Raw genomic sequence first — 45,066 nt, forward strand, 5'->3', positions numbered from 1 at the left:
GAATAGGGGAATAGGGGAATATGTTGCGCTCTTAGCCCGGCCGGCCAAATCTTTTTGCTTTTCCCTACTCCCTTACTGCCCTACTCCCTTATTCCCCTGCGAGCAAAGCGAGCACTTATGCCTTACGACCAGAAGAAAATCGTCGAAGCCCTGCGTGCTTTCGAACGCGGCGAGATCGTCGTCGTCATGGATGATGACGGGCGCGAGAACGAGGGCGACCTGATCGTCGCCGCTGTCCACTGCACGCCCGAAAAGATGGCGTTCATCGTTCGCCACACCTCCGGCATCGTCTGTACGCCGATGCCGCGCGAAGAAGCCAAGCGGCTGAACCTTGCCCCCATGGTCGCCGACAACGATTCCGCCCACACCACCGCTTTCACCGTCAGTGTCGATTTCAAGCATGGCACCACGACCGGCATCTCGGCCGAAGATCGCACTTTGACCGTTCGCAATCTTGCCAACGGCAATGTCGGTGGCTCGGATTTCGTCCGGCCCGGCCACATCTTTCCGCTGATTGCGCGCGAAGGCGGCGTGCTGATGCGCTCAGGCCATACCGAAGCAGCGGTCGATCTGTGCAAGCTCGCCGGCCTGCCGCCGGTCGGTGTCATTTCCGAGCTGGTCAATGATGACGGCACCGTCAAGCGCGGTCCGCAGGTGCAGGCTTTCGCCGAGGAGCATGGCCTCAAGCAGGTTTCGGTCGCCGACCTCATCGCCTACCGGCAGCGCAAGGAAACGCTGGTCGAACGCGTCGCCTGCTCGGAAATCGACACGCTCGGCGGCAAGGCACAGGTCTTCACCTACACGCTGCCGTGGGACTCCATGCATCACGTCGCCATCGTCTTCGGCGACATTCGTGACGGCGAGGACGTGCCGGTGCGTCTGCATTCCGAGGATGTGGTGACCGATGTCTTCGGCACCAGCCACCGGCTCGACGCCATCATTAAGACAATGGGCGAGCGCAGGCGCGGTGTCATCGTCTATCTCAGAGAAGGCTCCGTCGGCGTTGCGCATCAGGAGCGCAAGCGGCCGGCAAGCGGCGACCGCGAGGATCACGAAGAGGCGCGCCGCCGTGAAAACGAGTGGCGCGAGATCGGGCTAGGCGCCCAGATACTCAAGGATCTCGGCATCTCCTCGATCAACCTGATCGCCTCGCGCGAACGCCACTATGTCGGCCTCGAAGGTTTTGGCATCCACATCGCCAAGACCGAGATCCTCTGAGCCTCCCGTCGATCCGGTTGCCGGAGAAGACGGATGAATGCGTCTCTGCCTACCAGCCAGCGCAGCGAACGGCTTTTGCTGCGCCGCCCAGAAGAGAGGCTGATCTGGATTTCCTGATCGACCTCTTTTCGCGCCGGGAGCTTGTTGCTCATCGTCCGGACCCTGTCCCGGATACAGCCCAGCAGAGCGCCGCGCGGCTGACGCGCGACATCGGTCATTGGGACAAGCACGGCTTTGGCCGCTGGGCGGTCGAGGCGGATGAAAAGCTGGTCGGCTTCGGCGGCGTCACGGTATCGGCGGATTTCGACGGTCTGAACCTGTCCTATCATCTTCATCCGGCGAGCTGGGGACATGGCTATGCCACGGAATCGGTGATGGAAGCACTGCGCACCGCGTTCGGCCCCTTGCGTGCCGATCGGGTTGTCGGCATCGTCCGCCCCGCCAATCCGGCTTCGCGACGGGTGCTGGAGAAATGTGGCTTCGTCTTCGAAAAAGAGGTGATGCTGCACGGGGCGCCAACGATAGTTTTGGCATTGGCGCACCCAAGAAGAGTCAATATTTCAGGCCCGGCCGCCTAGAGCGGCGCGCCCGGCCTAAGGCCCGGGCGCGCCGGAACTATTCCGCAGCAATCGCGGCTGCTTCGCATCCGTCCATCTCGCACTCAGCCGTGGCAAGGCTGCGCTGGCCAAGCAGCACCGTGGCCAGCGCGATCGTGCCTGAAGCCACAGAGACCCAGAACCCGTTCTGGGCACCGAACGCATCGACCACCGCGCCGGCCGCGAACGAGCCGAGCGCCATGCCGATGCCGATGCCGGTCATGACCCAGGTAATGCCTTCGGTCAGCATCGCCTCCGGCACATGCCGCTCGATCAGGCCGAAGGCGGTGATGAAGGTCGGCGAAATCGCCACGCCGCTGATGAACACAGTCAGCGCCAGCAGTGGCACGGTGTCGGCGGTGAGCGGCAACAGCGTGCCGAGCGCGACGAGGGCGACTGCGATGGCGAGCTGGCGTTGCAGCGGCGCCTTCAGGCTGAGCGCGCCGACGATGATACCGAGCACGAACGATCCCAGCGCATAAACGCCGATGACAAGGCTGGCGGCGCCGGGCTGGCCAAGCTCCTTGGTGATCGCCACGGTGCTGACTTCCGTCGTCGCGAAGGTCGCGCCGATGAAGATCAGGGCGAAGGTGATGATCTGAACCGGCCGCAGGCGGATCGCCGAGCCGCTTGAGCCATGGTCCACCGGCCGCACTTGCGGCTCCGTCGAGCGTTGCAGGATGAAGGCCGCTGATCCGAATGCGAGAAATAATGTGCTCACCAGAACGCCGGCTTCCGGGAACAGGGCAGCACTGAGACCGACCGATAGCGATGCCCCGGCGATATAGACCAGTTCATCGGCCGCGGACTCGAAGGCGAATGCGGTGTTCATCTGCGGCCGTCCGCGGAAAATCTCTGTCCAGCGCGCCCGCACCATCGCCGGCATGCTTGGCATGGCCGCGGCCAGTAGGGCCGACACGAACAGCGTCCACACCGGCCAGTCCTGGTTGGCCGCCGCTATCAGGACGGCGAAAGCCAGCACCGCGATGATGGTGGTGGGCACGACGATCCGTGTCTGGCCCAGGCGGTCCACCAGTCTGGATATCTGCGGCGCAACGAAAGCGTTGGCCAGCGCGTATGTTGCCGAGACGGCTCCGGCCAGCCAGTATTCGCCACGCGTCTGCGACAGCATCGCCACGATGCCGATGGGCGCCATGGCGATCGGCAGGCGCGCCATGAATCCGGCGGCCGCAAAGCCCTTGGCTCCGGGGGCACGAAAGATTTCCGAATAGGGATTTTGCATGGGTGGTTCCTCGACAAAGGACGATTCGGCAATTACATACGAAGCGTATGCTTGTTAAATAGAGCATACGCCGCGTATGTCAATTGGCATACGTTACGTATGTGAATAGGGCCAGAAGCCATGCACAGACCCCGCAAGGAGATGATCGCCGAGACGCGCGCAAAGCTGATCGCGGCGGCCCGCCATGCCTTCGGCACAACAGGCTATGCGGAAGCCTCGATGGATGATTTCACCGCTTCGGCCGGGCTGACGCGCGGCGCGCTCTATCATCATTTCGGCGACAAGAAGGGGCTGCTGCAGGCGGTCATAGCCCAGATCGACGGCGAGATGGCGGCGCGCATCAATGAGGTCGCGTCGAGAGCGCCGACCCGCTGGCAGCATTTCGTCGACGAGTGCTCGACCTATATCGAGATGGCGCTGGAGCCGGAAATCCAGCGCATCATGTTCCGGGATGGCCCGGCCGTGCTGGGGGATCCAGCGCAATGGCCGAATGCCAGTGCGTGCATCGTGTCAATGACCGACCATCTGACCGCGCTGCAGGAGGAGGGGGTCGTTGTCTCGAGCCTCGACCCCGAGACGGCCTCGCGACTGATCAACGGAGCGAGCAGCCAGGCAGCGCAACGGATCGCCAATTCGGACGACCCCGAAGCGACGTCCAAGAAGGTGGTGACGGCGTTCAAGCAACTGCTCGAAGGCCTGCTCAAGAAGCCGGATCCGCAGTCGAATTGAAGTTCCCACCGGAGCTTTTCGTGCCGGCAGCTGTTCCCGATAGGAATTTTTTCTCGACACCTGCCCTCAGCTAAGGTACATATTCGTCCATGGTGCTGATTTGCGCCGGTGACCCGCCGCACAGGCGGGTTTTTCGTTTGATGCTCCGTCAGACAATGCGCCGGCGAAAGGCTGCGAAAGAAAACCGTTGCCCAGAATTCGTCGCCCTGTGGTGCCAGGGCCGGCAATTGACAATCGTCGGGTTGAGTTCATCCTCTTCCACCATCTCTGAGGCGGAGATTCGGGGCACATGTGGGATTTCGAGATCGGCCGGTCGGTGTCCATCATGATGCGGACCTGGCCGTTCATCGTCTTTCGTATGATCGTCTATTTCGGCATCACGCTGGCCTACATCATGGCGACCGGCACCGGTGCCTCGGTCGGCTATGGTGTCGGCCATATCTCCACCGATCCCGACGGGCCCATGTCCTTTGCCCTGTGGGGCGGCGTGGTCGGGTTTGGCATCGTCTCGATCGCGGTCTACTGGATCCGTGAATACATCCTCTATATCGTCAAGGCCGGCCACATCGCCGTCATGGTTCATCTGATCGACGGCCGCGACATTCCCGGCGGTCAGGACCAGATCGCCTACGCCAGGGATGTCGTCACCCAGCGTTTTGCCGAGGCCAATATCCTTTTCGTCGTCGACCAACTCGTCAAGGGTGCCATCCGCGCCATCACCGGCCTGCTCGGCGGTATCGCCGCCTTCCTGCCGATACCGGGCCTGAGCGGCCTGGTCTCCTTCATCAACACGGTGATCCGCCTGTCGCTGACCTATGTCGACGAGATCATCCTCGGCTACAACATCCGCATCAATTCAGCCTCACCCTTCGAGACGGCGCGCCAAGGCGTCGTGCTCTATGCCCAGAACGGCAAGGTCATGGTCAAGAACGCCGTCTGGCTGGCGGTCATCATGTGGGGCGTGTCGTTCGTCATCTTTCTGATGATGCTGGCGCCTGCCGGCGCCATTCTGTTCCTGATGCCCGGCCAGCTCGCCGGCTGGGCCTTCGTGCTCGCCATCGTCTTCGCCTGGGCGTTCAAGGCGGCCTTCATCGAGCCTTTCGCCATCGCTTGCCTGATGCAGGTCTATTTCAAGACCATCGCGGGCCAGGTGCCGGATCCGGCCTGGGACGCCCGGTTGGCCGAGGCGTCGTCGAAGTTCAGGGAGCTCAAGGACAAGGCGCTCGCCTCCTTCGGCGGTTCGCGCTGGGGTACGGCCGGCGCCACACCCTGATCGGCCGGGCAGGTGGTGTCTGGTGAGGCAGAAACGGTGTTGAGGCGCGCCACGGTGGACTTGAGCTGTGCCTCGCCTTGCCCGGAAAACGTCTCGCTCATGATCAGTTCCGGCAGCGGCAGCCGCCGTCCCCAACCATGCGTTTCAAGGTCCGGTTTGGAAGCGAACTCGGAAACACGGCCGACGCAGAGATAGGCGATTGGCGTTACGTGATCCGGAATGGCCAACAGCCGCTTCAGCGCCTCAGCCTCGATGATGCTCACCCAGCCGACGCCAACGCCCTCGGCACGCGCGGCCAGCCAGAAATTCTGCACCGCGCAGACGGTGCTGTAGAGATCCATCTCCGGATTGTGCCAGCGTCCCAGCGGCGAACCCTTCGAGCGCTGCCGGTCGCAAGTGATGCAGATGTTGAGCGCGCTTTCGCAGATGCCTTCCAGCTTGAGCTTGCGGTACAGCGCCTGTTTTTCCGCCTCGATCGCCGGCAGTTCCTGCTCGCGCGCGGCCAGGAACAGGTCGCGCACCTCCGCTCGTCGTCCGGCATCGCGAATGACAATGAAATTCCATGGCTGCATGAAGCCGACCGATGGCGCGTGATGGGCGGCAAGCAGCAGCCGCGCCAGCACGTCGTCATCGATCGCGTTGGGCAGGAAATGGCTGCGCACGTCGCGCCGCGTGAACATGGCGCGATAGACCGCATCGCGCGCATTCTGGTCGAATCCATCGTCAATGGCAGCGGTCATATGTTCCGGCATCGCTTGTCCCCTTGCGATTGCAGATTCAAAACGGTCAGAGCGTACGCTGTGCGTCCAAATGGACGCACGTCGCTCTGATGCCACCCGCCCGACCATGCGGATGACGATGCCTGCCAGGCCGGTCTTCTGGCTTGGGATCAACCCGCGTCCGGTGCCTTCCCGTCATCGACAGTGGCATTTACCGGCGCGGTCCCCCTCACAGCGTTGGGCACGCCACGGAATTCAACCGTGTTCCCGATTCTCCCGCTTGCGGCGGGCACCAGGCAGTACCAAGGACTTTACGCCGAAGCGCCGGCGGGGCCAATGCCTGCGGCGACACGAATGGACGCAGGCGCGATTTTCCCCAGTCATCGGCCGCCCGTGCATGGCCTTTGTCGATCGGGGTCACTAGATTAGGACGATGACCACCCGTCTCTACACGCATCCGATCTTCCTCGAGCATCTCACGCCGCCCGGACATCCCGAGCGGCCCGACCGCCTGCGCGCCATCGAGCGCGTGCTCGATGAGGAAGCCTTTGCCGCGCTCGATCGTATCCAGGCGCCGGAAGGCGACGAGGCCACCATCCTCTACGCGCATCCCGCCGATTTCGTCGCCCGCGTGCGCGCCGCCATCCCCGACGAGGGGATTGCCCGCATCGATGCCGACACCACTGCCAGTCCGAAGAGCTGGCAAGCGGCGATCACCGCGATCGGCGCCGCCAACGCCGCCGTCGATGATGTCTTTTCGGGCCGCGCCGACAACGTCTTCGTCGCCGCCCGGCCGCCCGGCCATCATGCCGAAAAGACCACGGCCATGGGCTTCTGCCTGTTCAACACGGCGGCGATCGCGGCGCGTTATGCGCAGAAGAAACACGGTGTCGAGCGCGTTGCCATCGTCGACTGGGACGTGCATCACGGCAATGGCACGCAGGATATTTTCTGGGACGATCCCTCGGTGCTCTATTGCTCGACACACCAGATGCCGCTTTATCCCGGCACCGGAGCGAAGACCGAAACGGGCGCCGGCAATATCGTCAACGCACCGCTGGCGCCGCAGACCGGCAGCGAAGTGTTTCGCGATGCCTTCCTGTCGCGCGTCCTGCCCGCGCTCGACAATTTCGCGCCCGACCTGATCATCATTTCGGCCGGGTTCGACGCGCACCACCGCGATCCGCTGGCCGAGATCAATCTGACCGAGGATGATTTCGACTGGGCGACCGGCCAGTTGATGCAGCGCGCGGCACGCCACAGCGGCAACCGGCTCGTAAGCCTGCTCGAGGGCGGCTACGATCTGCAGGGATTGGCATTTTCGGTCGCCGCCCATGTCGGGCGACTGATGAAAGGATGAATGATGGCTGGTGAGACCAACGAAGACGTCAAGGCGATGAGCTTCGAGCAGGCACTCGATGCGCTGGAGAAGATCGTCGATGATCTGGAGCGTGGCGACGTGCCGCTCGACCAGTCGATCAGGATCTATGAACGTGGCGAGGCGCTGAAGGCGCATTGCGACCGGCTGCTGAAGGCCGCCGAGGACAAGGTCGAGAAGATCAGGCTGTCGCGCGACGGCAAGCCGGTTGGAACGGAGCCGCTCGACGCGGATTGAGGCCGGTCCGAACGATGGCCTCGCCTCACCGGTTTTTGGACATGATCATGATCGAGGCTATAACTCGTTCCGATTGAAACAGCTCAAGGACAAGAGGAGATACGGAAGCGATGTGCAGAAACATCAAGACCCTGTTCAATTTTGATCCGCCGGCAACCAATGACGAGGTGCGCGACGCGGCCCTTCAGTTCGTCCGCAAGCTGAGCGGAACGACGCGACCCTCGAAGCAGAACCAGCACGCCTTCGATCATGCCGTCGACGCCATCGCGGCCTCGGCGCGCGAACTGCTCGATTCCCTGGAAACCCATCAGCATCCGCGCAATCGCGAAGAGGTGGCGGCCAAGCTGCGGGCAAAGGCGGCCATCCGCTTTGCCTGATGCGGCCAGGCGGCCTTCGACCACCGACAAGGAGAGTCCATGAGCTTCTTCCCCGGGAAAGACCCTGAGGTGGGCGATGCGTTCGCCAGCGATCAGATCGAATTGATGGTCGTTCCGAACGCCAAGGACATCGGTGGTTTTCAGGTGCGCCGTGCCCTGCCAACGGCAAAAAGGCGGTTGGTCGGTCCGTTCATCTTCTTCGACCGCATGGGTCCCGCGATCCTGCGGGCCGGCCAGGCGCTGGACGTCCGTCCGCATCCGCATATCGGACTGTCGACGGTCACCTATCTGTTCGACGGCAAGATCCGGCACCGCGACTCCCTCGGCACCGAAATGGTCATTCAGCCCGGCGACGTGAATTTGATGACCGCCGGCCGCGGCATCGTCCATTCGGAGCGTACGCCGGAGGAACTGCGTGGCGCGCCGATGTCGATATCCGGCCTGCAGACATGGCTGGCGCTGCCGGACGACAAGGAAGAGGTGGCTCCTGTGTTCGAGAACACAGGAGCGCTCAGGCTTCCCGAGATTGATGCCGAAGGCGTCAACGGGCGCCTCATCATCGGCGATTTCCAAGGATTACGGTCCCCGGTCAGGGCCGATTCGGAGACGCTCTACGCCGACCTGCGCCTGGCGCCCGGCGCCAGCGTGAAAATCCCTGCCGATGCGGAAGAGCGCGCCATTTACACGCTGGAAGGCGAGGTCTCGATTTCGGGCGATGTGTTCCCAGCCGAACGGCTGCTGGTCTTCCGTCCCGGTGACGAGATCGTCGTGTCGTCGCAGACCGGGGCGCATTTCATGCTGTTCGGCGGCGCCTCTCTTGGTTCGAAGCGTTACATCTGGTGGAATTTCGTCTCGTCGTCGAAAGAGCGTATCGAACAGGCGAAAGAGGAATGGAAGACAGGCCGCTTCGACATCGTTCCAGGAGACGAGGAAGAGTTCATTCCGCTGCCGGAAAGCTGATGCCTGTCGCCCAAAGTGGCCCGGTTTTGGGGAAACGACCTGCATAGAAGCAAAAGACCACAGTCTGATCCGCGTCACTGACACGCATTTACTTTCGCCGGCCGGCGGCCTATTTCGCCCATCAACCGAAAGCCTGAGCACCGTGAACGCAACGCCGCATACGCCGCTTCTCGACAAGACCCGCATCCCGGCCGACCTGCGCACGCTTGCCGAGAGTGAGCTGCCGCAACTGGCGTCCGAGCTTCGCGCCGAGCTGGTCGACGCGGTATCCCGCACGGGTGGTCATCTGGGCGCCGGCCTTGGCGTGGTCGAGCTGACAGTGGCGCTGCACTATGTCTTCAACACCCCCGATGATCGGCTGATCTGGGATGTCGGCCACCAGGCCTATCCGCACAAGATCCTGACCGGCCGCCGCGACCGTATCCGCACGCTGCGCCAGGAAGGCGGCCTGTCCGGCTTCACCCGCCGCGCCGAGAGCGAGTACGATCCCTTCGGCGCTGCCCACTCCTCGACATCGATATCGGCCGGCCTCGGCATGGCCGCGGCCCGCGATCTCTCCGGCGGCCGCAACAATGTCATCGCCGTCATCGGCGACGGCGCCATGTCTGCCGGCATGGCCTACGAGGCGATGAACAATGCCGGCGCACTCGATGCACGGCTGATCGTCATTCTCAACGACAACGACATGTCGATCGCGCCGCCAACCGGCGCCATGAGCGCCTATCTGGCGCGGCTGGCCTCCGGCAAGGCCTATATCGGCCTGCGCGATTTCGGCAAAAAACTGACGTCTTATCTCGGCAAGCGCGCGGATCGTGCGATCACAAGGGCGGTCGAGCATGCACGTGGCTACGTCACCGGCGGCACGCTGTTCGAGGAACTCGGCTTCTATCACATCGGCCCGATCGACGGCCACAATCTGGAACATCTGATCCCGGTCCTGAAAAATGTCCGAGACAATGGCGAAGGCCCGGTGCTCATCCATGTCGTCACCCAGAAGGGCAAGGGCTATGCGCCGGCGGAAGCCGCCGCCGACAAATATCACGGCGTCAACAAGTTCGACGTCATCACCGGCGCGCAGGCCAAGGCGCCGGCCAACGCACCGGCCTACACCAAGGTGTTCGCCGAAAGCCTGGTCCAGGAGGGCCGCGAGGACGACCGCATCGTCGCCGTCACCGCAGCCATGCCGAGCGGTACCGGCCTCGACCTGTTCGGCGAAGCGTTCCCGTCGAGGACCTTCGATGTCGGCATCGCCGAACAGCACGCGGTGACCTTCGCCGCCGGCCTCGCCACCGAAGGCTACAAGCCGTTCGCGGCCATCTATTCCACCTTCCTGCAGCGCGCCTACGACCAGGTCGTCCACGACGTCGCCATCCAGAAATTACCGGTGCGCTTTCCCATCGACCGCGCCGGCTTCGTCGGCGCCGATGGCGCCACCCATTGCGGCGCCTTCGACACCACCTTCCTGGCGACACTGCCGGGCTTCGTGGTGATGGCGGCGGCCGACGAGGCGGAGCTGCGCCACATGGTACGCACCGCGGCAAGCTATGATGACGGCCCGATCGCCTTTCGCTATCCGCGCGGCAATGGCGTTGGCGTCGACATGCCGGAGCGTGGCTCCGTGCTCGAAATCGGCAAGGGCCGCATCGTCAGGGAGGGCACCAAGGTAGCATTGCTGTCCTTCGGCACACGGCTGCAGGATTGCCTGATCGCCGCCGAGGAGCTAGGGGCTGCCGGGCTTTCCACCACGGTCGCCGACGCCCGTTTCGCCAAGCCGCTCGACGAGGATCTGATCCGGCGGCTGGCCCGCTCGCATGAGGTTCTGGTGACGGTGGAGGAGGGCGCCGTCGGCGGCTTCGCCAGCCATGTGCTGCAGTTCCTCGCCCATGAAGGCCTGCTGGAAAGCGGCCTGAAGGTGCGCCCGCTGGTGCTGCCCGACGTGTTTACCGACCACGCCAAGCCGGAAAAGATGTATGCCGATGCCGGGCTCGATGCTGCCGGCATCGTGCGCACCGTGTTCGTCGCGCTCGGGCATACGGTTCGCGCCCAGCGCGCCTGAATCAAAGTCTCAGTGACTTGAATCAGTTTGCCGGCCAACGTTCTTAACGCGTTGTTTACGCTGCCGTTTGGCGCTTTGCTTACCGTGTCTCTTGGCCGTTTTTCAACGGCGCCCTGCTAGATCGTGATCAGGCAGGGAGACAGCAACAATGAAAACGCTTCTGTGCGGCGCAGCGCTTTGCGCCGTCATCGTCGCGCCGGCCACAGCCGAAACGCGCTATGATCGCAGCCTCGAAAAGGCGGCCATGGGCATCGTCGCCGGCAAGATGGGCGACATCCGCGGCGGCTTTTCCTTCAAGCAGGTGCCGCAACTGGTGGTTCTGCCGGCCCCCGTTCCCGCACCTGCGGTTGCCATCGAGCCTTCACGCGAGCAAGCGTCGGGAGGGCGTGCGGATGGGTTGTCTCCGGCCGTCGAGCGCCCGGTTTCGCGAAGCGTATTCTGAGCTAGAGACCAGCAAGCCCTGATCGGGATTGCCCGATCGTTTCATCGTGCTTTGCCGCTGTGCGGGTGATCTAAAGGCGTCGGCACTGCTACTCCGCCGCCACCAGCTCCGCTTGTTGCGCCGGTTTCTCGGGGCGCCAGGATTGCGCCGCGTGGCGGGCGCGGTCTGCCAAGGCGGCAAGGCGTCCGCGCAGGTTTCGTCCACCCACCACTGACGACAAGATCACCGAATGCGTCGCAAAGCGGCGCTTGAAATCCTCGCCGCCGCAGAGAAAATCGATCGTGGTCAAGCCCCTGTCGAACGACCACTGGATGTAATCCATCATCAAGACCATGCCCGGCGAGGCCCGTTCGAAGGCCGGATCATAGGTGGTGACGAAAGCCATCATCGTTCCATGCTGCTCGAAATTGATCGATATGGCGATGATCTCGTCTTCGCGTTCGAGCACGAAAATGCGCAGCAACCCAAGCCCGGCCAGAACCGAGATCAGTGCCGGCAGCGCGGGGGAACCTTCGTCGAACAGGTCCGAGACGCGGCCGTGTTTTGCGAGCCATAGCCGCTTCAGCGCCGCGACGCGTTCCAGCACCGGCTCGCGGGCTTCGTGCGCATCCATCAGGCGGAAACGCAGCGCGCCGCCTTCCTCCATGAATTTGTAACCACGGCGATAGTTTTGCCGGGTTTTCTTCGACTGGCTTTCAAACCATTGTGCGCCGCGTTGTCCGGCGCTGGAAACTCGGTAGCTGACCTCGCTGCGGTGGCTCGGCTGCAAAATGCTGCCCTGGCCTGGGGCGGCGGGACCAAGCAGGGTCCGGAATCGAGCATCGGGCAACAGCCGATTGAGATACGCAAGATCGAAGCCGCCATCGTCGAGGATATGTTGCCAGAGTTGCGGCAGGATCTGTGGCTCTGCATCGGGAGCAAGCAGGACATCGCCATAGTCGCAGTGATCCTTCGCCGCCCATTCCAGCATACGGATGCCCGAGCGCCAGAAGGTCGCGAGCGCAATGACCGCCTCGAGGCGCTCGCCGCTCCAGACCAGGCCGATCCTGAGGCCGCGGCGGTCCTGATGCGGTGTGGTGTGCCACCAGGCCGAGATCCAGTCGGGATGCTGGAAAACGAGGCCGCCGGCGCGTTGCCAGAGCGCTGCCCAGGCGGGCGCGATTTCTGCCAGTCGCTCTGGCGAGGTTGCAATTTCGATCCGGTGCGCTTGCTGCATCCGGAACACGGCCGGTCCGTTCATGGCTTGCCCCCCTGCGGCGATTGCTGTGGCTCGGGCTTGTCGGCGCGGAAATGTCTGGCGATCTGCCGCCACATCCGCTGCAGCGGCATGACATAGAGGCCTGCGAGCGACTGGTAGTCGCGCACGTTGCGTTCGATCAAACCGAACTTGAAGTCCTCGTCGGGTCTCGGAACGCACAGAGTTCCGAAGAGCCGATCCCAAAACGAGAAGAGCAGCCCGAAGTTCTTGTCGTAATGGCGCGGGTCGGTGCTGTGGTGCAACTGATGCCAGTGTGGGCACAGGATCAGATTGTTCAACGGCCCAAACGAGATCTTGAAATGCGTGTGCCTGACGAAATCCATCATCAGGATGTTGCGTATGATGTAGACGTTGACGCCGAAGACCGTCAGTTCAACCAGGTTCAGCGACACCAGCGACCAGATGCCGAAGCAGATGCCGGGAATGACGCCGTCCCAGGCCCGGTTCATCAATTCGTCGAGCGGGTGGACGCGATCCTTGGTGATGCCGACCATCACCTCGGCCGAATGGTGCACCTTGTGCAGTTCCCAGAGCACCGGGTAGCGGTGCTGGGCGACATGATAGAGATAGTACGAAATGTCGTAGGCAAGCAGCATGGTGAGGGTGAAGATCGTCACCGTCACAGGCCCCGCCGGCCCCTCGATCAGAGGCGGCTGGATTGCCAGCAGCGTGGAGAGCAACCAGTTCGTCGCATAGCCGACGGCGCTGACGAAGACGACGCCGGCGGGCAGCATGAGGAATGGCATCAGCGCCTTCCGCGTCACCCAGAACAAAAGGTCGGCTTTCGCCGAAGGATGCGTGATGACCTCATGCGGGACCGCGAACTCGAAGAACTCTTTCCAGCTCTTTTTCTCGACCGTGCGCCAATAGGCGACCAGGGCACTGGCCAAAGCAGTCAGCAACAGAAGTCCGGTCGCCAGCAGGCCGGCGCCGGAAATCCGGTCAAGAACCTTGTAGACGATGTCGCTGGCCATTTCCAAAGTTGCCGCCTCTCCATCCGGGTTTTCCCGTCGTCGCGGTCATAACATTGAAGTCCTCAAGCAAATGCGATGAAAATTGGTTAAGAAATCATGAGGCTTTCTAGATTGTTGGTATTTACCCGCAGGCGGTGAGACCTCATGCTTCGGCGTCATCCGTCTCAACGGGCGTAACGCATGGGTATTCATAAGGATGGTCGGCGGGACGGAACGCCTCACCATCGTCGCCGTGCAAGATGCTGAGCGTGATGATGGGAACGGGAGACGAAATGCTTCCATGTGGCGCTCTTGCCATCGTCGTCGGCTTTCGCCATGAAGGCCGATGAATTCGCCTCTGCCAGCCAGCGCACGCCAGCGGCTCGACGACCTGCTCGTCCAGCGCGGGCTGTTTGCCAGCCGCTCACGTGCCCGCGATGCGGTCGAGCGCGGCACTGTGACCGTCGACGGCGTCATTGCGCGCAAGCCCGGCCAGAGCGTTTTGCCGCAATGTCACGTTGCCATCGATGATCCGGCGCAAGGCTATGTGTCGCGCGCGGCACTCAAGCTGATCGGCGGGCTCGATCATTTCGGCCTCGATCCTGCCGGCCGTGAAGCGCTCGACATCGGCGCCTCGACCGGCGGCTTCACACAGGTGTTGCTCGAGCGCGGCGTGGCCCATGTCACCGCCGTCGATGTCGGTCATGGCCAGATGCATCCTGATATCGGCGGCGACCCGCGTGTGACGGTGATCGAAGGGCTGAACGCCCGCGACCTCGCCGTCACCGATCTCGGCGGGCGTATTCCGGATTTCATCGTCTCCGACGTCAGCTTCATCTCGCTGAAACTGGCGCTGCCGCCGGCCCTTGGCCTGGCCAAGGCTGGCGCAAAGGCCATGTTTCTGGTCAAGCCGCAATTCGAGGCCGGCAGGGAAGCGATCGGCAAGGGTGGTCTGTTGAAGGATCCCTTCGACGCCGCCCGTGTCGCCGGCCTGCTGCAGGATTGGCTGGACTCCGTTCCCGGCTGGCGCTCGCTGGGGCTGCATCTGTCGCCGATCGATGGCGGCGACGGCAATCGCGAATTCCTGCTCTGTGGGATCAAGGACCGATGAGCGCGCGCTTCAGCATCAGGAAACTTGGCGCCCAGGGCGACGGTGTCGCCGAGACCGAGACAGGCGATCTGTTCATTCCCTTCACACTGCCCGGTGAAACGGTCACCGCCGCGCGCGAAAGGGATCGCGCCATGCTGATGGCGGTGCTGGAAGCATCGCCGCTGCGCATCGATCCCGCCTGCCGCCACTTCACCGAATGCGGCGGTTGCGCGCTCCAGCATTTCGAAGCCGAAGCCTATCGCCGGTGGAAGCGCGAAAAAGTGGCGCACACCCTGAAGGGCAAGGGCATCGATTGCGAGATCGGTGACCTGGTCGCCTGCGCACCGCAGACGCGCCGCCGTGTCGTGCTTGCCGCCCGGCGCACCGAGACAGGCATGCTGCTCGGCTTCCATCGCCATCTGTCGCCGGAGATCGTCGCCATATCGGAATGCCCGATCTCGCTGCCGGAGATCGTTGCCGCCCTCGATCGCTTGAGGGCGCTCGCCGAATTGGTCTGCGCAACCACCAAATCGTTCCGGCTGGCGGTCACCGTGACCGGTTCGGGGCTCGATGTCGCGGTTCACGAATCCGGCAAGCTCGGGGAGCACCAGCGCCGGATCGCGGCTAACTTCGTCATGGCGCAGGGCTTTGCCAGGCTGTCCATCGATGACGAAATCATTATCGAGCCGAAAAAGCCGGTGGTCATGTTCGGCAGCGTCGCTGTCGCCTTGCCCCCGGGCGCGTTCCTGCAGGCAACCGAGGCCGCCGAACAGGCGATGGCCGACATCGTCGGCGGACATCTGAAGCGTGCCAAGAAGGTGGCGGATCTTTTCGCCGGTTGCGGTAGCTTTGCTCTGCGCCTGGCCGCGAAGTCGGAAGTCCATGCGGTGGAAGGCGATGCGGCAGCGCTTTCAGCGCTCGACCGTGGATCGCGCTTCGCCACCGGCTTGAAGCGGGTGACGGGCGAACGCCGCGACCTGTTCCGCCGGCCGCTGACGTTCAAGGAGTTGAATGCGTTCGACGGTGTGGTGTTCGACCCGCCGCGCGCCGGCGCCGAGGACCAGTCGAAGCAGATCGCCCGCTCGGATGTTCCCTACGTTGCTGCGGTGTCCTGCAATCCGGTGACGCTGGCTCGCGACCTGCGCATCCTCATCGACGGCGGCTACGCCTTGAAGAGCGTGACGCCGATCGACCAGTTCCTGTGGTCGCCGCATGTCGAAGCGGTGGCACTGCTGGAGAAGCCGAAGAAGCGGCGATAGCCTGGAGGCTTCGGCCCTACGAACTTGGCGACAGTCGTTTCGACGTGCCGCCGCGTTGGTTGATCGACACCCAGGTGTTTGGGTTCTGCTGCGACTGGCGTTTCACGAAGTAATAGCCCGTCGCGTTCCAGGGCCTGATCTCATTGACCAGATTGTCCAGGACAAGATCGCCCTTGTCGGTTTTCACCGTCAGAATGGTGTGGCCTTCATTGTCCAGGTCGCGCACCACGGTCATCAGCAACGCTTGCCGGGGGAATCCCGCTGCCAGAAGAAGCTTGCGCTTGTAGAGCGCGTAGATCTTGCAGTCGCCCTTGCCGTCCACCGGATAGTCCCAGTGATCCGCCATCGTACCCCAGTGATCGAAATTGCTGACGGGTTTGATGGCGCTGTTCGCCTTGTGATTTATCCGCTTGAGGATGCGTAGGTTCTGCGCGGTCAGCTTGACATTCGCCGCCGGCAGAGCGGGCACCTTGCACTCCTTTGGCCGGCGATGGCAGAAATCGACCCAACCGTAGGGGACGCTGGTGCTTCCACCAACTGCGGCAGATTGCGTCGATCGCGACTTGAACAATGTCGACTGTGCCGCCGCCGGACTGGCTTGCAACCATGTCGCGCCAATCAACGAAACGAAGCCAAGCAGGAAAGAGGAGGTCAGGACGCCGGGGGAACGCCGCATTGCCAACACCACCGCAACCAGAAGGCCGGCACTGCGTTCGTGCGGAAACGGCAGCCCAGGCAGTTAAACACCTAACAATTTCCTAATGCCGATTGTGTTTACTTCAAGGTGCAGCCGGGGAATTCAAACTGGAAAACGCAAGCATCAGCGGGCGCATTCGGTCTGACTCGACCATCAGGGCGCCAGCGACGGACCTTTGTCATGCTTCCTGCAAGCTGTCATATCCCGCCGTCTTTGCAGCCTTGAGGAAATTACGATCAAAGGTTGCAAAGCCAGCGCCATGAGCTGATTTCCCCAGATGCAGAGCATCTGCGAAATCCATTCCCTTCTTCGCGAGGTCGAGTGCGGACGACACCACCGCGCTGTCGCGACCTCTACTGTTGGGAGCCCGCCAAATGTCCGCAGCGCGATGTCAGGCGCCGCATAACCGTAAGCGCCGGCGCAGCTCTCATATGGCGCTCTCGGGTGCGCTCGTCGCCTGGATTTTGCGAAAGATCGCTCGAACCGGGCTATTGCCGTCCTACGCACTTGGCATCGCGGCCATGACGTTTGTCGCAGCTGCGCTGTATGTCTCCGGCCATGACGGGACCGTCGACTACCTGAGTGCTTGGTTCAAATATGCGATCGGTGGCGTCATCGCCTTCCTGATTCTCTACACGACTTCGCGCCGGTCTATCGGCAAGGCATAACGGCCCGGCCAGTTGGGCCGTTCGCTCAGACCCGCGTGCCGCCCACCGTCATCTGGTTCATGCGCAGATGCGGCTGGCCGACGCCGACCGGCACGCCCTGTCCGGCCTTGCCGCACATGCCGATGCCGGTGTCGAGCTTCATGTCGTTGCCGATCATCGAGACGCGATGCATGGCGTCCGGACCGTTGCCTATCAGCATCGCGCCCTTGATCGGCTGCGTCACCTTGCCGTTCTCGATCATGTAGGCCTCGGTGCAGCCGAACACGAATTTGCCCGAGGTGATGTCGACCTGGCCGCCACCGAAGGAGACGGCATAGATGCCGTTCTTGACCGAGGCGATGATTTCGTCCGGCTCCATGTCGCCCGCCGTCATATAGGTGTTGGTCATGCGCGGCATCGGCTGGTGTGCGTAGCCTTCGCGGCGGCCGTTGCCGGTTGCCTTCATGCCCATCAGCCGGGCGTTCTGGCGATCCTGCATGTAGCCGACCAGCTTGCCGTCCTCGATCAGCACATTGCGGGCTGAAGGCGTGCCTTCGTCGTCGACTGTCAGCGAGCCGCGCCGCTCGGGCATCGTGCCGTCGTCGACGACGGTCACCCCCTTGGCGGCGACCTGCTGGCCGAGCAGTCCGGCGAAGGCCGAGGTCTTCTTGCGGTTGAAATCGCCTTCCAGCCCATGGCCGACGGCCTCGTGCAGCATGACGCCCGGCCAGCCGCTGGACAAGACGATGTCGAAAGTGCCGGCCGGCGCCGGTATCGCCTCGAGATTGACCAGGGCTTGCCTGAGCGCCTCCTTGGCGGCGTGCTTCCAACTGTCCTCGACCAGGAATTCGCCAAACGCCTTGCGGCCGCCCATGCCGTAGGAGCCGCTCTCCTGGCGGTCGCCATTGCCGACAACGACGGAGACGTTGACGCGGACCAGCGGGCGGATGTCGCGCACCATTTGGCCGTCGGCGCGCACGATCTCGACATGCTGCCAGGATGCGGCGAGCGATGCCGAAACCTGCCGCACGCGTGGGTCCTCGGCGCGCAGCCAGGCGTCGATTTCCTGCAGGAGCTTTGCCTTGGCCTCGAAGGAGGGCGAGGGGATCGGGTTCTCTTCGCCATAGAGATGGCGGTTGGTGCGGGCGGGTGCGGCGGCAAGCGTGCCGGAATAGCCGCCCTTGACGGTCGAAACGGCATCGGCCGCGCGCAGCAGCGAAGCTTCGGAGAGATCGCTGGAATGGGCATAGCCGCTGGCTTCGCCGGCAACCGCGCGCAGGCCAAACCCTTGGTCGGTGTTGAAGTTGGCGGTCTTCAGCCGGCCATTGTCGAACATCAGCGCTTCGCTCTCGCTGTATTCGAGGAACAGCTCGCCGTCATCGGCGCCGTTGATGGTTTCGGCGACGATCTGCTTGATGCGATCGTCTGAAATGTCGAATTGGCCGATCAGGCTGTTCATGGCGCGTCCGTTCACAGGAGGAATGGGTCTTTGCCACGATGTAGGCGCGAAGGTGCGCCGAGACAATCGCTCAGCCGCATTGTGAAGACAAAAGCGGTTTGCCAGCAGACCGTCGACGTCACTTCTGGTTGATGAAGCCGGTGATGTCGCCGGGCTTTCAGGGGAGGGCGGCGAAGCCGTCGGCAAAACCCTTGAGGTCGACCGGGATGCCGATGCCTTCTTCCGGGGTCTGGAAGACAATGAAGGTGGCCGACGTGCCGGTCTTCAGCGTGTCGAGAAGCGGCTTTTCGAGGATAACCTCGGCATAGCAGCCGTCCTGGAAACAGCGCACGAAATAGGCGCGACCGATGTCCTTGCCGTCGACATTGAGGCCAAGCCCGTTGGGCAAAAGCACGCCGAGCGGCGCCAGAACGCGCAGGATCTCCGCCTTGTTGTCGGCGGTGCGCAGCACGACGACCGACAGTCCCATCTCCGGACGGTCCTCGGCGACGACGTTCTGCATCATCACGCATTGTTCCGAGGTGGCACCGGCCGGCGTGTCGCAGATGATCGACCATGCGCCATGCGTCGAGCGAACGGTACCGCTCGGTTGCGCGGCGTTCGCCGTGCCGGACACGATCGCGGACAAGCCGATGCCAGACAGGGCGGCGAAAAAGATGACCTTCGCCCAGTTTCTCGAAAACCGAGAGTTTCTCGAAAGCCAGTAATTCATGACGGCTCCATTGCGAATCACGGCACTTTAAGCCGCGCCAAAGCCAAGTAAAGGACGAGACCGCACCAGGTCTGCCCCGAAAAAGCCAATACGGCGCTTTTCCCTGCCAATTTCGCCCGAATTGCGACGTTCGGCACGTGCGGCCCGCGGGAATGCCGCTGTGGGTTCAATGTAGGCGATTCGGGGCTGCCGCGGCTGCCTCCAAAGGCACATCCGGGCTTGCGCGCAAAAATGCCGCACGGTTTCGTCCGCTCCTTTCTTGCGGAGGGAAAAAGAGTATGGTTTGAACCAGCTTGAAACTGTCGGGATTCCCGTCCCGGCATTGTTCGTTATTCTCGTGGGTACCACAGCGAGGAACTGGGAGACGATGAGGGCGATGAGAAATTTCCTGGCAAACGCCAAGGTTCCAGCAAGTGCCAAGTTTCTAAGTGCTTGTGCCGCTATCACGTTTTTCGCCGGCGCATCCGCCCATGCCGACCAGCCCAAGAACTGGGAGACAACCTTCCAGGCGCCGGCGACCGACATGATGCGGCAGATCGAGTGGTTCGGGAACTACACGATGTGGTTCATCGTCCCGATCACCATCCTGGTGCTGATTCTTCTCGCCTATTGCATCATCAGATTCCGCGCGAGCGCCAACCCGGTTCCGTCCAAGACCAGCCACAACACGTGGATCGAGTTGATCTGGACGATCGGACCTGTCGTCATCCTGCTCCTCATCGCTATCCCCTCGTTCCAGTTGCTGACCGCGCAATACACGCCGCCGGAAGAAGCAAAGCTGACCGTCAAGGCGACCGGCAACCAGTGGAACTGGGACTACGAGTACCAGACCGACAACACGCTCTCTTTCAACTCCGCGATCCTCCAGGACGCCGAACGCGCCGCTGCCGGCAAGGAGGACCGCAAGGTCTACCCGCGCCTGCTGGCCGTCGACAACGAGCTGGTCGTGCCGGTCAACACCATGACCCGCGTGCTCGTCACCGCGACCGACGTGATCCACTCCTTCGCCATGCCGTCGTTCGGCATCAAGATCGACGCCGTTCCGGGTCGCACCAACGAGACCTGGTTCAAGGCGGAGAAGGAAGGTATTTTTTACGGCCAGTGCTCGCAGCTCTGCGGCAAGGACCATGCCTTCATGCCGATCGCCATCCGCGTCGTCTCCGATGCGCAGTTCAAGACCTGGCTGGCGGCAGCCAAGACCGATCTGCCCGGCGCCAACAAGACGCTGATGGCCGAGGTCGACGGCCAGAACAAGGTAGCGGCCGCCGGCAACTGATGCCGCGGGTTAGCAAGATTTAGGGAACGGAGCGGAACATGGCAGACGCTGCAGCTCACGACGGGCACGACCACAAGCCTTATCACGGCTGGGTGCGCTGGGTTTATTCGACCAACCACAAGGACATCGGCACGCTCTACCTGATCTTCGCGATCATGGCCGGCATCATCGGCGGCGCCTTGTCGGTCGCCATCCGCATGGAGCTGCAGGAGCCTGGCATCCAGATCTTCAGCGGTCTGGCGCAGATGGTCTACGGCATGAACGGTGACGCCGCGATCGACGGCGGCAAGAGCATGTACAATGCCTTCGCCACCGCGCACGCCCTGATCATGATCTTCTTCATGGTCATGCCGGCGCTGATCGGCGGTTTCGCCAACTGGATGGTCCCGATCATGATCGGCGCGCCCGACATGGCGTTCCCGCGCATGAACAACATCTCCTTCTGGCTGCTGCCGCCGGCCTTCATCCTGCTGCTCACCTCGATGTTCATGCCGAGCGCACCGGGTGCCTATGGCGTCGGTGGCGGCTGGACGCTTTATCCGCCATTGTCGACTTCGGGCCAGCCCGGGCCGGCCATGGATCTGGCGATCCTGTCGATCCACATTGCCGGTGCCTCGTCGATCCTCGGCGCCATCAACTTCATCACCACCATCTTCAACATGCGCGCGCCTGGCATGACGCTGCACAAGATGCCGCTGTTTGCCTGGTCGGTGCTGATCACCGCCTTCCTGCTCCTGCTGTCATTGCCGGTTCTGGCCGGCGGCATCACCATGCTGCTCACCGACCGCAATTTCGGCACCACCTTCTTTGCGCCCGATGGCGGCGGCGACCCGATCCTGTTCCAGCACCTGTTCTGGTTCTTCGGTCACCCTGAAGTGTACATCCTGATCCTGCCGGGCTTCGGCATCATCAGCCACGTCATCTCGACCTTCTCGAGGAAGCCGGTGTTCGGTTACCTCGGCATGGCCTACGCCATGGTGGCGATCGGCGCCGTCGGCTTCATCGTCTGGGCGCACCACATGTACACGACCGGCCTGTCGCTCGACACGCAGCGCTACTTCGTCTTCGCCACCATGGTCATCGCGGTGCCGACAGGCGTGAAGATCTTCTCCTGGATCGCGACGATGTGGGGCGGGTCGATCTCGTTCAAGACGCCGATGCTGTGGGCGCTGGGCTTCATCTTCCTGTTCACCATCGGCGGCGTCACCGGCGTCCAGCTGGCCAATGCCGGCCTCGACCGCTCGCTGCATGACACCTATTTCGTCATCGCCCACTTCCACTACGTGCTGTCGCTGGGCGCGGTGTTCGCCATCTTCGCCGGCTGGTACTACTGGTTCCCGAAGATGACCGGCTACATGTATTCGCCCGTCATCGCCAACACCCACTTCTGGGTCACCTTCGTCGGCGTGAACCTGATCTTCTTCCCGCAGCACTTCCTCGGTCTCGCCGGCATGCCGCGCCGCACCATCGACTACCCCGATGCGTTTGCCGGCTGGAACTATGTGTCGTCCATCGGCTCCTACATCTCGGCCGTCGGCGTCCTGATCTTCCTCTATGGCGTGTTCGAGGCCTTCCAGAAGAAGCGGATCGCCGGCGCCAACCCATGGGGCGAGGGCGCAACGACGCTCGAATGGCAGCTGCCTTCGCCGCCGCCCTTCCACCAGTGGGAACAGCTGCCGAAGATCAAGTAAGGCGGCTGCCCGCTCGAATACGAAACCGCCGGTCCGCCGGCGGTTTTGGCCAACGGATGATGGACTTAAGTACGCATGGCCCTTGTCGACGACCCATTGATTGACGAAGCGGGCTTTCGCATGTCGGAAGCGACGGCGGGCGATTTCTTCGCGCTGCTGAAGCCGCGCGTCATGTCGCTGGTGGTGTTCACCGCCTTTGTCGGCCTGGTCGCCGCCCCCGTGACCATCAACCCTCTGCTGGCGGTGATCGCCATCCTGGCTATTGCGATAGGTGCTGGCGCCTCCGGCGCGCTCAACATGTGGTACGATGCCGACATCGATGCCGTGATGACCAGGACCGCCAGCCGCCCGGTCCCGGCCGGTCGCATCCAGCCGCACGAAGCGCTGACCTTCGGGCTGGTGCTGTCGGTGCTGTCGGTGATGACGCTCGGCGTGCTGGTCAACTGGCTGGCGGCGACGCTGCTGGCCTTCACCATCTTCTTCTACGCCGTCGTCTACACGATGTGGCTGAAGCGCTGGACGCCGCAGAACATCGTCATCGGCGGGGCCGCCGGTGCCATTCCGCCCGTGATCGGCTGGGCCGCGGTGACCGGGACGGTCAGCCTCGAAAGCGTTGTCTTGTTCCTGATCATCTTCCTGTGGACGCCGCCGCATTTCTGGGCGCTGGCGCTGTTCAAGTCCGAGGACTATGCCAAGGCCGGCATTCCGATGATGCCCAACGTCGCCGGCCACGCTTCGACCCGCCGCCAGATCTTCGCCTATGCCCTGGTGCTGGCCCCGGTAGGCGTGCTGCCGTGGCTGCTCGGCTACACCACGCCCTTCTATGGCGTGGCCGCCCTGCTGCTCGGGATCGGTTTTGCCTGGTACGCGTGGAAAGTGCTTGGCATGGCCGACGATGACCGCGTCATGAAACCGGCCAAGGCCCTGTTCGCCTATTCGCTGCTTTATCTCTTCGCCATCTTCGCTGCCTATCTGGCCGACAGCGTTGTCGAACGCGCGCTTGCCATGGGTGGAGCATGACCATGATCGAGGAAAAGCTCGAGACCGTCACGTTGACCGAGCGTCAGAAGAAGGCGCAGCGCAGCCGTTCCATCGCCATCGGCGTGGCGCTGGCGCTGCTGGTGGTCATTTTCTACATCGCGACGATCGTGAAGTTCGGCCACAATCTGGGCACGATGTGATGAGCGTCGAGAAGTCCAGGAAAGCGGCGGGCAAGAACAGCAACGTCATCGTCGCGGCTGTCTGCCTCGCCTTCTTCACCGGCATGATCGGCATGGCCTATGCCGCGGTGCCGCTCTACAAGATGTTTTGCCAGGCGACCGGCTATGGCGGCACGACGCAACGTGCCGAGAAGCAGTATGCCGGCCGCGTGCTCGACCGCGAGATCACCGTCCGCTTCGATGCCAACGTCGCCGGCGTGCCATGGGAGTTCCAGCCGGTCCAGCGCTCGATGACGATGAAGATCGGCGAGACCGTGCAGGCGCACTACCAGGCTACCAACAAGTTCGATCGTCCCGTGACCGGCCGCGCCACCTTCAACGTGCAGCCTGAGCTGGCGGGACCTTATTTCAACAAGGTCGAGTGCTTCTGCTTCACCGACACGACGCTGAAGCCCGGCGAGACGCTGGACATGCCGGTCCTGTTCTACGTGGACCCCGACATCGTCAATGTGCCGGAGCTCAAGGACGTGAAGACGATCACGCTGTCCTACACGATGTTCCCGGTCGAGAAGACCAAGCCGGTCGCCTCCTCGGCGCCGACCGATGGCAACAGCAAGACAATTTCGAATACCGAAGCAAATCTCGGGGGTTGATATGGCAGACGCGCACGCAAAACCACAGCATGACTATCATCTCGTCGACCCGAGCCCATGGCCTTTCCTAGGCTCGGTAGGGGCGCTCGTCATGGCCTTTGGCGGTGTCGCCCTGATGGAATATCTGAAGGGCGGGTCGTTCCCGATCTTCGGCTTCAACATCGCCAATCCGTGGCTGTTCTTCATCGGCCTCGTGATCGTCCTCTACACCATGTTCGCCTGGTGGTCGGACACGATCAAGGAAGCGCATGAGGGTCATCATACGCGGGTCGTGTCGCTGCACCTGCGCTATGGCATGATCATGTTCATCGCCTCGGAGGTGATGTTCTTCGTTGCCTGGTTCTGGGCCTATTTCGATGCCAGCCTTTTTGCCGGTGAGGCACAGAACTACGCGCGCGCCACATTTACTGGTGGCGTCTGGCCGCCGAAGGGCATGGAGGTTCTCGATCCCTTCCATTTGCCGCTCTACAACACCGTCATCCTGCTGCTGTCGGGCACCACGGTGACCTGGGCGCACCATTCGCTTCTTCACGGCGACCGCAAGGGGCTGATCAACGGCCTGGTGCTGACCGTCGGCCTCGGCATGCTGTTCACCATGGTGCAGGCCTACGAATACATGCACGCTCCGTTCGCTTTCAAGGATTCCATCTATGGCGCCACCTTCTTCATGGCGACCGGCTTCCACGGTTTCCACGTCATCATCGGCACCATCTTCCTGTTGGTCTGCCTGATCCGGGCGATGAAGGGTGATTTCACCCCCAAGCAGCATTTCGGCTTCGAGGCGGCCGCCTGGTACTGGCACTTCGTCGACGTGGTCTGGCTGTTCCTGTTCGCCTCGATCTACGTCTGGGGATCGGTCGGCGCGGTGATCGAGGGCCACTGATCCAGGCCTGAGGGATTTTCATTTCTGGAGGCGGCCGCGGCAACGTGGCCGCCTTCTTCTTTTTGGCGCAATGATCGCTGATCGATAGCCAATGCGACTGACAATCTTCCGGGCTATTTGCGCATTGATGATCGGGGCACTCCCGGCCTTTGCCGGCGAGAAGGTGGGCCTGGTGCGTGTTCACAAGGCCGAACGCCGGCTGGAACTGATCGGCGACGGCAAGGTCCTGCGAAACTACGGCATCGCGCTCGGCGGCGATCCCGTCGGGCACAAGCACCAGGAGGGCGATCAACGCACGCCCGAGGGGAACTATGTCCTCGACTGGCGCAACCCGAACAGCATCGCGCATAAATCGATCCATATTTCGTACCCCAATGCCGACGATGAGGCCGCCGCCAAGGCGCGCAATGTCGGCGCGGGCGGCATGATCATGATCCACGGCCAGCCGAATGGTTATGGCTGGTGGGGCTGGCTGCTTCAATTGGTCGACTGGACCGACGGCTGCATTGCGGTTACGGACTCCGACATGGACGAAATCTGGGCGCTGGTGGCCGATGGCACACCGATCGAAATCGAGCGGTAAGCAATGAGCGACGACGCTCCTATGAGTGAAGACAGAGCGATCTGGCCGCCGATCGATCCGATCTCGGCCGGCCTGCATGGCCGCTGCCCGCGCTGCGGCGAGGGGCGGTTGTTCTCCGGCTTCCTCACTGTCGGCAAGCGCTGCGTCAATTGCGGCCTCGATTATTCCTACGCCGATGCCGGCGACGGGCCGGCGGTGTTCGTCATCCTGATCATAGGCTTCCTTATCGTCGGCCTGGCGCTCTGGGTTGAAGTCACGCTTAGCCCGCCGCTCTGGTTGCATCTGCTGGTCTGGATTCCGCTGGCTGTCGTGCTGTGCCTGGCGGCGCTGCGGCTGATCAAAGGCGTGCTGCTGACGCTGCAATACCGCAACAAGGCGGCCGAAGGCCGGTTGGATCGCGGCGAATGAGCGAGGCAACCGTTAAAGCCGATGGCCGATCGCGGCCTAGGACGGCATTGCTGCTCGCCCTAGGCCTTGTGCTGTTCCTGATCCTGCTGGCGCTCGGCACCTGGCAGGTGCAGCGCCTTTATTGGAAGGAAGGCCTTCTGCAGACCATCGACCAGCGCACTCATTCAGCGCCGCGGCCGCTGGCCGAGGTCGAGAAAGAATTCGCAGCCACCGGGGACGTCGATTATACGCCCGTCGCCGTCACCGGGACGTTCCTGCATCAAGGCGAACGGCATTTTTACGCGACCTGGGAGGGTGATGCCGGCTTCAATGTCTACACGCCGCTGGCGCTCGACGACGGCCGCTTCGTCCTGATCAATCGCGGCTTCGTGCCTTACGATCTGAAGGACGCCGCCAAGCGCGCCAAGGGACAGGTGACCGGCAGAGTGACGGTCACGGGGCTCGCTCGCAACCCCCTGCCAGCAAAGCCGTCGATGATGCTGCCCGACAACGATGTGGCGAAGAACATCTTCTACTGGAAGGACCGCGACGTCATGGCGGCGAGCGCGGGCCTGCCGGCTGGGTTCACGCTGGTGCCGATCTTCATCGACGCAGACAAGACGCCAAATCCAGGCGGATTGCCGGTTGGCGGCGTCACCATCATCGATCTGCCGAACAGCCATCTGCAATATGCCGTCACCTGGTACGGGCTTGCCGCCGCGCTCGCCGCCGTGCTCATCCTGCGGCTTCGCCGCCCCGCGAAAGAGGAATGAATGCGAGCGACGCCCCCTTTCTACCGATGCCCTTGACAGGGCAGGGGTGCGCACCTCATTTCGGCTTTGATCAACCGGCCCGGATTTAATGCTTCAGACAACCACCAAACCACCTCTGACGATCCGGCTCTGCCAGCCGCGCGGTTTTTGCGCCGGTGTCGACCGTGCCATCCAGATCGTCGTGCTGGCGCTGAAGAAATATGGCGCGCCGGTCTACGTCCGCCATGAAATCGTGCACAACCGCTACGTCGTCGAGGGGCTGCAAAGCCTTGGCGCCGTCTTCATCGAGGAACTCTCCGAGATCCCGGCCGAACATCGGCAGTCGCCCGTCGTGTTCTCGGCGCATGGCGTGCCGAAATCGGTGCCGGCGGATGCGAAGGCGCGCAATCTTTTCTATCTCGATGCCACTTGCCCGCTGGTGTCGAAGGTCCACAAGCAGGCGATGCGCCATCAGCGGCTCGGCCGTCATGTGCTGTTGATTGGTCACGCCGGACATCCCGAGGTGATCGGCACCATGGGCCAGCTCCCGGACGGAGCGGTGACCCTGATCGAAACCGAAGCCGATGCCGCAAAGCTCTCGCCCGTCGATCCGCAGGCGCTAGGCTTCGTCACCCAGACCACATTGTCGGTCGAGGACACCGCCGGCATCATCCGCGCCTTGCAGGATCGCTTTCCGGCGCTGCAGGCGCCAGCGGCGGAATCGATCTGCTATGCCACCACCAACCGCCAGGAAGCCGTCAAGGACACCGCGCCGGGCGCCGATCTCTACCTGATCGTCGGCGCGCCGAATTCATCCAATTCGCGACGACTTGTCGAAGTGGCGGAGCGTGCAGGCGCCACCATGTCGCTTCTCGTGCAGCGCGCCGCCGAGATTCCGTGGAATGACATCGGCAACATTTCGACGCTCGGCCTGTCGGCCGGCGCGTCGGCGCCCGAAATCATCGTCGACGAGATCATCGACGCGTTCCGGCAGCGCTTCGATGTCACGATCGATCTGGCCATCACGGCCACGGAAACGGAGGATTTTCCGGTCATGCGGGTACTGCGCGATGTCGAACTGACGCGGGCCGACATGGCCTTCGTCAATGGAGCCGCGTAAGGCACATGGCGGTCTACACTGACGTCGCGGAAGGCGAACTCGGCGCATTCCTGAAGCACTATCCGGTCGGCGATCTCCTGTCCTACAAGGGCATCGCCGAAGGCACCGAGAACTCGAACTTCCTGCTGCACACCTCGAGCGGCTCCTACATCCTGACGCTCTATGAGAAACGCGTCGAGAAGGCGGATCTGCCGTTTTTCCTCGGGCTGATGGGCCATCTCGCCTACAAGGGCGTGTCCTGCCCGCTGCCGGTGACCGCCCATGACGGCAGCGTCATCGGCACGCTCGCCGGCCGGCCGGCGGTCATCATCACCTTCCTGGAAGGGCTTTCGTTGCGGCGGCCCACAGCCACGCATTGTGCCGAGGTCGGCAAGGCGTTGGCGCAATTGCATCTGGCCGGCGCCGATTTTTCGATGACGCGTCCGAATGCCCTGGCCATCGACGGCTGGCGCAAGCTCTGGGACGCAGCGCGCGACCGCGCCGACGAGGTCGAGCCGGGCCTGGCGGCCGAGGTTGATGCCGACTTTGCCGATTTTGAGCGCAACTGGCCCAAAGACCTGCCGCAAGGCATCATTCATGCCGATCTTTTCCCGGACAACGTTTTCTTCCTCGGCGAAAAGCTCTCCGGCCTGATCGACTTCTATTTCGCCTGCGACGACCTCTATGCCTACGATGTCGCCACCTGCCTCAACGCCTGGTGCTTCGAGAAGGATTTTTCCTTCAACCTGACCAAGGGCAAGGCGCTGCTCGCCGGCTACCAGAGCGTCCGGCCCCTGAGCGACCAGGAAAAGGCTGCGCTGCCGATGCTGGCGCGCGGTTCGGCGTTGCGCTTCATGCTGACCCGGCTATACGACTGGCTGACCGTCCCCGATGGCGGGCTGGTGATGAAACGCGATCCGACCGAATACATCAGAAGGATGCGGTTCCACCGGGCGATCAAATCTCCTTCGGAATATGGATTGGCCTGATATCATGAGCAAACAGGTTGAGATCTTCACCGACGGCGCTTGTTCGGGCAATCCCGGCCCTGGCGGCTGGGGCGCGATCCTGCGCTTCAACGGCACCACCAAGGAGCTTTCCGGCGGTGAGGCCGAGACGACCAACAACCGGATGGAACTGTTGGCTGCTATCTCGGCGCTGAACGCGCTGAAGGAACCGTGCACGGTCGAGCTTCACACCGACAGCAAATACGTCATGGACGGCATTTCCAAGTGGATCCACGGCTGGAAGAAGAACGGCTGGAAGACCGCCGACAAGAAGCCTGTCAAGAACGGTGAACTCTGGCAGGCGCTCGACGAGGCCAACAAGCGCCACAAGGTCACCTGGAACTGGGTCAAGGGCCATGACGGCCATGTCGAGAACGAGCGCGCCGACGAACTCGCGCGCGAAGGCATGGCGCCGTTCAAGAAAGGCCCGTTCAAGCCTGCAGCAGCGCCAAAGCCTGCTGCGCCGGCAATCGCGAAGGTGCGGCGCTCGACCCAGAGCTATTGAATTTCAGGAGCGGCGCGGCTCGGGTACGAAGAAGCGGATCAGCCAGTGGGCGGCGGCAACTACTACGATATCGGCGCGCATTCCGTTGTCTACGGCTGGCAGCCGATCGACAGGCCGACACAGCCGTAAGCGCTTATCGTATCAGCAGCGCCGTGCCCCAAAGCCCAAGTGCGAACACCGTGTGCGACACCAGGTTCAGCGCCCGGATCCGCATCGGGTTGGGCCGCTTCGAGGCGGCCCAGCCGGCGCCCATGCCGGGTGCCAGCAGGAACCAGCCGGCGCCGACGGTGACAATGCCGAGGATGAAGGCCGGCAGAAATGTCGGCGCGGCAAGCCAGCCCGCTCCGGCCAGCACCACCAGGATGATGCCGTAGATGATGCCGACAAAATAGTGAAAGGCCCAACCCAGCGCCTTTTCATGCGCGTATGGTGCTGTATCGCCGATATCGTCGTGAAAGACCTTGTCACGGAGATGCCAGACCCAGCGGCCGACCGGCCCCCAGTTCGGCCGTGGCTGGCCGAACGCCTTGTGCAGGAAGATGGCCCAGAGATCCATCAGCACGGTGGCGCCGACGCCGATCGCGATAGCGCGCCAGAAGATGTCAAACATCGCTAGGATCCCCCCAAAGCAACCCATGAACCACAAGCGCCATCGCCGTTGCGGCCGAAGGCGCACTGAAGTTCAGAGCTGTCCCAGAATATGGGCCGCGCCGGACTCGTCGACACCGGGCTTGGTCTCGACATTGAGCGCGGTGACCTTGCCGTCGTCGACGATCATCGAAAATCGCTTCGAACGCAGCCCCATGCCGCTGGCGGAAAGGTCATTGTCGAGGCCCACTGCCTTGGCGAAATCGCCACTGCCGTCGGCCAGGAACAGGATCTTGCCCTCGCCGCCGGTGAAGCGCGCCCAGGCGCCCATGACATGGACGTCATTGACCGAAACGACGGCGATGGTGTCGACGCCGCGCGCCAGGATGGCGTCATGGTTCTCGAGATAGCCGGGCAAGTGGTTGTTGCTGCAGGTCGGCGTGAAGGCGCCGGGAACTCCAAACAGAACGACCTTTTTGCCCGGGAAGATCTCGGCCCCGGTGATCGGCTTGGCGCCGTCGTCGGTCATCGTCTTGAAGGTCACGTCAGGCAGCTTGTCGCCAACGGAAATGGTCATGGATTCCTCGCTTGGGAAAATGGGGAAGGACGTGTCTTTGCGTAGCGAACCCAACGGCTTCCTGCAACCGTTGCGATGGGCTGGATCAAGGGAAAGGCAGAACCCCTTCGACAGCGCCCGCCGCACTCGTCAGCGTATAGTGAAGCCCGCCATCGGTCGGCGTCGTCGAGGGGCGATCGAGGATCGGCACGGTGAAAATCAGCTTGCCGTCCTTTTCGCTGCGGGCCGGGGTGCCGAACATGTAGTCCCGCTCGCCGGCAACGAAGAAGTCCGCCGCCGCCGGATCGCCGGGAAAGCTCGCCTCGACAATCAGCGTCTCATGGTCGCCCGGCAGCACATTGATGCCGAAATCGGACCTCGCGGGCGCAGGCAGTGCCGTAAAACTCGCCTTCACCAGCGCCGCGTCCTCGGCATTGTCCGGATCGGAGGCGGGGTCGACGGTCAGCCGCGTCTGCACCGGAATGCAGATCGTTTCGCAGATGCCGAGAAAGATGTCGGCATCGATCACCGCCGGCTGGTTCGGCGTCGCCAGCGTGAATGTCACCGGCAGAGAGACCGGATAGTTGTAGCCCGCCCATTTGCCATAGCCGTCGTCATGGCGCTGCGGCGCCGGAAACGACAGAGCGGCGTCGGCGATGTTGGTGCTGGCCGAAATGTCGAGTTGCGGCGGCACGCCCGCGTCTCCCGGATCGCGCCAATATGTCTTCCAGCCGGGCTTGAGCGCTATGTCGAGAACGCCCTGTATGCGGCCGGCATCGTCGGCTTTGCCTGATGTAACCAGCCGGACCTTGCCGCCTTCGCTGTTGTACCACGCCGACGAAGAGGCGGCGGCGGGAAGAGCGGTGGCCGATCCGATGGCGGCGCCGAGCAGCAGGATTTTCAAGCTTCGCATGGCGGTGATTTGATCGTCCGTTCGTGGCCGCGCAATGATTTCATGGCCTTGCCGGTATCATATTTGCGTGACTTCGAGGGAGAAGAATGTTCGAGCCGCCGCCACAGGCTTTGGTCGAATCCAGCACGGTGCATCTTTTCGGCGCTTTGGAAACGCGTTACGCTCCCTTCATGGACTTGTTGCGCCACAAGAAGACGGTCGCCAGTCGCGGCTTTCTCGACGATCAGTTCCTGATTGCCATGCCCGGCATGAAGGACGACCGTTTCACGCGCTCGGTCATCTATGTCTGCGCCCATTCCGATGAAGGCGCCATGGGCCTGATCATCAACCAGACGCAGCAGATGCTGTTTCCGGACTTGCTCGTGCAACTGGGCATCATGAACGAGCAGGAGGCAATCCGCTTGCCGGCTCAGGCCCGCGATTTCGTCGTGCGCAATGGCGGCCCCGTGGATCGCAGCCGGGGCTTCGTCCTGCATTCGGGCGACTATCGGGTGGAATCGTCGCTGACCGTTTCCGACGACATCTGCCTGACGGCGACCGTCGACATATTGCGCGCCATATCGTCCGGCCGCGGGCCTCGTCATGCGCTGATGGCGCTCGGCTATTCCGGCTGGGGTGCCGGCCAATTGGAGACCGAGATCGCAGAAAATGGCTGGCTGACCTGTCCGGCCAGTGCCGAGCTTCTGTTCGACACCGATATCGAGCGCAAATACGACCGGATCCTCGCCTCGATCGGTATCGACCTTGCGCATCTCAGCCTCGCTGCCGGACACGCCTGATCCGTTTACGCTTGCGTCAGCGGATACTGCTCTTTCAGCGTCTTCAGCACCTGGTCGCCCGGCATTGGCGCGCCGAACATGAAGCTCTGGACATATTCGCAGCCCATCTGGCGCAGTTCCAGCGCGTCGCTCTCGTCCGAAATGCCCTCGGCGACGACGGACAGGCCGAGTTCATGCGCCATGTTGACCATCGATTTCAGCAGCACCGCGCGCTTGGGCGTGTTGTCGTCGACGAAGCTCTTGTCGATCTTGATGGTGTCGAAGGGGAAACGCGTCAGATAGGCCAATGAGGAATAGCCGGTGCCGAAATCGTCCAGCGACAGGCCGATGCCGAGCTGCTTCAGCTTGGTCAGCACATGGGCGGTCTGCTCGGGATTGTCCATGACAAGCGATTCGGTGAGTTCGAGCCGGAAGCAGCGCGGCTTCAGGTTGGCCCGAGCGATGACCGAGCGGACGTCGCTGACCAGGTCGCGGCGGATCAACTGGCGGCTGGACAGATTCACCGAGACCGACAGCGGCGCGTCGCCGATCTGCTTTTGCCAGCTGGCGAGGTCTTCCGCCGCTTGCTGCATGGCAAACAGGCCGAGCTGCACGATCAGGCCGCAGCTTTCGGCGACCGGGATGAAATCCGCCGGCGGGATCATGCCGCGGCGCGGGTGGTCCCAGCGCAGCAGCGCCTCGAAGCCGGCGACGCTGCCGTCCTCGAGCCGCACGATCGGCTGGTAGGCAAGGGTGAATTCGCGTCGCTCGATGGCGCGGCGCAGGTCGGATTCGAACTGCAGCCTGTCGGTGCCGACAGTGCGGAAAGCCGGACGGAACGGCTCGATCCTGTCGCCGCCGAAGCGCTTGGCCTGATGCATGGCAAGCTCGGCATCCTTGACCATGTCCTCGGCCGACATCTGTGGCGAATTCCAGGTGATCAATCCGATCGAGGCGGTCAGCACGATCTCGCGCTTGGCAAAGGTGATCGGATTGTTGATGGCATGCTTGATGGCATCCGCCACGGCGGCGATGCGGGCCGGGTCCTGTTCGGACAACAGCATCAGCGCGAACTGGTCGCCGGCAAAGCGCGACAGCGAGTCCTTCGGCTTGAGCAGCCGGTGCAGGCGACGCGCGATGGTCAAGAGGATGGTGTCGCCGGCCGAGATGCCGAGCCCGTCATTGACCTGCTTGAAACGGTCGATGTCGATGACGAAGACGGTCGGACGCACCTTCTCTTCGGTGCGCGCGATCGAGATGATCGCTTCCAGCCGGTTCATCAAAAGTTCGCGGTTCGGCAGGCCGGTCAGGTTGTCGTGCACGGCATCGTGCAGCAGCCTTTCCTCGGACTTTTTCTGCTCCGTCACGTCGACCATGGTGCCGACGCAGCGGATGACCTCTCCATCGGATCCGATGACCGGGCGCGCACGCAGCGAGAACCAGTGATAGTGGCCGTCAGCGCCGCGCAGTCGGAAGTTCTGCGACACCCGGCCGCGCCGGTGCTCGAGCACGACGTCGAGCGTCGTGCGGAACGTGTCGCGGTCGTCGGCATGCAGCACCGGCAGCCAGTTACGCGCCGCACCGCCGAGGCTGTTCGGCGCCAGCCCGAGTTGGATGCTGACATCGGGCTTGGTGACGACGCGGTCGCGCAGCACGTCCCAGTCCCATACCGTGTCGCCCGATCCGGCGACGGCAAGCGCCTGCCGCTCCAGATCGGAGAACAGGCCCTGATGCAGCGCGCCGCCGGCAAAGGCATGCTGCATGACAGTGAAGCCGATCAGCAGGATGATCAGGATCAGCCCGCCGCCCAGGGCCGGCTGGGCGATGTCGTTGTCGAGCATGCCGGTGATCGCCATCCACGATCCGCATAGCCACAACAGCACCATGACCCAACTGGGCACCAGCATGATCGCACGATCATAACCACGAATCCCGAGGAAGATGATCAGGCCAAGCCCCGTCAGTGCGGTGGCGGCGAAGGACAGCCTGGCGATGCCGGCGGCGACCGCGGGATCGACGATCGCGACGCCGGCGATCAGCACCAGCCCGAGTATCCAGACCAGCGCGCCATAACTGAAATGGCCGTGCCATCGGTTGAGGTTGAGATAGGCGAACAGGAACACCACGAAGGTTCCCGCCAGTGCCACCTCCGTCCCCGCCCGCCACATCTGCTCATTGCCGGGCGAGATCTCGATGACCTTGTTGAGGAAGCCGAAATCGACGCAGATATAGGCCAGTACCGCCCAGGCAAGCGCGGCGGTCGCGGGGAACATCGAGGTCCCCTTGACCACGAAAAGGATGGTCAGGAACAGCGCCAGCAGGCCCGCAATGCCGATGACGATGCCGCGAAACAGCGTGTAGGAATTGACCGAGTCCTTGTAGGATTCGGGATCCCAGAGGTAGACCTGCGGCAGCTTCGGCGAGGCCAGTTCGGCGATGAAGGTGATCACCGTGCCGGGGTTCAGCGTCACCCGGAAAACGTCGGCGTCGGGACTGGTCTGGCGGTCGAGCGCGAAGCCTTCGCTGGGCGTGATGGCAGCGATGCGGGTCGAGCCCAGATCCGGCCAGAAGATGCCGGAATTCACCAGGCGGAAATGCGGTGCGACGATCAGCCGGTCGAGCTGCTGGTCGGTGGTGTTGGCGAGCGCGAAGACAGCCCAGTCGCCGGTCGAACGGGCATCATTGGCCTCGACCTCGATGCGCCGCACGATGCCGTCCGGACCCGGCGCGGTCGACACCTGGAAATTCTCGCCCTGGTTGCGGTAGATCTCGACGGCGCCGGAAAGGTCGAGCGCGACGTCGTCGCGGGCGATCTTGATCGGCTCGACGGCGAAGGCCGACGATGCCGCCCACAGCGTCAGGAGTGTCGCGAGGACAATGGCGAACAGCGGCCCGTTGCGCAGGAATTTCGTCAAAATCAGTCCTTCGTTCCAACGCCCGGCGGATCGTCCGCGATCCGGGCGTAGAGGTAGTGGTCCTGCCAGATGCCGTTGATCCTGAGATAGGATCGCAGCAGTCCTTCGCGCCGAAATCCGGCTTTTTCAAGCACGCGGATCGACCTGATATTGTCGGGAATACAGGCCGCTTCGATCCGGTGCAACCTCAGCGTATCGAAGGCGAAGCGGGTCACCACCTTGACCGCGTCGGTCATCAGGCCGCGGCCGCCGAAGCGCTCGCCGATCCAGTAGCCGACATGGCCGCTTTGCGAGACACCATGGCGTATGTTGCCGAGCGTGATGCCGCCGGCAAGCTTGCCGCTGCTCCTCTCGAAAATGAAGAAGGCGATAGCGGTTCCCTGAGCATAATCCTCGCGGTAGCGGCTGATGCGCAGCCGCCATGCGTTGCGGTCGAGTTCATCGGGAGTCCAGCGTGGCTCCCATGGTTCGAGGAAAGCGCGGCTTTCCCCGCGCACCGCCGCCCACTCGCGATAGTCGTTGGTGAACGGCACGCGCAGCGTGACACGGTCGCCTTTCAGTGCCGGCAGGTCACGGCGAAAGAAAGGGAGCGCGAACATGGCGCTTTGAGGGGCTTAGACGGCGAGCTTGCGGGCCGCGGTCTGCGTGCCCGCGAGCGATTCGAGAATCGCCTCGTAGGGCGCCAGTGTGCCCACAGGCCCGACAGCGGTAAGCGTCGGCTTGGTCGAGAACAAACGCGACGATAGATCGGTCAGCCGCTCGATCGTCAGCGCCGACAGCCGTTCCATCAGTTCCTCCTTGGCGATCGGCCGGCCGAACAGAAGCAGTTGCCGTGCGATCTGCGAAGCGCGGCTGGCCGGGCTTTCGGCTGACATGATCAGTCCGGCGCGATATTGGGCGCGCGCCCGGTCGAGTTCTTCCTGCAGGATCTTCTCACCGGCCTTCTGCAGTTCGTCGATGATGACAGGCACCAGTTCGGCGATGTCGCTCTGGCCGGTCGCTGCATGGACGCCGAAGACGCCGGTGTCGGAAAAGCCCCAATGGAAGGCATAGACCGAGTAACACAGGCCGCGCTTCTCGCGGACCTCCTGGAACAGGCGCGACGACATGCCGCCGCCGAGGATCATCGACAGCACCTGCGAGGCGTAGAAGTCGCGCACATGATAGGCCCGGCCTTCGAACCCCAGCACGATCTGCGCGTCCATCAGGTCGCGGTCCTCGCGAAAATCGCCGCCGACATATTGCGCATATTGCGGGATGGTGCTGTCGGCCTTGCTGCGGAAGCCGCCGAGCTGCTTTTCGACCTCGCGCACGAAATTGTCATGCTTGATGTCGCCGGCGGCGACAATCACCATGCGCTCGGCGCCATATTGCCGCTCTATGAAGTCGTGAAGTTGTTTCGAGGTGAAGGATTTGACCGTTTCGGGCGTGCCGAGAATGGAGCGCCCAATCGTCTGATGGCGATAGGCGGTTTCCGTGAAACGGTCGAAGACGATGTCGTCGGGCGTGTCGTGCGCGGCGCCGATCTCCTGCAGGATCACATGCTGTTCGCGTTCGAGTTCCTGCGGGTCGAATTCGGACTCCTGCAGGATGTCGGCAAGAATGTCGACGGCCAGCGGCACGTCGTCGGAGAGCACCCTGGCATAGTAGGAGGTGGTCTCGACGCTGGTGGCGGCGTTGATTTCGCCGCCGACGTCCTCGATCTCCGAGGCGATTTCGAAGGCGCTCCGCCTTTTCGTGCCCTTGAACGCCATGTGCTCGAGCAGATGGGCCATGCCATGCTCGTCGTCACGTTCATTGCGGGCACCCGACTTGACCCAGGCACCAAGGGCAACCGATTCGATGCTTTGAAGGGTTTCGGTGGCGACTGTCAGGCCGTTCGACAGACGGCTTACCTCAACACCCATATGGCTACTACTCCCTAACGCGCCGCCCGCGCGCGGCGGCCGACGTAATCTTCCACCATTTTCAGGTCGGATGGAAGTACCGTGTATTTTTCCTCCGATGTCATCAACCCACCTAGCCATGCGGGCAGTGCGGGCGACACGCCGCTGGCGGCTTCGACGGCGGCCGGGAATTTTGCCGGGTGCGCGGTACCCAGCACCACCATCGGCACGGCGCCTGACGCCTTGCCTGCGGCGACATGCACGGCTGCCGCGGTGTGCGGATCGAGCAGATAGTTGCTGGTCGCGAGCGTCGAGCGGATGGTGGCGGCGACCTCGTCCATATCAGCGCGGCCGGCGTCGAATTCGGACCGCATCCCGGCAATTTGGTGGGGTTCGATGGTGAAAGCACCGGACTGCTTCAGGCCGTCCATGTAGCGCCGCACGGTCGCGGCGTCACGGCCGGAGGCCTCGAACAGCAAGCGTTCGAAATTCGACGACACCTGGATATCCATCGACGGCGACGTGGTCGCAAAGACGCCCTTGGTGCGGTATTCGCCGGTCGAAAAAGTGCGCGCCAGGATGTCGTTGTCATTGGTGGCAATGACCAGCCGATCGATCGGCAAGCCCATCTTCTTGGCGGCATAGCCGGCAAAGATATCGCCGAAATTGCCGGTCGGCACGGTGAAGGAAACCGGCCTGTCCGGCGCGCCGAGCGACAGCGCCGAGGAGAAATAATAGACGATCTGGGCCATGATGCGGGCCCAATTGATCGAATTGACGCCCGAAAGCGCCACCCGGTCGCGAAAGCCGTGATCGTTGAACATGTCCTTGAGCAGGCCCTGGCAATCGTCGAAATTGCCTTCGATCGCCAGCGCATGGACGTTTGCAGCCGTCGACGTCGTCATTTGCCGCTGCTGCACCGGCGAGACGCGGCCATGCGGGAAAAGGATGAAGATGTCGGTCCGGCTGCGACCGGCAAAGGCATCGATGGCCGCCCCGCCGGTATCGCCCGAGGTGGCGCCGACGATGGTGGCGTGCTGGTCGCGTTCGGCAAGCACATGGTCCATCAGCCGGGCCAGAAGCTGCATCGCCACGTCCTTGAAGGCGAGCGTCGGCCCGTGGAAGAGTTCTAGGACGAAGGTGTTGGGGCCGGTCTGCACCAGCGGGCAGACGGCCTCGTGGCGGAAGGTGGCATAGGCTTCGCGGACCAGCCGCTCGAAGACGGGCGCCGGGATTTCGCCGCCAAGGAACGGCGACAGCACGCGGATGGCAAGGTCGGGATAGGCAAGGCCGCGCATGGCGCGGATCTCGGCGGCGGAAAACTGTGGCCACTCGCGCGGCACGTAGAGCCCGCCGTCGCGCGCCAGCCCAGCCAGCACGGCGTCGGAAAATCCAAGAACGGGGGCTTCCCCGCGGGTACTCACATAGTGCATGTCACAATTCCGTTACTGCCTGGCTTTTTCCGTCCACCGCAAGGTGGTTAATTCTGCGCTGGCTCAGTCGCATTTTTGCCGCGCGGTTGATATACGTCACCAGCTTTGCGAGAGGGAAGTGCAGTTTCATGGCGTTTCGTACATTCAGTGGTCGCTTTTTGGCGGGTCTTGCGCTCACCGGCTTTATGCTTGCCGCCGCCGGCTGCCAATCGGGCGACAATGGCATCCTGAACCTCGGCATCGGCAAGAAGGAGGACCCGACGGCGCCACCGCCGCCGCAGGATCCCAAGATCCTGGCCAGCCAGTTGCAGGCCTATTGTCCCAGAGTGACCGTGCGCGACGGCACGGCCTTCTTCAACACCTATTCCAGGGAAGCTCAGAAGCCCAAGCCCAGGATCAAGAAGACCGGCGATGCCGCGCAGGATGCCGCGGCCCAGGCCGAGGCTGACGCCGCTGCTGCAACGCCGCCCGACGAATCGGCCAACATCATCTACCAGGCGTCGGTCAGCGACGTGACACGCGACTGCAGCCGTGCCAACGGCCAGTTGACGATGAAGATTGCGGTCGCCGGCAAGATTGTCCCCGGACCGAAGTTTTCTCCAGGCACGATCACCATGCCGATCCGAACGGCGGTGATGCACGGCACCGAGGTCCTCTATTCGCAGCTCCACCAGTATCAGGTCCAGGTCACCGATCCTTCGGTTGCCACGCAGTTCGTCTTCACCGATTCCAATGTCGTCGTGCCCGAGCCGACGGCCCAGGATTATCAGGCCTTTGCCGGCTATGACGAAACCGCGCATCAGGCAACGGCCGACAAGTCGAAGAAGACCCGCCGCAAGAGGGCTGCCGCGACGAACTAGGTCTCGGCAGTTGCATGAGGCGTGCGTCGCGGCGCACGCTTCTCAGGCGTCCGACCACTCCGACAGCGCGGCGATCACGCTTTTCAACTCCGCCCAGCGGCGGATCACCGTTTCAGCGCCGGCCTCGGTGAGCGCGTCGGCATGGCCGGGATAACTGTGTCCCGCGCCGGTGAAGCCGATCACCCGCATGCCCGCCGCCCTTGCGCCGTGGACGCCGTGCACGGAATCCTCGATGACGAAAGTGTTCGCCGGGTTGGCGCTGAGTTTCTCCGCCGCAAACAGGAACACGTCCGGCGCCGGTTTCGTTTTCGCGGTCGGTGTTTCCATCGCCGAAAAAATCCGGTCGGCGAAAAACGGCAGAAGATGCACCTTCTCCAGCATGAATTCGATCCGCTCGGAGCGTGAATTCGAGCAGACACAGCGCGGCACCGTTACCGCGGCAACGGCCTCGCGCGCGCCGTCGATGGCGCGGACGTCACTGCGCAGTTTGCGGTCGACCAATTGTTCCTCCCTGTCGATAAGAGAGGCCTGGAAGGGAATGCGGGACTTTTCCTCGACCCGCAGCATGATGTCCTTGAAGGTCAGGCCGGCATAGCTCTCCGAAATCTCCTCAGCCGATATCTCGTATCCGGCCAGGGTCAAAAGCTCGGCGTCGACGCGGGCGGCGATGATCTCGGAATCGACGAGCACGCCGTCGCAATCGAAGATGACAAGGTCTGGCTGGGGCATGGTGATCCGGACAATGGGAGGGCGAAGTGGCCTCGGAAGGCTCAGGCGGCGCGGCATACACCAACAGGGCCGCCTTCGCAAATTCGCCACACCCATCCCTTGGCCTTCACGGAATATTTACGCTGATCGGTAACCATAACCAGGAGTAAACAGTAACGCGTGCCTTGGGTGTCAGAATGTCTGCCGTGCGTCTTCTCGACGAGCTTTCCCACGCTCCCCAGCAATCCGAATGGCTGGACACGATCCTCAAGGGCGACTGCGTCGCCGCGCTAGACCGGCTGCCCGAAAAATCGATCGACGTCATCTTCGCCGATCCGCCCTACAATCTGCAGCTCGACGGCGACCTGCACCGCCCTGATCAGTCGAAGGTCGACGCCGTTGACGACGATTGGGACCAGTTCGAGAGTTTCGAGGCCTATGACGCTTTCACGCGTGCCTGGCTGCTGGCGGCGCGCCGGGTGCTGAAGCCCAACGGCACCATCTGGGTCATCGGCTCCTATCACAACATCTTCCGTGTCGGCGCCAAGATGCAGGATCTCGGCTTCTGGATCCTCAACGACGTCGTCTGGCGCAAGACCAACCCGATGCCGAATTTCCGCGGCCGCCGTTTCCAGAACGCGCATGAGACGATGATCTGGGCCACGCGCGACCAGAAGGGCAAGGGCTATACCTTCAACTACGAAGCCATGAAGGCGTCCAACGACGATATCCAGATGCGCTCCGACTGGCTGTTTCCGATCTGCACCGGCGGCGAGCGGCTGAAGAACGACAATGGCGACAAGCTGCACCCGACGCAGAAGCCGGAAGCGCTGCTTGCCCGCATCATGATGGCCTCGACCAAACCGGGCGACATCGTGCTCGATCCGTTCTTCGGCTCCGGCACCACGGGCGCGGTGGCCAAGCGCCTCGGCCGCCATTTCGTCGGCATCGAGCGCGAGCAGGCCTACATCGACGCCGCCAACGAGCGCATCGACGCAGTGCGGCCGCTGGAAGAGGCCGACTTGACCGTTCTCACGGGCAAGCGCGCCGAGCCGCGCGTTGCATTCGTCAGCCTGATCGACACCGGCCTGATGATGCCGGGTGCGACGCTCTACGATGCCAAGAAGCGCTGGGCGGCCAAGGTGCGGGCCGACGGCACGGTGGCGATCGGCGACAGCGCCGGTTCGATCCACAAGGTCGGCGCCGAAGTGCAGGGGCTGGATGCCTGCAACGGCTGGACCTTCTGGCATTATGAGCGCAGCGGTGGCCTGACCCCGATCGACGAGCTTCGCCGCATCGCGCGGCTCGGCATGGAGCGGGCAGGGGCCTGAGCCCCTGCCAATTGCTTCGAATGCCGTTGATTCAAAGGCTCAACGGATCGCGCGAAGCGATTCAAATCAGGCCTTGATTCCGAGACGTTCAAGGTCTGCTTGAAGCGTCCTTGCGTCGGTGAACAGCACCGATTGCCAGCCTGCCGCCTTGGCGCCGTCGACATTCTTCTGGCTGTCATCGATGAACAGCGTCGCGGCCGGTTCGAGGCCGAATGCGGCGACGTGGTGATCGTAGATGGCTCGGTCGGGCTTGATCTGGCGAATATCGGCCGACACCGTCACGCCGCGCGGACGATTGAGGAAATCGAAGCGCTCGCGGGCCTCGGCCAGCGTGTCGCTGGCGAAATTGGTCAGCATGGTCACGTCGTGGCCGCTCTCGATCAGACCGACCATGATGGCGACGCTGTCCTCATAGGCATGCGGCACCATCTCGTGCCAGTGGCGGCGGAAACCGCGGATGTTTTCCGCGTGATCGGGGTGGTCCGCGATCAGCAGCGCCTCGGCCTCTTCCCAGGTCCGGCCGCGATCCTGCTCGATGTTCCAATCATGCGTGCAGACATTGTCGAAAAACCACTTTCTCTCTTCGGCATCCGGAATGAGGCGGCTGAACGGAATGTTGGGATCGTAGTGGATCAGCACGCGGCCGATGTCGAAAACGATGTGGCGTATTTCAGTCATGGGGCCTCTTTGCACTGTGTGGCGACGGCTTTTTCGTCGCGCCGGGTATCGCAGCCTCGATTGCCTTTTTCATGACAGTCGGCAGCGCCTCGCCGGAAATCTCGTGAGCGAGCGACCAGAAATGCCCGTCTGGCGCATCACCTTTGATGTGAGCGTGAAAGACTTCGAGTTCGAGAGCGAAATGCGTGAAGACATGCGCAATGCGGCCCGCATGCCGCCAGTCGGCGGGAAACGGCGCGGCCGCTTGCGTGGTTGCCCCATCGATCCGCGCGGTCCAGCCTGTCGTCGGCACCTCGGTCATGCCGCCGAGCAAGCCCTTCTCGGCCCGTTTGCGCAGAAGGATGGCGCCGTCGGCCCGTGCGGCGACAAAGGCCGCGCCGTGCCGCTGCGGCTTGTCGGCCTTGGGCAGGCGCACCGGGAAGTACTCGGGATCGCCTGAAACGACCGCGCTGCAGTCTTCGCGTAGCGGGCACAGCATGCAGCGTGGCCGGCGTGGCGTACAGATGGTGGCGCCGAGATCCATCATCGCCTGGGCGAAGTCGCCAGGCCTTATCCCGGGCACCATGCGCTCGACATGGGCGCGGATCTCGGGCTTGGCTTCGCTGAGCGGGGTTGTGATCGAAAACAGCCGGGAGATGACACGTTCGACATTGCCGTCGACAACCGCGGCGGGGCGATCGAAGGCAATCGCCGTGATGGCCGCCGACGTATAGGCGCCGATGCCGGGCAGCTCTCTCAAACCCGTCTCCGTGTCGGGAAACCGGCCGCCACGCTCGGCCACAAGATCGGCACAAGCCTTGAGATTGCGGGCGCGGGAGTAGTAACCGAGCCCCGCCCACGCCTTCATCACGTCCTCGGTCGGCGCCGCGGCCAGCGCCTCGACATCGGGCCATTTCTCGACGAATACCCGGAAATAAGCCTTCACAGCTTCGACGGTGGTCTGCTGCAGCATGACCTCGGAGAGCCAGATGCGGTAGGGATCAGGCCGCACGCCGCGTGCATGCTCACGGGGCGTGATGCGCCACGGCAATTCACGGTGATGCACATCATACCAGCCGAGCAGGCGGGATGCGATATCGTCGCTGACACCGGATGCAGCTGTGCTGCTATCTCCAGATGCAGCTATGCTGCTATCTCCGGATGTGGCTTTGCCACTATCCCAGGATGCGGTCTTGCGGGTCTGGTCTGCTGGTGCCATTGATCTTGTATTGGCCTGGCCGGTATCTGCTGGGTCGTCGCTGGAGGACGTACATGGCAGGGAGAACGCCCTACGGCAATCCCGTCCCGGTCAGCGATCTCGCGACCAGGATCCTCGATCCGGTGCTGCGCAAGCGGGCCGGCATTTCGATCGGCCTCGTCCAGTCATGGGACGAGATCGCCGGCCCGCGGCTGGCCAGCCACTCGCGTCCCGAAAAAATCCAGTGGCCGCGCCGTATGCATGAGGACGATCCGTTCGAGCCGGCCGTGCTGGTCATTGCCTGCGAAGGCATGGCGGCACTTCATCTGCAGCACGAGACGGGCGAGATCATCAACCGGGTCAACGCCTTCCTCGGCTTCACCGCCATCAACCGCATCCGGATCCTGCAGAAGCCGGTGACAGCCGACAAAGGAAAGCGCAGACCGGCCCTGAGACCGCTGACCGCGGCTGAGAAGACGAAATTGTCGGGGACTGTCGGCCTGGTCGATAATGAAGGACTGCGCGCCTCGCTGGAGAAACTTGGCGCGACCATTATTGGGGAGAGAAAATCATAGGCGTCTTGAAGAAAGTCATGGATTCGTCGTCAATATCTCGCTTTCGTGATCGCCCTTGTCAGGTTTCGCGATTGGATTGGGGATCGAGATGCCTTAATTCGCGCCAACTCTCGCCTTTTCGTGTCTTTGCATTGCAAAATCCAACCCTTGTCAGGTGATTCGTATGAACCGTCCCCCGTTTGGCCAAAGCTTGTCTCGCAGAAACGTCCTGTCTTCGCTGGCCGCCATTCCGGCGGTGGCCCTGCTCGCGGCCTGCAGCGACTCTGGCGAGGAGGCGAAGGCTGCGAATGTGAAGCCCGCTGAGCCGGCCGCTCCCGCAAAGCCGGCCACGCCGGCCGCCGCCACCGCGCCGGAAGCCCAGGGCACCGTGGACATGACGGAACTGATGAAGCCTGGCGCGCTGCCCGACAAGCAGCTTGGCAAGGACGACGCCAAGGTCACCATCGTCGAATACGCCTCGATGACCTGCCCGCATTGCGCGCATTTCGCCGAGACCACCTTTCCGGACCTGAAGACCAAGTACATCGACACCGGCAAGGTTCGCTACATCCTGCGCGAATTCCCGTTCGACCCGAGCGCCGAAGCCGGTTTTATGCTGGCGCGCTGCGCCAAGGATAACTATTACCCCATGGTCGACGTCCTGTTCCGGCAGCAGGCGAACTGGGTTGGCGTCCAGAATACCAAGGATGCGCTGCTGCAAATCTCGAAGCTCGCCGGTTTTACACAGGAGTCCTTCGAGGCCTGCTTGACGGACCAGAAACTTCTGGACGATGTGAGATCGGTCCAGAAGCGCGGCGCCAATGAATTCAAGGTCGACTCGACACCGACCTTCTTCATCAACGGTAAGACCTACAAGGGGGCGATGTCGATTGAGGAAATGTCGGCCATCATCGACCCTCTGCTCTGACGTCCAGTCAGCCCTGAGGCGGCGGCGCTTCGGCGTGCGCGGCTTCTCGTCGTGCCGCGACTTCCTTTCGCAAAACCACCGAAATCCGCTTAGCGGGCGGCGCGAATGAAGTTTTCGCGCCTTCGCCTCCTCGGTTTCAAGTCCTTCGTCGAGCCCGGCGAGTTCGTCATCGAACGCGGCCTGACCGGCATTGTCGGACCGAATGGCTGCGGCAAGTCGAACCTTGTCGAGGCGCTGCGCTGGGTGATGGGCGAAAGCTCCTACAAGAACATGCGCGCGTCCGGCATGGACGACGTCATCTTTTCCGGCTCGGGCACTCGGCCCGCCCGCAACACCGCCGAAGTCACGCTTTTCCTCGACAACAGTGACCGCTCGGCGCCTGCTGCCTTCAACGATGCCGACGAACTGCAGGTGTCGCGCCGCATCGAGCGCGAGGCCGGCTCGCTTTACCGTATCAACGGCAAGGAGGCCCGCGCCAAGGA

General features: G+C 62.9%; 48 protein-coding genes, 2 pseudogenes and 1 riboswitch. Of the genes and pseudogenes, 31 read left to right on the forward strand and 19 right to left on the reverse strand.

What is annotated here, in order from left to right; all coding sequences use genetic code 11:
* The first annotated feature begins 117 nt into the window (after positions 1–117).
* A complete protein-coding gene (ribB, locus tag EN990_RS21705) occupies positions 118–1,218 on the forward strand; it encodes a 3,4-dihydroxy-2-butanone-4-phosphate synthase (protein ID WP_127370339.1) in 1,101 nt (366 codons plus the stop codon).
* A gap of 33 nt (positions 1,219–1,251) precedes the next feature.
* A pseudogene (locus tag EN990_RS21710) lies at positions 1,252–1,796 on the forward strand (GNAT family protein).
* Positions 1,797–1,833: 37 nt separating this feature from the next.
* On the opposite strand, the gene EN990_RS21715 reads toward EN990_RS21710, so the two are convergent.
* Positions 1,834–3,057, reverse strand: a complete 1,224-nt coding sequence (locus EN990_RS21715; protein WP_027164157.1) for an MFS transporter — start codon at positions 3,055–3,057, stop codon at positions 1,834–1,836.
* Positions 3,058–3,177: 120 nt separating this feature from the next.
* Between EN990_RS21715 and EN990_RS21720 the strand changes: the two genes are divergently transcribed.
* Positions 3,178–3,786: a TetR/AcrR family transcriptional regulator gene (locus EN990_RS21720; RefSeq protein WP_013532796.1), complete on the forward strand. Its 609-nt coding sequence runs from the start codon at positions 3,178–3,180 to the stop codon at positions 3,784–3,786.
* A gap of 289 nt (positions 3,787–4,075) precedes the next feature.
* Positions 4,076–5,059 carry a hypothetical protein gene (locus EN990_RS21725; RefSeq protein ID WP_063167669.1) on the forward strand — a complete coding sequence of 328 codons (984 nt, stop codon included), beginning with the start codon at positions 4,076–4,078 and terminating at the stop codon, positions 5,057–5,059.
* Between the two features lie 122 nt (positions 5,060–5,181).
* On the opposite strand, the pseudogene bluB reads toward EN990_RS21725, so the two are convergent.
* Positions 5,182–5,907, reverse strand: a pseudogene (bluB, locus tag EN990_RS36250) (5,6-dimethylbenzimidazole synthase); the annotation flags it as partial.
* A gap of 2 nt (positions 5,908–5,909) precedes the next feature.
* Positions 5,910–6,090, reverse strand: a riboswitch (cobalamin riboswitch).
* A 121-nt stretch (positions 6,091–6,211) separates the two neighbouring features.
* On the opposite strand from bluB, the gene EN990_RS21735 reads away from it, so the two are divergent.
* The 6 genes from EN990_RS21735 to EN990_RS21760 all read left to right on the forward strand — a co-directional run bounded on the left by EN990_RS21735 (position 6,212) and on the right by EN990_RS21760 (position 11,228).
* A complete protein-coding gene (locus EN990_RS21735) occupies positions 6,212–7,138 on the forward strand; it encodes a histone deacetylase family protein (protein ID WP_024503603.1) in 927 nt (308 codons plus the stop codon).
* A gap of 3 nt (positions 7,139–7,141) precedes the next feature.
* Positions 7,142–7,393: an exodeoxyribonuclease VII small subunit gene (locus EN990_RS21740; RefSeq protein ID WP_013532792.1), complete on the forward strand. Its 252-nt coding sequence runs from the start codon at positions 7,142–7,144 to the stop codon at positions 7,391–7,393.
* Between the two features lie 110 nt (positions 7,394–7,503).
* On the forward strand, positions 7,504–7,770 hold the full coding sequence (locus tag EN990_RS21745; protein WP_013532791.1) for a DUF2277 domain-containing protein: 267 nt from the start codon (positions 7,504–7,506) through the stop codon (positions 7,768–7,770).
* Between the two features lie 39 nt (positions 7,771–7,809).
* The gene (locus tag EN990_RS21750; RefSeq protein WP_127385448.1) at positions 7,810–8,730 is read left to right on the forward strand and encodes a pirin family protein; all 921 of its coding nucleotides are present in this window, start codon (positions 7,810–7,812) and stop codon (positions 8,728–8,730) included.
* A gap of 142 nt (positions 8,731–8,872) precedes the next feature.
* Positions 8,873–10,786 (forward strand): 1-deoxy-D-xylulose-5-phosphate synthase, encoded by a 1,914-nt coding sequence (gene dxs, locus EN990_RS21755; protein ID WP_127368845.1) that lies wholly within the window; start codon positions 8,873–8,875, stop codon positions 10,784–10,786.
* 148 nt (positions 10,787–10,934) lie between these two features.
* Positions 10,935–11,228: a hypothetical protein gene (locus tag EN990_RS21760; RefSeq protein ID WP_024503606.1), complete on the forward strand. Its 294-nt coding sequence runs from the start codon at positions 10,935–10,937 to the stop codon at positions 11,226–11,228.
* A gap of 88 nt (positions 11,229–11,316) precedes the next feature.
* On the opposite strand, the gene EN990_RS21765 is transcribed toward EN990_RS21760, so the two are convergent.
* Together EN990_RS21765 and EN990_RS21770 are read right to left on the reverse strand one after the other, a co-directional pair.
* Positions 11,317–12,468 (reverse strand): GNAT family N-acetyltransferase, encoded by a 1,152-nt coding sequence (locus tag EN990_RS21765; RefSeq protein ID WP_013532787.1) that lies wholly within the window; start codon positions 12,466–12,468, stop codon positions 11,317–11,319.
* On the reverse strand, positions 12,465–13,460 hold the full coding sequence (locus tag EN990_RS21770; protein ID WP_032809851.1) for a sterol desaturase family protein: 996 nt from the start codon (positions 13,458–13,460) through the stop codon (positions 12,465–12,467). The genes EN990_RS21765 and EN990_RS21770 overlap by 4 nt, the downstream gene beginning before the upstream one ends.
* Before the next feature lie 325 nt (positions 13,461–13,785).
* Between EN990_RS21770 and EN990_RS21775 the strand changes: the two genes are divergently transcribed.
* Together EN990_RS21775 and EN990_RS21780 are read left to right on the forward strand one after the other, a co-directional pair.
* Entirely contained in the window at positions 13,786–14,550 is a 765-nt protein-coding gene (locus EN990_RS21775) for a TlyA family RNA methyltransferase (RefSeq protein WP_127368844.1), read from the forward strand.
* Positions 14,547–15,788: a class I SAM-dependent RNA methyltransferase gene (locus EN990_RS21780; RefSeq protein WP_127368843.1), complete on the forward strand. Its 1,242-nt coding sequence runs from the start codon at positions 14,547–14,549 to the stop codon at positions 15,786–15,788. Before EN990_RS21775 ends, EN990_RS21780 begins: the two co-directional genes overlap by 4 nt.
* Before the next feature lie 16 nt (positions 15,789–15,804).
* Here EN990_RS21780 and EN990_RS21785 read toward each other — a convergent pair whose 3' ends face one another.
* Both EN990_RS21785 and EN990_RS36710 read right to left on the reverse strand, forming a co-directional pair.
* Entirely contained in the window at positions 15,805–16,464 is a 660-nt protein-coding gene (locus EN990_RS21785; RefSeq protein WP_164766139.1) for a transglutaminase-like cysteine peptidase, read from the reverse strand.
* 199 nt (positions 16,465–16,663) lie between these two features.
* Positions 16,664–16,786 carry a hypothetical protein gene (locus tag EN990_RS36710; RefSeq protein ID WP_281039798.1) on the reverse strand — a complete coding sequence of 41 codons (123 nt, stop codon included), beginning with the start codon at positions 16,784–16,786 and terminating at the stop codon, positions 16,664–16,666.
* A 73-nt stretch (positions 16,787–16,859) separates the two neighbouring features.
* On the opposite strand from EN990_RS36710, the gene EN990_RS21795 reads away from it, so the two are divergent.
* Positions 16,860–17,153, forward strand: a complete 294-nt coding sequence (locus EN990_RS21795; protein WP_245460953.1) for a hypothetical protein — start codon at positions 16,860–16,862, stop codon at positions 17,151–17,153.
* A gap of 25 nt (positions 17,154–17,178) precedes the next feature.
* Here the strand turns inward: EN990_RS21795 and tldD are convergent, their stop codons facing one another.
* Together tldD and EN990_RS21805 are read right to left on the reverse strand one after the other, a co-directional pair.
* Positions 17,179–18,591 carry a metalloprotease TldD gene (tldD, locus tag EN990_RS21800; RefSeq protein WP_024503610.1) on the reverse strand — a complete coding sequence of 471 codons (1,413 nt, stop codon included), beginning with the start codon at positions 18,589–18,591 and terminating at the stop codon, positions 17,179–17,181.
* A gap of 157 nt (positions 18,592–18,748) precedes the next feature.
* On the reverse strand, positions 18,749–19,303 hold the full coding sequence (locus tag EN990_RS21805; protein ID WP_013532781.1) for an invasion associated locus B family protein: 555 nt from the start codon (positions 19,301–19,303) through the stop codon (positions 18,749–18,751).
* 259 nt (positions 19,304–19,562) lie between these two features.
* Here EN990_RS21805 and coxB point away from each other — a divergent pair, with 259 nt between their 5' ends.
* The 12 genes from coxB (at position 19,563) to rnhA (ending at position 29,299) form a co-directional block, all read left to right on the forward strand.
* Positions 19,563–20,579 carry a cytochrome c oxidase subunit II gene (gene coxB, locus EN990_RS21810; RefSeq protein WP_032809847.1) on the forward strand — a complete coding sequence of 339 codons (1,017 nt, stop codon included), beginning with the start codon at positions 19,563–19,565 and terminating at the stop codon, positions 20,577–20,579.
* 38 nt (positions 20,580–20,617) lie between these two features.
* A complete protein-coding gene (ctaD, locus tag EN990_RS21815; RefSeq protein WP_013532779.1) occupies positions 20,618–22,270 on the forward strand; it encodes a cytochrome c oxidase subunit I in 1,653 nt (550 codons plus the stop codon).
* A 75-nt stretch (positions 22,271–22,345) separates the two neighbouring features.
* A complete protein-coding gene (locus tag EN990_RS21820; RefSeq protein WP_013532778.1) occupies positions 22,346–23,290 on the forward strand; it encodes a heme o synthase in 945 nt (314 codons plus the stop codon).
* Between the two features lie 2 nt (positions 23,291–23,292).
* Complete coding sequence (locus EN990_RS21825) at positions 23,293–23,451, forward strand: hypothetical protein (RefSeq protein ID WP_013532777.1); 159 nt, start codon at positions 23,293–23,295, stop codon at positions 23,449–23,451.
* Positions 23,451–24,083, forward strand: a complete 633-nt coding sequence (locus EN990_RS21830) for a cytochrome c oxidase assembly protein (RefSeq protein ID WP_127369542.1) — start codon at positions 23,451–23,453, stop codon at positions 24,081–24,083. The genes EN990_RS21825 and EN990_RS21830 overlap by 1 nt, the downstream gene beginning before the upstream one ends.
* A 1-nt stretch (position 24,084) precedes the next feature.
* Positions 24,085–24,966: a cytochrome c oxidase subunit 3 gene (locus tag EN990_RS21835; RefSeq protein ID WP_024503615.1), complete on the forward strand. Its 882-nt coding sequence runs from the start codon at positions 24,085–24,087 to the stop codon at positions 24,964–24,966.
* 127 nt (positions 24,967–25,093) lie between these two features.
* A complete protein-coding gene (locus EN990_RS21840) occupies positions 25,094–25,549 on the forward strand; it encodes a L,D-transpeptidase family protein (protein ID WP_245268567.1) in 456 nt (151 codons plus the stop codon).
* Between the two features lie 21 nt (positions 25,550–25,570).
* Positions 25,571–25,957, forward strand: coding sequence for a DUF983 domain-containing protein (locus tag EN990_RS21845; protein WP_024503617.1), 387 nt, complete (start codon positions 25,571–25,573; stop codon positions 25,955–25,957).
* On the forward strand, positions 25,954–26,709 hold the full coding sequence (locus tag EN990_RS21850; protein ID WP_164766140.1) for an SURF1 family protein: 756 nt from the start codon (positions 25,954–25,956) through the stop codon (positions 26,707–26,709). Before EN990_RS21845 ends, EN990_RS21850 begins: the two co-directional genes overlap by 4 nt.
* A gap of 88 nt (positions 26,710–26,797) precedes the next feature.
* Positions 26,798–27,808, forward strand: coding sequence for a 4-hydroxy-3-methylbut-2-enyl diphosphate reductase (gene ispH, locus EN990_RS21855; RefSeq protein WP_013532771.1), 1,011 nt, complete (start codon positions 26,798–26,800; stop codon positions 27,806–27,808).
* 5 nt (positions 27,809–27,813) lie between these two features.
* On the forward strand, positions 27,814–28,776 hold the full coding sequence (locus EN990_RS21860) for a homoserine kinase (RefSeq protein WP_024503619.1): 963 nt from the start codon (positions 27,814–27,816) through the stop codon (positions 28,774–28,776).
* 4 nt (positions 28,777–28,780) lie between these two features.
* Positions 28,781–29,299 (forward strand): ribonuclease HI, encoded by a 519-nt coding sequence (gene rnhA / locus EN990_RS21865; protein WP_027164143.1) that lies wholly within the window; start codon positions 28,781–28,783, stop codon positions 29,297–29,299.
* 133 nt (positions 29,300–29,432) lie between these two features.
* On the opposite strand, the gene EN990_RS21875 is transcribed toward rnhA, so the two are convergent.
* The 3 genes from EN990_RS21875 to EN990_RS21885 all read right to left on the reverse strand — a co-directional run bounded on the left by EN990_RS21875 (position 29,433) and on the right by EN990_RS21885 (position 31,356).
* Positions 29,433–29,909, reverse strand: a complete 477-nt coding sequence (locus tag EN990_RS21875) for a DUF2938 domain-containing protein (protein ID WP_013532768.1) — start codon at positions 29,907–29,909, stop codon at positions 29,433–29,435.
* A gap of 72 nt (positions 29,910–29,981) precedes the next feature.
* Complete coding sequence (locus EN990_RS21880) at positions 29,982–30,464, reverse strand: peroxiredoxin (protein WP_027164142.1); 483 nt, start codon at positions 30,462–30,464, stop codon at positions 29,982–29,984.
* A gap of 85 nt (positions 30,465–30,549) precedes the next feature.
* The gene (locus EN990_RS21885; RefSeq protein WP_027164141.1) at positions 30,550–31,356 is read right to left on the reverse strand and encodes a protein-disulfide reductase DsbD domain-containing protein; all 807 of its coding nucleotides are present in this window, start codon (positions 31,354–31,356) and stop codon (positions 30,550–30,552) included.
* Between the two features lie 170 nt (positions 31,357–31,526).
* On the opposite strand from EN990_RS21885, the gene EN990_RS21890 reads away from it, so the two are divergent.
* Positions 31,527–32,135, forward strand: coding sequence for a YqgE/AlgH family protein (locus EN990_RS21890; protein ID WP_013532765.1), 609 nt, complete (start codon positions 31,527–31,529; stop codon positions 32,133–32,135).
* Positions 32,136–32,140: 5 nt separating this feature from the next.
* Here the strand turns inward: EN990_RS21890 and EN990_RS21895 are convergent, their stop codons facing one another.
* From EN990_RS21895 to EN990_RS36715, 5 genes are read right to left on the reverse strand one after another with little or no spacing between them, the layout of a single operon-like run.
* Positions 32,141–35,029 (reverse strand): EAL domain-containing protein, encoded by a 2,889-nt coding sequence (locus EN990_RS21895; protein WP_013532764.1) that lies wholly within the window; start codon positions 35,027–35,029, stop codon positions 32,141–32,143.
* A 2-nt stretch (positions 35,030–35,031) separates the two neighbouring features.
* Positions 35,032–35,628 carry a GNAT family protein gene (locus EN990_RS21900; RefSeq protein WP_013532763.1) on the reverse strand — a complete coding sequence of 199 codons (597 nt, stop codon included), beginning with the start codon at positions 35,626–35,628 and terminating at the stop codon, positions 35,032–35,034.
* Between the two features lie 15 nt (positions 35,629–35,643).
* The gene (locus tag EN990_RS21905; RefSeq protein ID WP_013532762.1) at positions 35,644–36,936 is read right to left on the reverse strand and encodes a pitrilysin family protein; all 1,293 of its coding nucleotides are present in this window, start codon (positions 36,934–36,936) and stop codon (positions 35,644–35,646) included.
* A 14-nt stretch (positions 36,937–36,950) separates the two neighbouring features.
* Positions 36,951–38,348, reverse strand: coding sequence for a threonine synthase (gene thrC, locus EN990_RS21910; protein ID WP_027164140.1), 1,398 nt, complete (start codon positions 38,346–38,348; stop codon positions 36,951–36,953).
* A gap of 1 nt (position 38,349) precedes the next feature.
* Positions 38,350–38,478 carry a hypothetical protein gene (locus EN990_RS36715; RefSeq protein ID WP_255337193.1) on the reverse strand — a complete coding sequence of 43 codons (129 nt, stop codon included), beginning with the start codon at positions 38,476–38,478 and terminating at the stop codon, positions 38,350–38,352.
* On the opposite strand from EN990_RS36715, the gene EN990_RS21915 reads away from it, so the two are divergent.
* The gene (locus tag EN990_RS21915) at positions 38,477–39,208 is read left to right on the forward strand and encodes a hypothetical protein (RefSeq protein ID WP_063171665.1); all 732 of its coding nucleotides are present in this window, start codon (positions 38,477–38,479) and stop codon (positions 39,206–39,208) included. The two genes, EN990_RS36715 and EN990_RS21915, sit on opposite strands and share 2 nt — an antisense overlap.
* 42 nt (positions 39,209–39,250) lie before the next feature.
* Here EN990_RS21915 and EN990_RS21920 read toward each other — a convergent pair whose 3' ends face one another.
* On the reverse strand, positions 39,251–39,937 hold the full coding sequence (locus EN990_RS21920) for an HAD family phosphatase (protein ID WP_127370328.1): 687 nt from the start codon (positions 39,935–39,937) through the stop codon (positions 39,251–39,253).
* 176 nt (positions 39,938–40,113) lie between these two features.
* Between EN990_RS21920 and EN990_RS21925 the strand changes: the two genes are divergently transcribed.
* Complete coding sequence (locus tag EN990_RS21925) at positions 40,114–41,247, forward strand: site-specific DNA-methyltransferase (RefSeq protein WP_127366019.1); 1,134 nt, start codon at positions 40,114–40,116, stop codon at positions 41,245–41,247.
* 66 nt (positions 41,248–41,313) lie between these two features.
* Here EN990_RS21925 and EN990_RS21930 read toward each other — a convergent pair whose 3' ends face one another.
* Both EN990_RS21930 and mutY read right to left on the reverse strand, forming a co-directional pair.
* Positions 41,314–41,925: an HAD family phosphatase gene (locus tag EN990_RS21930; protein WP_013532757.1), complete on the reverse strand. Its 612-nt coding sequence runs from the start codon at positions 41,923–41,925 to the stop codon at positions 41,314–41,316.
* On the reverse strand, positions 41,918–43,123 hold the full coding sequence (gene mutY, locus EN990_RS21935; protein ID WP_127369699.1) for an A/G-specific adenine glycosylase: 1,206 nt from the start codon (positions 43,121–43,123) through the stop codon (positions 41,918–41,920). Before mutY ends, EN990_RS21930 begins: the two co-directional genes overlap by 8 nt.
* A gap of 53 nt (positions 43,124–43,176) precedes the next feature.
* Here mutY and EN990_RS21940 point away from each other — a divergent pair, with 53 nt between their 5' ends.
* The 3 genes from EN990_RS21940 to EN990_RS21950 form a co-directional block, all read left to right on the forward strand.
* Positions 43,177–43,677 (forward strand): DUF721 domain-containing protein, encoded by a 501-nt coding sequence (locus EN990_RS21940; protein ID WP_013532755.1) that lies wholly within the window; start codon positions 43,177–43,179, stop codon positions 43,675–43,677.
* Positions 43,678–43,840: 163 nt separating this feature from the next.
* The gene (locus EN990_RS21945) at positions 43,841–44,584 is read left to right on the forward strand and encodes a DsbA family protein (RefSeq protein WP_013532754.1); all 744 of its coding nucleotides are present in this window, start codon (positions 43,841–43,843) and stop codon (positions 44,582–44,584) included.
* Positions 44,585–44,689: 105 nt separating this feature from the next.
* A partial coding sequence (locus EN990_RS21950) for an AAA family ATPase (protein ID WP_164766141.1) occupies positions 44,690–45,066 on the forward strand: 377 nt, incomplete at its 3' end.

It is taken from the genome of Mesorhizobium sp. M7A.F.Ca.US.005.03.1.1, from assembly GCF_003997975.1.
Lineage (GTDB): Bacteria > Pseudomonadota > Alphaproteobacteria > Rhizobiales > Rhizobiaceae > Mesorhizobium > Mesorhizobium ciceri.

Excerpts from the sequence above, each read along its gene's own strand:
- ribB (WP_127370339.1), top strand. The coding sequence starts at position 118 with ATGCCTTACGACCAGAAGAAAATCGTCGAAGCCCTGCGTGCTTTCGAA.
- EN990_RS21715 (WP_027164157.1), bottom strand. The coding sequence starts at position 3,057 with ATGCAAAATCCCTATTCGGAAATCTTTCGTGCCCCCGGAGCCAAGGGC.
- EN990_RS21720 (WP_013532796.1), top strand. The coding sequence starts at position 3,178 with ATGCACAGACCCCGCAAGGAGATGATCGCCGAGACGCGCGCAAAGCTG.
- EN990_RS21725 (WP_063167669.1), top strand. The coding sequence starts at position 4,076 with ATGTGGGATTTCGAGATCGGCCGGTCGGTGTCCATCATGATGCGGACC.
- EN990_RS21735 (WP_024503603.1), top strand. The coding sequence starts at position 6,212 with ATGACCACCCGTCTCTACACGCATCCGATCTTCCTCGAGCATCTCACG.
- EN990_RS21740 (WP_013532792.1), top strand. The coding sequence starts at position 7,142 with ATGGCTGGTGAGACCAACGAAGACGTCAAGGCGATGAGCTTCGAGCAG.
- EN990_RS21745 (WP_013532791.1), top strand. The coding sequence starts at position 7,504 with ATGTGCAGAAACATCAAGACCCTGTTCAATTTTGATCCGCCGGCAACC.
- EN990_RS21750 (WP_127385448.1), top strand. The coding sequence starts at position 7,810 with ATGAGCTTCTTCCCCGGGAAAGACCCTGAGGTGGGCGATGCGTTCGCC.
- EN990_RS21760 (WP_024503606.1), top strand. The coding sequence starts at position 10,935 with ATGAAAACGCTTCTGTGCGGCGCAGCGCTTTGCGCCGTCATCGTCGCG.
- EN990_RS21765 (WP_013532787.1), bottom strand. The coding sequence starts at position 12,468 with ATGAACGGACCGGCCGTGTTCCGGATGCAGCAAGCGCACCGGATCGAA.
- EN990_RS21770 (WP_032809851.1), bottom strand. The coding sequence starts at position 13,460 with ATGGCCAGCGACATCGTCTACAAGGTTCTTGACCGGATTTCCGGCGCC.
- EN990_RS21775 (WP_127368844.1), top strand. The coding sequence starts at position 13,786 with ATGAATTCGCCTCTGCCAGCCAGCGCACGCCAGCGGCTCGACGACCTG.
- EN990_RS21780 (WP_127368843.1), top strand. The coding sequence starts at position 14,547 with ATGAGCGCGCGCTTCAGCATCAGGAAACTTGGCGCCCAGGGCGACGGT.
- EN990_RS21785 (WP_164766139.1), bottom strand. The coding sequence starts at position 16,464 with ATGCGGCGTTCCCCCGGCGTCCTGACCTCCTCTTTCCTGCTTGGCTTC.
- EN990_RS36710 (WP_281039798.1), bottom strand. The coding sequence starts at position 16,786 with ATGGATTTCGCAGATGCTCTGCATCTGGGGAAATCAGCTCATGGCGCT.
- EN990_RS21795 (WP_245460953.1), top strand. The coding sequence starts at position 16,860 with ATGTCCGCAGCGCGATGTCAGGCGCCGCATAACCGTAAGCGCCGGCGC.
- tldD (WP_024503610.1), bottom strand. The coding sequence starts at position 18,591 with ATGAACAGCCTGATCGGCCAATTCGACATTTCAGACGATCGCATCAAG.
- EN990_RS21805 (WP_013532781.1), bottom strand. The coding sequence starts at position 19,303 with ATGAATTACTGGCTTTCGAGAAACTCTCGGTTTTCGAGAAACTGGGCG.
- ctaD (WP_013532779.1), top strand. The coding sequence starts at position 20,618 with ATGGCAGACGCTGCAGCTCACGACGGGCACGACCACAAGCCTTATCAC.
- EN990_RS21820 (WP_013532778.1), top strand. The coding sequence starts at position 22,346 with ATGGCCCTTGTCGACGACCCATTGATTGACGAAGCGGGCTTTCGCATG.
- EN990_RS21825 (WP_013532777.1), top strand. The coding sequence starts at position 23,293 with ATGATCGAGGAAAAGCTCGAGACCGTCACGTTGACCGAGCGTCAGAAG.
- EN990_RS21830 (WP_127369542.1), top strand. The coding sequence starts at position 23,451 with ATGAGCGTCGAGAAGTCCAGGAAAGCGGCGGGCAAGAACAGCAACGTC.
- EN990_RS21835 (WP_024503615.1), top strand. The coding sequence starts at position 24,085 with ATGGCAGACGCGCACGCAAAACCACAGCATGACTATCATCTCGTCGAC.
- EN990_RS21840 (WP_245268567.1), top strand. The coding sequence starts at position 25,094 with ATGATCGGGGCACTCCCGGCCTTTGCCGGCGAGAAGGTGGGCCTGGTG.
- EN990_RS21845 (WP_024503617.1), top strand. The coding sequence starts at position 25,571 with ATGAGTGAAGACAGAGCGATCTGGCCGCCGATCGATCCGATCTCGGCC.
- EN990_RS21850 (WP_164766140.1), top strand. The coding sequence starts at position 25,954 with ATGAGCGAGGCAACCGTTAAAGCCGATGGCCGATCGCGGCCTAGGACG.
- ispH (WP_013532771.1), top strand. The coding sequence starts at position 26,798 with ATGCTTCAGACAACCACCAAACCACCTCTGACGATCCGGCTCTGCCAG.
- EN990_RS21860 (WP_024503619.1), top strand. The coding sequence starts at position 27,814 with ATGGCGGTCTACACTGACGTCGCGGAAGGCGAACTCGGCGCATTCCTG.
- rnhA (WP_027164143.1), top strand. The coding sequence starts at position 28,781 with ATGAGCAAACAGGTTGAGATCTTCACCGACGGCGCTTGTTCGGGCAAT.
- EN990_RS21875 (WP_013532768.1), bottom strand. The coding sequence starts at position 29,909 with ATGTTTGACATCTTCTGGCGCGCTATCGCGATCGGCGTCGGCGCCACC.
- EN990_RS21880 (WP_027164142.1), bottom strand. The coding sequence starts at position 30,464 with ATGACCATTTCCGTTGGCGACAAGCTGCCTGACGTGACCTTCAAGACG.
- EN990_RS21885 (WP_027164141.1), bottom strand. The coding sequence starts at position 31,356 with ATGCGAAGCTTGAAAATCCTGCTGCTCGGCGCCGCCATCGGATCGGCC.
- EN990_RS21890 (WP_013532765.1), top strand. The coding sequence starts at position 31,527 with ATGGACTTGTTGCGCCACAAGAAGACGGTCGCCAGTCGCGGCTTTCTC.
- EN990_RS21900 (WP_013532763.1), bottom strand. The coding sequence starts at position 35,628 with ATGTTCGCGCTCCCTTTCTTTCGCCGTGACCTGCCGGCACTGAAAGGC.
- EN990_RS21905 (WP_013532762.1), bottom strand. The coding sequence starts at position 36,936 with ATGGGTGTTGAGGTAAGCCGTCTGTCGAACGGCCTGACAGTCGCCACC.
- thrC (WP_027164140.1), bottom strand. The coding sequence starts at position 38,348 with ATGCACTATGTGAGTACCCGCGGGGAAGCCCCCGTTCTTGGATTTTCC.
- EN990_RS21915 (WP_063171665.1), top strand. The coding sequence starts at position 38,477 with ATGGCGTTTCGTACATTCAGTGGTCGCTTTTTGGCGGGTCTTGCGCTC.
- EN990_RS36715 (WP_255337193.1), bottom strand. The coding sequence starts at position 38,478 with ATGAAACTGCACTTCCCTCTCGCAAAGCTGGTGACGTATATCAACCGC.
- EN990_RS21920 (WP_127370328.1), bottom strand. The coding sequence starts at position 39,937 with ATGCCCCAGCCAGACCTTGTCATCTTCGATTGCGACGGCGTGCTCGTC.
- EN990_RS21925 (WP_127366019.1), top strand. The coding sequence starts at position 40,114 with ATGTCTGCCGTGCGTCTTCTCGACGAGCTTTCCCACGCTCCCCAGCAA.
- EN990_RS21930 (WP_013532757.1), bottom strand. The coding sequence starts at position 41,925 with ATGACTGAAATACGCCACATCGTTTTCGACATCGGCCGCGTGCTGATC.
- mutY (WP_127369699.1), bottom strand. The coding sequence starts at position 43,123 with ATGGCACCAGCAGACCAGACCCGCAAGACCGCATCCTGGGATAGTGGC.
- EN990_RS21940 (WP_013532755.1), top strand. The coding sequence starts at position 43,177 with ATGGCAGGGAGAACGCCCTACGGCAATCCCGTCCCGGTCAGCGATCTC.
- EN990_RS21945 (WP_013532754.1), top strand. The coding sequence starts at position 43,841 with ATGAACCGTCCCCCGTTTGGCCAAAGCTTGTCTCGCAGAAACGTCCTG.